This is a genomic window from Halanaerobium saccharolyticum, assembly GCF_004362045.1.
Taxonomy (GTDB): Bacteria; Bacillota; Halanaerobiia; order Halanaerobiales; family Halanaerobiaceae; genus Halanaerobium; species Halanaerobium saccharolyticum_C.
In genome coordinates this window covers 57672-115342 of sequence record NZ_SNWX01000007.1, presented here as the reverse complement: position 1 = coordinate 115342, position 57671 = coordinate 57672, and the positions used below count along the sequence as shown (strand labels likewise).

The following is a 57671-nucleotide window of genomic DNA, read 5'->3' as shown; positions in this document are numbered from 1 at the left end:
AAAAGCAGGAAAGCGGCTGAAAGGGTCATGAAAAGTATAACTGTATTTATTGAAAAGAAACTGAAACTAAAAGTTAATACAACAAAGAGTGCAGTCGGCAGACCCTGGAGAAGAAAATTCTTGGGGTTTTCATTTTATCAAATGAATGGTGAAGTAAGGGTTAGAGTCCACCCGAAATCAATTAAGAAAATTAAGGCAAAGATAAAAGAACTCACATCAAGAAGCAAGCCCTGGACGATGAAATATCGTTTTAAGAAATTAAAACAGACAATCACAGGCTGGGTCAGCTATTATAAAATAGCTGATATGAAAAGCAAGATGAGAGAGCTTGACCAGTGGGCAAGACGAAGAATAAGGATGTGCTACTGGAAACGATGGAAGAGAATCAAAACTCGCTTTAGAATGCTCAGGAAACTGGGTGTTAAAGAAGCTAAAGCCTGGGAATATGCTAACACAAGAAAAGGCTACTGGAGAATATCCAATAGCCCAATACTTGCGAGAACCTTTACCAACCAGCTATTAAAGAAGCTGGGATACTTTAGTTTTACGGAAAGATATGCACAAGTAATTAATTCTTAATGAACCGCCCAGTACCGATCGGTAAGCTGTGGTGGTGTGAGAGGACGGGGAATAAACTAATTATTTCCCTCCTACTCGATTGAAGAAAATACAATTTATTCTTAAACTGCTTTTATGTTCTTAAAAAGGATTAGAAGCAATAACCTTAAAAATATTACTAAAAGCACTAATTTACTCTAAAAATATAAAATTAGCTGGACAAATTTATAATAATATTATATAATTCGACTATGAGTCATATTGACTCTGGGTCGAATTTGATTTTTCATTAAAAAATGAATTAATAATTTACTAATAGGAGGAGATTTCTTGTGGGCGCCTTAGACGGAGTAAAAGTAATAGACTTAAGTCATGTTTTAGCAGCCCCATTTGCTACAATGATTTTAGCAGATTTGGGGGCTGAAGTTATTAAAATAGAGCCACCTTATGGTGATGATTCCAGACAGTTTGGACCTTTTGTGGAAGATGATCTGGGGGATCAGAGGAGTGGTTATTTTATCAGTATTAACCGCAATAAAAAAAGTGTGGTTTTAAACTTAAAAGAAGAAAAAGGAAAAGAAATTTTAAGAGATTTAATCAGTGATGCAGATGTGGTAGTTGAAAATTATCGTCCTACCACCATGAAAAAACTTGGTTTTTCTTACAAAGAATTAAAGAAAATTAAAGAGGATATTATATATTGTTCAATCTGTGGTTTCGGTCATGACGCTCTAGAAGAATATGCAAGCAAACCGGCCTATGATATGGTTGCTCAGGCATATAGCGGTTTGATGAGCATTACTGGACCTGAAGGTGGAGAACCCTGTCGAGTAGGAAGCTCCATTGGTGATATTATGTCTGGACATCAGGCGGTTATTGGTATTTTAAGTGCTCTTCGTTACAGAGACAGAACCGGCAAAGGTCAGCATGTTGATATGTCAATGGTTGATGGATTAGTTTCTGTTTTAGAAAATGCTATAGCCAGATATACAATGGCAGGAGAAATCCCCGGTCCATTAGGTGGAGCTCATCCCACAATTGTACCTTTCCAGTCCTTTAAAACAAAGGATAACTATATAGTAACCCCAATTGGAAATGATAATCTCTGGCAGAAATTTTGTCAGGCAATTGAGATGCCAGAACTGGCAGATGATGAGCGTTTTAGAACAAATCCTTTAAGAGCAGAAAATAAAGGTGAGTTAATTTCGATTCTTGCTAAAAGATTGAAAGAAAAGACTACTGCAGAATGGACTGAAATTTTTGAAGAATATGATCTACCTTATTCTCCTGTTAATACAGTAGATAAAGTAGTTGAAGATAAAAACTTAAAATATAGAGATATGATAGTAGATTTAGAACAGCCGGGTGTTGGTAAGGTTAAAGTGGCTGGTTCTCCTTTCCATTTATCAGAAACTCCAGGCGAAATAAAAACTCATGCACCTGCAATGGGAGAACATACTGATTCAGTACTTAAAGAAAGCCTTGGATTTAGTGAGCAGGAGATTAAAGAAATGCGGGAAAAGGGAATAATATCTTAATTAGTTTCAAGTTTAATTTAAATAATAAATTACTTTTATAAGATAAAGGAGTGAAACAATGGAGATTCTTGGTATGGGATTTGTGGCATTCTTTATGCTGCTGGGGTCCTTTTTAGGAAGATTGCTCGGTCAGTTTATTGGAACTGGGGGAGATGTTGGTGGTGTTGGTCTTGCCATGCTGTTTATGGTGCTTACTGTTAATTATTTAGAAAATAGAGGTTTTAATTTTAAGACCAGAACTGAAAATGGAATTAAATTTTTAAGTGCTCTGTATATTCCAATTATTGTTGCTATGGCAGCCAGATTAAATGTTGTTGGTGCAATAAGAGGTGGTGCAGTTGCTATTCTGGCTGGTGGGGTAGCAACTATTGGAGCAATGTTTTTAGTACCGTTATTATCGAAATTAAATAAATAAAAATTAGATTGGAAGTGATTTTAACTTGTTTGCAAATGCCTTAAATTCATTTGCCGGAGCAGATCATTTAATTATTTCGATCGCTCTGGTTGCATTAATTATGTTTGTTACAAAAAAGATATCAATTATGATGGGAGAAGAAAGAATAGCTTCTGCCCTGGCAATTATAACTGGTTTAGTTTTAGCCTATATTGGAGGAAAAATTACCGGAGGCAGCAGTGGTTTAGCTGATATTTCTATCTTTGGGGGAGCCGGAATTGCTCTTCTGGGTGGAAGTATGCTGAGAGATTACACTATTATCTCAACTGCCTATGGTGTGAAGTTGAAAAATCTTAAAAAGGCAGGGCCGGTAGGTATTATTTCCCTTTTAGTTGGAGTTACGTTTTCTTTTGTAGTCGGTAGTATAATTGCTGTAATTTTAGGTTATACAGATCCGGCAGTAGTAACTACAATTGGAGCTGGAGCAGTGACTTTTATTGTTGGTCCGGTAACAGGTACAGCTCTGGGGGTTAGTTCAGAAATAATTGCTATTTCTGTAGCAGCTGGTCTGGTGAAATCAATTTTGACCATGATTATTACGCCTTTTATTGCCGGATTAGTCGGACTGGATAATCCAACTTCAGCTATGGTCTATGGTGGTTTAATAGGGACTACCAGTGGAGTTGCCGGAGGACTGGCAGCTACTGATCCGGAATTAGTTCCTTATGGTGCGATGACAGCAACTTTTTATACTGGACTGGGAACTCTGGTGGCACCTTCAATTGGATTTATAATTGTTAGAGCTCTCTTAACTTAATTTATATAAATTTTAGCAGATTATAATTTTACTCCCCTCCCCCGGGGAGTTTTTTATTTTTCTTAAAAAATAATTTAAGAAATTGTTTTAGTAAGTATATTATCAAGAATAACCTAGTCTCAAGTATTTAAAATTAAAATTTGAGCCTGAGGAAGAGATAACCTTAACTGAAGACATATTTTAACTAAAATCAATAGAATTATCACTTGAATTATTTTTCAGAATATTTTATAATTATAAATGGAAACGTTACCGTAAACGTTAACGAATCTTAAATATTGAAATTTTGGCTTAAAATTTCAGTTAATTTTTGTTTAATGCAGGTTGTTTGATAATTTTATTATAAATCAGGTGATAACTAATGAAAGTAACAATCAAAGATATAGCAAAAGAAGCAGATGTATCAGTTACCACGGTTTCCCGGGTTTTAAATAATAAACCTGATGTTGGGGATGATACCAGAGCTAAAATATTAAAAATTATTGATGAGCTGAATTATAACCCTAATAGTGTAGCCCGGGGGCTGGTAATGCAGAAAACACATACCATTGGTCTGATCATTCCGGATATTAGCAACCCATTTTTTCCTCAGGTAGCTAGAGCCATTGAGGATAAAGCACAGAAACTTGGTTATTCTGTTATTTTTTTCAATACTGATAATCATTTAGAAAGAGAAAGAAAAGCAGTTGATTTATTTAAAAGTAAACAGGTAGATGGTTTAATTGTTTCTCTTTCTCTGGGGAATGAAGAAATACTTAAAGAATTAAGAGCTACAAATTTTCCGGTGGTTCAGATTGATAGATCTGTCCTCAGTGATTTATATCCTCTGGTTAGTATTGATAATAAAGATTCTGCCTACCAGATGACAGAATACATGCTAAAAAAAGGATATAGAAAAATTGCCCATATTAGTGGTGATTTAAATACTACTACAGCTCGGGAGAGAATGGCAGGATATAAAAAAGCGCTTCAGGATTATGAACTTAAGATAAATGATGATTATATTATTGAAGGAGATTATACTCAGCATTCTGGGTTTGAAGCAATGCAGAAACTACTGAAGCTAAAAAATCGTCCTTCTGCTGTTTTTGCAGCCAATGATTTAAGTGCTGCCGGGGTATATAAAGCCTTATTTGCTGCTAATTTAAATATCCCGGATGATATTGCAGTTGCTGGACATGATGATATTGACATTGCCTCACTTTTAAGACCAGAATTAACTACTATGCGGCAGCCTAAATACAGTATGGGAGAAAGAGCAGTAACAGTTCTGTTAAGAATGATAAACAATCAGGAAGCAGAAATTAAAGATCATACATTAAAAACTAACTTAATTATTCGAGAATCAGTTTAAATATAGTAAAAGAAGAAAGCAGGTGAATTAATTGTCTAAAATACTTGTAATTGGAAGCATGAATATGGATCTGGTTGTAGAAACTGAACGGTATCCTCAGGAAGGTGAAACAATAATTGGAGGTAAGTTTGAGCAGATCCCTGGTGGCAAAGGAGCCAATCAAGCTCTGGCAGCAGCAAAACTGGGAGATGAGGTTGAGTTTATTGGAGCCTGTGGAGATGATAGTTTTGCTCCCAGATTAAAAGCAAGCCTGGAAAATGGTGGAGCTAAGATTGACAATATTTTTGAAATTGAAGGTGTGAGCACAGGTGTTGCTGTAATTACAGTTGATCCAGAAGGTAATAATCGGATTATAGTTTCTCCTGGTGCTAATTATGAATTAGATTTAGGAAAGATTGAAAAAATAAAAGATAAAATTATTGAAGCGAAAATCATACTGCTGCAGTTAGAAATACCAGTTAAAACTATTGAAAAAATTGTAGAAATTGCTGCAGCAAATAATACAAAAATAATTTTAGATCCAGCTCCAGCTCAAAAATTATCAGATCATATTCTCTCTAAAATAGATTATTTATTACCAAATGAAGGAGAATTGGATTTATTGTTAGCAGATACTGAAGCTAAAAATCGATCAGAAAAAATTAAGGAACTTTTAAATAAAGGTGTAAAAAACATTATAGTGACTGAGGGAGAAAGAGGAGTAAATTTTTATAATGGTCAGGAAACGATTCATTTAGATTCTTTAGAAGTTAAAGCAGTTGATACTACAGCTGCCGGAGATGTTTTTGCAGGTGCTTTTGCAGCCAGCTTAATTGAAGAGAAAAATCATAAGCAAGCTCTGGATTTTGCTGTTAAGGCTGCAGCTTATTCAGTCACAAAAAGGGGTGCGCAGAGTTCTATCCCTGACAAAAAAGAGTTGAACGAATTCCTTGCAGAAAGGAGTAACTAAGATGAAAAAAGGTGGAATAATTAATAGCGAATTGTCCAGAGTAATTGCTGAAATGGGACATAAGGACAGTCTGGTAATTGCAGACTGTGGTCTGCCAATTCCAGAAGGAGTTGAGAGAGTTGATTTGTCATTAACAAAGGGTTATCCTGAATTTTTAAAAATACTTAGAGCTACTTTAGATGATTTAGTTGTTGAAAAAGCAATCCTGGCAGCAGAAATAAAGGAAAAAAGTCCAGAATTGGAAGAGAAAATTTTTGCTCTACTGCCAGAAGTAGAAATTGAATATCTTCCTCACGAAGAGTTTAAAAAAGCAACAAATAACTCTAGAGCTGTGGTCCGGAGTGGAGAAATTATTCCTTATGCTAATATAATTTTGATTTCAGGAGTTGATTTTTAAATGGGAAACGAAAAAGTACTGGAAATGAAAAATATCACCAAAACATTTCCTGGAGTTAAAGCTTTAGATAGAGTTAATTTTACTCTCAAAAAAGGAGAAGTCCATGCTCTACTGGGAGAAAATGGAGCTGGGAAATCCACTTTAATGAAAGTTCTGAATGGAATTCATAAACGAGATGAGGGTGAAATTATAGTAAAGGGCGATCCGGTTGAATTTGAAAATACAAAAGAAGCTCAAAATGCCGGACTGGCTATAATTCATCAGGAGTTAGAATTAATTCCCCATCTTAATGTGGCAGAAAACATTTATCTTGGGCGTGAAGATAAAAAAGGAATTTTTATAAATTATAAACAACTCTATCAAAATACAGCCGATGTTCTGGAGATGCTCGGAGTTGATATTGATCCCAGAGCTAAAATAAAGGATTTGAATATTGGTAGTCAGCAGATGGTTGAGATTGCAAAGGCTGTTTCGCAGAATGCTGATATACTGGTAATGGATGAACCAACTTCTTCTTTAACCAATCAGGAAATTGATATTTTATTTGAACTAATAGAAAGACTAAAGGAACAGGAGATATCAATTGTCTATATCTCACATCGCCTGGAAGAAGTTTTCGAAATCTGTGATCGAGTTACAGTTTTGAGAGATGGCCAGTTTGTGGGAGAAGTTAAAACAGCTGAGACTGATGAAGATCAATTAATAAATATGATGGTTGGTAGAACAATTGAAGATCGTTTTCCGGAAATGAAATTTAATCCGGGAGAAGAAATTTTAAGAGTTGAGAATTTGGCAGTACCCGATAAAATTATAGATGCTTCGTTTTTACTGCATAAAGGAGAGGTTCTTGGAATTGCTGGTTTAATGGGGTCCGGCAGAACTGAACTGGCAAAAGCTGTTTTCGGAGTTTATAAAGAAAAAACAGGAGATATATATTTTAAAGGCAAGAAATTAGAAATTAATTCTCCTGCTGATGCTCTGAAAAATGGCATTTCTTATTTAAGTGAAGATCGTAAAGATGAGGGTTTAGTGCTTGGACTTCCGGTTGCTGATAATATAAGCATCTCTGTTTTAACCACAATGTTAAAAGCCCACACTTTTATAAATGCTGCTGCTGAAAAAGAACTTGCTCAAAAATATATTGAGGATTTAAGTATTAAAACACCTTCAGAAATGCAGCTGGTTAAAAATTTAAGTGGTGGAAATCAACAGAAAGTTGTAATTTCTAAGCTGCTTTCTACAAAGCCGGAGGTTGTTATTTTAGATGAACCAACACGCGGAATTGATGTGGGAGCTAAGAGGGAAATCTACAATTTGATGCAGGAATTAGTTGATAATGGAGTGGGAGTAATCTTGATTTCTTCAGAGCTGCCTGAGGTTTTAAATTTAAGTAATCGTATTTTGGTGATGCACGAACAAGAAATAATGGGAGAGCTGGATGCCGCTGACGCTAACCAGGAAGAGATAATGCAGCTGGCAACCGGAAGGAGGAATCAGTAAAGTGAATAATCTTAGTAGTAATCTAAATAAAAATAATATCTTAGAAGTTTTAAATAAATTTAAAACAGGTATTGGACTTTTAGTTTTAATTATTATTTTATCTTTTTTAAGTCCTTATTTTTTAACAATACCAAACCTGCTAAATATAGTGAGACAGGTTTCAATTATTGCTATTATATCTTTTGGGATGACAATGGTGATTTTAACAGGTGGGATTGATCTTTCAGTTGGTTCAATGCTGGCTTTTTCAGGAGCGATAACTGCTGGAATGATTATTAATTCTGGTTTGAATGTATTTTTAGCTATTTTTATTGGTCTGGCAGCCGGTACAGCGCTGGGTTTATTTAATGGTATTGCAGTTGCAAAAGCCAAACTGCCGGCATTTATTGTAACTTTAGCAATGATGACCATAGCCAGAGGTTTTACTCTAATTTACACAAATGGTCGTCCAATTTCTGGGTTTGATGAAACATTTAGATTTTTTGGAGCCGGTTATTTAGGTAGAATTCCAGTTCCGGTTGTTATTATGTTTTTACTTTTATTTGTAATTTATATCCTGCTTAAAAAGACACCACTGGGCCGCTATATTTATGCAATAGGTGGTAATGAAAAAGCAACTAAGTTATCCGGTATTAATACAGATAAAATAAAAATTGCAGTTTATGCACTTAATGGTTTTTTAGCAGCTGTAAGTGGAATAATTTTAACTTCCAGATTAAATTCTGCTCAACCGATGGCAGGAGAAGGTTATGAGTTAGACGCGATTGCAGCTGTTGTTCTTGGTGGAACCAGCCTTTCTGGTGGTAGTGGAGGGGTAGTTGGAACTATTATTGGTGCTTTAATCATCGCAGTTTTAAATAATGGATTAAATCTCTTAAATGTATCTTCATTTTATCAATTAGTTGCCAAAGGTGCTGTTATTCTGCTTGCTGTCTTCTTAGATCGTAAGAGCCAGCAGCAGTGATAATATAAATTAAGAAAAATATTTTAAATAGGAGGTGAGCTTGTTAGCAGCTTCTTTTTGACAAAATTCATTTAAAGAATAAAAATTCAAGGAGGAATAAAAAAATGAGAAAATTAACTATTGTTTTAGCTTTATCATTAATTCTGTTGGTTGGACTTTCAGCTGGTGCTGCCGCTCAGGATATTAAGATTGGTCTGGCTGTATCTACTTTAAATAATCCTTTCTTTGTTGACTTAAAAGATGGTGCTGAATCTATGGCAGAAGAAATGGGTGTAGAAATTTTAACTGTAGATGCTCAAAATGATGCTGCAGCGCAGTTAAGCAGTGTTGAAGATTTATTAATTAAACAAATTGATGTTTTAATTGTAAATCCTGTTGATGGAAATGCTGTTGTTTCGGCAATTACTGCTGCTAATGATGCAGGTGTACCTGTAATTACAGTTGACCGTGCAGCTGAAGGTGGAGATGTTGTAAGTCATATTGCCTCGGATAATGTTGAGGGTGGGAAAATGGCAGGTGAGTTCATTGCTAAGCAGTTAAATAAAGAAGGTAATGTTGTCGAACTTCAGGGAATTCCTGGAACCTCTGCTGCTAGAGATAGAGGTAAAGGATTTAATATTGTGATGGATAAATATCCTAACCTGAAAGTAATTGCCAGACAGCCTGCAGGATTTGATCGTGCAGAAGGTATGACAGTTATGGAAAATATTCTTCAGGGTAATCCAGATATTGATGCTGTATTTGCACACAATGATAATATGGCTTTAGGTGCAATGGAAGCTATCTCAGCAGCTGGACGTTCAGATGAGATTATGATTGTAGGTTTTGATGCTATTGATGATGCAGTAGAAGCTGTAAAAGAAGGTAAAATGGCGGCTACTGTTGCCCAAAGACCTACTTTGATGGGTGAAATGGCAGTAGAAACAGCAGTTAAGGTAGCAAATGGAAATGAAGTTAAAGAGTATATTCCAGTACCTTTAGAATTAATTACTGATTAAAAAATTAATAGTTAAAAAAATTAAATTAATTGAATTAACTTAGCTATTAAGTAATGAATATCTGGAAATAAATAGTTCGTAGTTTAATAAAAAGGCCCTGCTTCAAGTTCTATGAAGCAGGGCTTTTTTTGAATTTTATCTTATATATTGATGTGCTAATTTTGCTATTATAACTTCTGCAAATAAAAGCGATGTGATTATTTAATTCCATGCAAATTTTTAAATGATTTGACTATATTGCGCATTAAAACCTGATTGGTAACTGTTCCCACTCCACCTGGAACAGGGGTTATACTTTTAACTTTATCTGCGGCAGAATCAAAGTCGACATCTCCCAGTAATTTTCCCTCGACAAAATTAGTGCCAACATCAATAACAATCGAATCCTCATTTAGCATTTCGCCTTTGATCATTTCTGCTCTTCCTACTGCTGCTACCACTATATCAGCATGTTTTAACTCCCACTCTAAATCTCTGGTTCGGGAATGACACATGGTTACAGTAGCGTGCCTCTGCTGTAATAAAATAGAAACAGGTTTACCAACAATATTACTTCTGCCAACTACAACAGCTCGCTGACCTTTTAGTGGAATCTCATAATAATCCAGAATTTCCATACATGCTTCAGCTGTAGCAGGATTTAAGGTCTCCAGACCAACAAAAAGTTTTCCCAGAGAAGCGGAGGTGATTCCTTCAATATCTTTTTGAGGATTAATCATTTCCAGACTTTCCATTAAGTCAGGTGGAAGTGGCTGCTGAACCATAATTGAAGTAATTCTAGCATCTTCATTGGCATCTTTTAAGCAAGATTTAAATTTATCCGGTTCTTCAATAAACTGCTGATATTCAAATTCTATACCAATTTTTTTGCAGTTTTTTTCTATTCTCTGAGCATATGATTTACTAGCTGCATCTTCTCCATACTGCAGTACAATTAAGTGAGGTGCTTTTCCGGTTTTACTTTTTAGTCTTTTGACTTCAGCAGTTAAATTACTTTTTATTTTCTCTGCTATTTCTTTACCACCAAGTTTTTTCATATCTCCACTTCCTTTGTTTATAATTATAGCAAAAATTAAATAAAGTACGGCTCTGAAATATTAATATAATGATTAATTATTAGCTAATTCGATTATTTCTTTTTTTAGGCGAGAACTTTCATCTTTTAATTTTAAATATTCATTTTTGATATTTGATTTATATTCTTCATTATCCAGGCTTTTAAGATTAATTTTAACATTGGCAATTGCACTACCAACTGCCGCATCGCCTATGTAAGCTGCTACTTCAAAATCACTGGCCAGCATTCTATTTCCAATTTCACTAATTTCTAAGCTGAGGCGCATCAGTCTAACTGCTTTTTTTGTCATATCCATCGAAAATTCTACAGCATCCTGACAGACTGATTTAACTTTTTCCTGATCTCTAGCTTTATAACTGTCTAAAATATCCGAAAGAATTTTACTGTCCTGATCAATCATCAGCAGCATTTCTCTTTTTAATTCTTCACTTTCTAGCAGTATTTCTCTGGCTTCAGCTTCAACATCCTGATATTTTTCCTTACCAACTGTCAGATTAGCAATAAAGCTAATAACTGAAGCATTTAAAGCTCCACTTAAAGCAGCAGCACTGCCACCACCCGGAATAGAATTATTTGAGCTCAGCTCATTTAGGAATTCTTCTATAGTTTTGTTTCCATACATACTAAAACCCCTCTCTTAGTAAAAATAGATTTAATAAAAATTCTAACTATTTAGTCTAACTTGTCTTAATTATATAAAATCAACTGTAGATAGACAAGTGCTAAATTGAGTTGACAGAATATAAGTTTATAGGTACCAGGTACAAATCGCTCGATTTGTACCTGGTACCTATCGTTGCTGTCTGTGAGTTAAATCACAGAGAAACTTGAGTATTCCTGTTAAAATACTCACATATAATAGTACTAAATTTCACATAGGAAGGATGGTTTAAATGTACAGAGAAAATATTGAAGCTGTTGGAAATGCTGCTGTTAAGAAAGTTAATTATATGGAAGCAAATAAGCTGAAATATATTGTCTTTTCAGCTTTTGCTGGTGGTTTTGTTGGATTGGGAATTATGCTGATTTTTTCCATAGGAGCACCACTTAATGCTGTCGGCTCACCATTTACAAAGCTTGTCATGGGTGCATCTTTTGCAGTGGCTTTAATCCTGGTTTTATTTGCTGGCTCTGAGCTTTTTACAGGAAACAATTTAATTATGACTGTTGGCTGGCTTGATAAAAAGATTACTGCTGCTTCGATGCTTAAACTCTGGTTTTATTGTTATCTTGGGAACTTAATTGGCTCCATTTTTACTGCCTGGATGATTTTTAAGTCAGGCCTAATTTCTGCTGCACCGACATCTGAGTTTATATTAAGTGCATCAGCTGTTAAAATGGCTGCTCCAGCTGGAGAATTATTTTTCCGCGGAGTTTTATGCAACATTTTAGTCTGTCTGGCTGTCTGGACTGCAATCAAGGCTAAAAATGAAATGGCAAAACTGACATTAATTTTCTGGTGTTTATTTGCTTTTATAGGTAGTGGTTTTGAACACAGTATTGCCAATATGTCTCTTTTAGCAATGGGTTTAATGATACCTCACTCTGCTGCGATAACTCTAGGGGGATATATCCATAATCTGGCCTTTGTTACAGCGGGCAATATTGTTGGTGGAGCAATTTTAATTGGCGCCCTTTACTGGTATGCTTCCAGCGGTAATCTAAGCCTGAAAACGAAGAATAAGAATGCAGCTTAAAGTCTCTATATTAAAACTATAATTGTAATTTGTATTTATAGAAATGGAGGAAAAAGAATGGGTTTTAATTTTAGTAAAAATGAATTTAATCAACTTTTAGAAAGCCTGGATCAGGAATATCAAATTTATGCTCCAGTACGAAAAAAGAAAAAGGATAGTTTTTCAGCAAATGATTTAATTACATATGATCTGGTTAAAAGTCTGGAAGAAATTGAATTGACAGCTAAGAGTAAGTATTCAGCTAAAGAAATTGTCTTTCCAATCAGAGAAACTCTTTTTCATTTTGTAGAGGGAGAACAATTTATGGCTTCAGATACAGATGATAAATATATCATCTTTTTGCGTCCCTGTGACCGTAACGCTTTTAAGCGTCTGGATAAAATATTTTTAGAAAATGGACCGGAAGAGGACATTTATTATAAAAGGCTGCGCGAAAAGGTTAAATTTTTTGTTATTGAATGTACTACAGGTTTTGATTCCTGTTTCTGTGTTTCGATGGACAGCAATACGGTAGAGTCCAGAGATTACTCAGCTTTTTTACGTTTTGAAGAGGATGGAGTCAGCTGTGAAGTTAATGATCAGGATTTAGCAGCAGAATTTGAAGCTCAGGCGAAAGAAATTGATTTTGAACCAGAGTTTATTAGGAAAAATAAGATTGAAGTTAATTTGCCTGACCGTGATAAACTGACAAATGAAGTTTTTGAACATCAACTCTGGACAGAATATAGTCAGCGCTGTATCGCCTGTGGCCGCTGTAATACTTCCTGTCCAACCTGCAGCTGTTTTACAGTAAAGGATGTTTTATATGATGAAAACAAAAAAAGTGGGGAGCGTTTCCGACGCTGGGCCGGCTGTCATATTGATGGTTTTACAGAAATGGCAGGAGGACATAACTTTAGAGAAGAGTATGGAGACCGGATGCGCTATAAAACCATGCATAAAATTTATGATTTTGGTGAGAGATTTGATTTTGATATGTGTGTTGGCTGCGGCCGCTGTGATGATGTTTGTCCGGAATATATTTCATTTTCAAAATGTATTAATAAATTATCAACAATCATTGAGGAGGGAGTATAATGGCTTTAACTGCTGAGAAAAGTTTAAAAAATCCATATTTGTCTCAAAAAGCAGAGATTTTAGAAATATTTCAGGAAACAGAAATTGAATATACATTTAGGCTTGAGTCAGATTTTGAGCTTAACTTTGGTCAATTTTTAGAAGTCTCAATTCCTGGTTATGGTGAAGCACCAATTTCAGTTAGCAATTTTACTGATCAATGGTTGGAGCTGACAATTAGAGAAGTTGGCAAGCTGACTGATAAAATTCATAATTTAGAAACAGGGGATTTTCTTTATCTGCGCGGTCCCTATGGTAATGGCTTTGATTTTGAAAATTATCGAGATAAAAATTTGATTATTGCAGCCGGTGGGACCGGACTTGCTCCTGTCCGCAGTCTGATTGAATATGCAAATAATAATCTAGATCAGCTGAGCGATTTTGAAGTTCTGGCCGGTTTTAAAGATGCCGGGAGCCTTTTGTTTGAAAGAGATATAAATCGCTGGCGTCAGAATTTTGATGTTTTATTAACTGTAGACAAGACCTGTGATATCTGGGGAGAATGTGTTGGTTTAATTACAGAGCATATTGCAGAATTACACCTTGCAGATATTGAAAACACCGAGGTTATAGTAGTCGGGCCACCACCAATGATGAAATATTCTATTATTGAATTTCAGAAACTGGGTGTTCCTGATGATCAAATCTGGGTTTCATATGAGAGGAAGATGCACTGCGGCCTCGGTAAATGTGGACACTGTAAAATTGAAGATAATTATGTTTGTATTGACGGTCCGGTTTATAATTATGCAGAAGTTAAGGAAATCAGGGACTAAATTAACTAACAGAAGGAGGTTATTATGTCTTTTAATACTAAAAAAATAAAGAAAAATGCTTTTAGAATTACCAAAGATAGAGAAGTTACTGCTCTAAGAATTCGAGTTCCCGGCGGCCATATTGATGCTCATTATTTATCCTTAATCAAAGAAATTGCAGATGAACATGGTGATGGAACCTTACATATTACCACCCGCCAGGGTTTTGAGGTACCAGGGATTTCTTTTGCAGACTTTGAGGAAGTTAATGAGAAAATTGCTCCTATTTTAGAGGGGATGGAAAAAGAAATCGGAGTCGAAATTGTTGATCCCGGAGATGGTTATCCAGCTGCAGGAACTCGTAATGTATCTGCCTGCATAGGTAATCGGGTCTGCCGCTATTCTAATTATGACACTACGGAACTGGCTCAGGAGATAGAAAAAAATATTTTTCCCAATGATTATCATGTTAAAATAGCTCTTTCGGGCTGTCCAAATGATTGTATCAAAGGTCACCTTCAGGATTTCGGGATTCTGGGGATGATTGAGCCTATTTATCATCAGGAGCGCTGTATTGGCTGTGAGGCCTGTGTTGATAATTGCAAAAAACGAGTGACTTCAGCTCTTAGTTTTGAACAGGAGCGGGTCGTAAGAGATGAGCAGCGCTGTATTGGCTGTGGTGAATGTATACTGCAGTGTCCTACAAATGCCTGGGAAAGAGGAGGTCAATTTTTTAAAGTTGTAATTATGGGAAGAACCGGGAAAAAGAATCCCCGTCTGGCAAAACCATTTTTAAAGTGGGCCAGCAGAGATGTGGTAATATCAATTGTTAATAATGTATATGATTATATAGAAAGACATATTGATACCAGTCTGGCTAAAGAACATATTGGCTATATTGTTGATCGTACAGGTTATCCTCAGTTTAAAGAAGAAATTTTAAAAGGAGTAGAACTCAATTCTGAATGCGAAATAGCAGATAAAATTAACTGGAATGGTTATCAGACTGGAGAAAAAATTTGAACAGGCGAAACAGGCGAAACAGGTACCGGGTACTTGGAAAAAAATTCCAAGTACCCGGTACCTAAACTTTTTTGCAGTCGAAGAAACTTTGTAATATAATTAAACTTGAGTCAGAGTAAAATCTAAAAACCAGACATAAAAATTCTGAAAAATAAGGAGGCTTTTGATGCAGCTTTTAGTGTCCGGAATTAATCATAAAACAGCTCCAATTTCAATTAGAGATCGACTTTCTCAGAAAACGACTGAGATCAAAAAAGAACTAAAACAGGATTTAAGCAAAAATATTTTCAAAGAATTTTTTATATTAAGTACCTGTAATCGGTTTGAAATCTATCTTTATTCTGAGAAGGAAGCTAAAGCTAGAAATTATTTAAAACAACATATTTATAAGCTGCTGGAAAACACTCTTAAAGGCCATTTTAAATATGAAATTAATGACTTAAATGACTATCTCTATCAGTACCATGACCTGCAGGCTGTTGAGCATCTATACCGGGTGGCAGCAGGGCTTGATTCTCTGGTCAAAGGAGAAGATCAGATCCTGGCACAGCTAAAAAAACAGTTTAGAGAATATAAAGAAGAAAATCTAACTGCCTCTTATTTAAATCAGCTCTGCCTGGAAGCGATTAAAGTTGGAAAGATGGTAAGGACTAAAACTAAAATTAACGAGCGGGCGGTTTCCATAAGTTATGCAGCAGTAGAGCTGGCCCGGGATATTTTTGGCAGTCTCAATGGGGAAAAAGTAATGATTCTTGGTGCCGGTGAGACAGCAGAGCTAACTCTCAAAAATTTATTAAATTATGGTGTGGAAGGAATTCTGGTAGCAAATCGCACCTACAGCAGTGGACAGAAGCTGGCAGCAGAGTACGGAGGTGAGGTTATTCACTGGGAGGAATTTAAGGATCGAGTGGAAGAAGTTGATATCATAATTGCTTCTACAGCAGCTCCTCATACAGTACTCCATAAAGATGATCTTTTAGAGACAGTAGAGAAAAAACATGGTCCAATGTTTTTAATTGATATTGCCCTACCGCGAGATATTGATCAAAATGTAGAAGAACTTCCTGGAGTTCATTTATATAATATAGATGATTTAAAACGAGTAATTGATAAAAATTTAAACTTGAGAGAAAATGAAGTTACTAAAGCAGAAGCAATAATTGAAGACGAAAAATATAATTTTCAGCGCTGGCTGCGTGAGCGCCGCTGTGTTCCTCTAATTAAAGAAATGCGGACTGATGCCCGCAGTATTAAAGAAAAAGAAGTTAAAAGAGCCCTGCATCTCCTGCAGAATTCAGAACTTGAAGCAGAAGAAATTATTGAACAGCTGGGTCACCGACTTTTAAATAAGTTATTACATCAGCCCACAGTTGGCCTCAAAGAACTGGCGATAGAAAATGGAAATACCAGAGATGATCAGCTGGAAGCTGTCAAGACCATTTTTGCAGTAGGTGAAGAAGAATAAACAGAATTCTGGGGTGGGAGAGCAGTGAAATTTTATCCAATTAATTTAAACTTAAAAGATAAAAATGTTTTAATTGTAGGAGCGGGTAAAGTGGCACTGCGTAAATTTAAGCGGCTGCTGCCGACCGGAGCCCGGATAAAAATAGTCGCTCCGGAGTTTAATCAGGGATTTTCTTCCTATTCAAATCAGGAATCAGAAGAATATATTTTATTAGAACGCAAATTTATAGAAGAAGATCTAATCGGACAATTTTTAGTTTTTGCTGCTACTGACAATTCCAGTTTAAATGAAAGAATTGCTCTCCTGGCCAGAGGAAAAAATATTCTGATTAATATCATCGATAATGCTGAGCTTTCTGATTTCACTGTTCCAGCAGTGGTTAATAGAGGCGAATTACTTTTAACTGTTTCCAGCGGCTCTAATCTGCCTGCTCTTTCAAAAAATATTAGAAAAAAACTGGAATCTGATTTTGGTCTGGAATACAGACTTCTTCTCGATATTATGTCAGAAAAAAGGCAGGAGATCATAGAAAATATTGAAGATGATAAACTCAGAAAAACAATTTTTAGTGAAATTGCTTCTGATGTCTTTATGTCAAAAATCAAAGATATCATAGCTGATCATAATCCCGAAATTTTGGCTAACAGCAATTACCAATTTGATAGTACAGAATATTTGGCAGTAAAAAAAGATATAAAAGCGGCTGTTTCGCAGCTGATTGAAAAAATGAAAAGTCAAAAGTGAAAAGTGTAAGGGGAGATTTGATGCTAACCAGGCTGTATTTATTAAGACATGGAGAAACTGACTGGAATCAGAAATCAATTTTTCAGGGACAGACTGATGTTGATTTAAATAAAAAAGGGAGAGATCAGGCCAGAAAAACAGCAGAACTTTTTCAGGAAATAGAAATAGATCAAATTTACAGTAGTGATCTAAAAAGAGCCAAAAATACTGCCCGGCTGATTGTTCATGATAAAAATTTAGAAATTAGAGAAAATAAACAGCTTCGAGAAGTTAGTTTTGGAGACTGGGAAGGATTAAGTTTTGCAGAAATAAAAAAACAATATCCAGATCAGGTCGTTTCCTGGCAGCAGGATCCCATTCATAATTCGCCCCCTGCCGGGGAAAAGCTGTTAAATTTTAAATTGCGAATAGAAGATTTTTTTAAAAAAATTATCAGCAGACATCAGGGTGATAAAATTTTAGTAGTTACTCATGGAGGAGTGATTAAAGTTTATCTGACAGCTATTCTGTCAATTAAGCCTAAAAATTTCTGGCAGTTTCAGATAGATAACTGTTCACTAACAGAATTAAAATTTTATGATCAGGAGATAATTTTGAGTAAATTAAATTTTACAAATACAATTAAATGATATATAGTTAAAATATAGTTTGTTAAACATTTATTTTTAAAATAAAATATTTTATATAAAAAGGTGCTTTAGCCACGGCTGAAGAGAATAGGGAATCAGGTTAAAATCCTGAGCGGGCCCGCCACTGTAACTGATCTTTAGATTTTGTTATACCACCTGTAATTAGATTACAGGGAAGGTTAAAATCTAAATATTAAATCAGAAGTCAGGAGACCTGCCTTTTATATAATCTACAAGTGACCTCGGGAACAGGTATCAGGTAGATAATCATTTAATTTAGCTGCTTGTTAAGGTTATCAGATTTTTAATTTAGTAACTTTAATTATGATTATATACTTTAATCTCAACCTGAGGGTTGGGATTTTTTTTATCTACTTTTTAAGGAGTTTAGAAATATGAAAAATAAAACAGGAACTTTAATGATTCAGGGAACTGCTTCTGATGCTGGTAAAAGCCTTTTTGTTACAGCCTTGTGCAGAATTTTTGCCAGAAAAGGCCTTAAAACTGTGCCTTTTAAAGCCTGGAATATGTCCCTTAATTCCTACATCACAAAAAAAGGCAGAGAAATTGGTATTGCTCAGGCTCTGCAGGCCAGAGCTGCCTTTAGAGAAGTGACTGTAGATATGCAGCCGATTTTAGTTAAAGCAATGGGAGATGGCCAGTGTCAGATTATCATTAACGGTCAGGTAGATCAAAGAGTTAATTATCAAAAAAAGAAAAATGATTATCTTAGAATTTATGAGCGGGCAATTAAAGATTCACTTAAAAGACTGAGACAGGAAAATGATCTTATAATTATTGAGGGAGCAGGAAGTCCTGCCGAAATTAATAGAACTACTCCGGATTTTGCCAATATGTTTACAGCCGAAATTTATAATTCTCCGGTTCTTTTAATCAGCAGTATTGAAAAAGGCGGCTGTCTTGCTTCTTTAGTCGGGACCCTAAAACTTTTATCTCCAGCTCATAAGAAGCTGATAAAAGGATTGATAATCAATAAATTTAGGGGAGATTTTGATTTATTAAAACCAGCAGTTGATTTTTTAGAAAACTATACTAAAAAAGAAGTTCTAGGGGTTTTACCCTATCTTAAAGATCTTAATTTGCCGGAAGAAGATTCGGCTTCTTTAAAATTGGATAATAATATATATAACAAGAATAATGATAATGATTGCATAAAAATTGCAGTAATTAAATTACCTCACATTTCAAATTTCAGTGATTTTAACAGCCTGAAGATGGAAGCAAATCTCAAACTGGAGTATGTTGCCAGCAACAAAAATTTGCTTAATTTTGATTTAATAATTATACCGGGAACTAAAACAACTACTAAAGATCTTAAATTTTTAAAACAGAGCGGTCTGGCAGCAGAGATCAAAAAAGCAGATCAGGCAGGAATTGTGATAATCGGTATCTGTGGGGGTTTTCAGATGCTCGGCCAAAAATTAATCGACAGACATGGTACCGAGGGAAATATCAAAGAAATTGAAGGTCTGGGTTTACTTGATATAAAGACAGAATTTTTAAAGGAAAAAACCACCCATCAGGTAAAAGTAAAATTGAATTCAAATCAGCAGCTCAAAAACGGGCTGCCGGATTTTAATTCTCAGGAGATTATGAGAGGCTATGAAATTCATATGGGACAGACAGAATATTTAAATCAGACTCAAGAATTATTTAGAATAATTGAGAGATCTGATAGAAAAGTAAATTTTAAAGATGGAGCAGTCAATCAGGCAGGTAATTGTTTTGGAACTTATCTGCATGGTTTATTTGATAATGATAATTTTCGCAGTGCGGTTTTAAAAAATTTAAGAAATAAACATTCTATAAAATCAGGCCAAAATAAGTATAATTATCAAAAAGAAATTGAAAAAAATATTGACCGTCTGGCAGATATGGTTGCAGAAAATATTGACACTGATAAATTATTAAATTTAAGTAGAAGGTGATTAAATGGCAGATGCAGTTATGATTCAGGGTACAGCCTCAGATGCCGGGAAAAGTATTCTGGCAGCAGCTCTCTGCAGGGTTCTGGCTCAGGATGGATACAGGGCAGCCCCCTTTAAATCTCAAAATATGTCTTTAAATTCTTATATCACAAAAGAAGGTAAAGAAATTGCAGTTGCACAGGTCGTGCAGGCAGAGGCGGCAAAAGTAGAGGTTGAGGTTAATATGAGCCCAATTTTAATGAAGCCGATTGCTGATGATATGTCCCAAATTATTTTAAAGGGAGAAGTATTTAAAAATATGAAGGCAGCTGCTTATTTTGCCGAAAAAGAGAGACTGCTTAAAATTATAAAAGAGGCTGTTTCTGAATTAAAAGCGAATTATGATCTTTTAGTTTTAGAGGGTGGCGGCAATCCGGCTGAAGTAAATCTAAGAGATAAGGATCTGGTTAATATGAAAGCAGCTGAAATAGCTGCGGCACCTGTGATCCTGGTTGCAGATATTGATAAAGGGGGAGTTTTTGCCTCAATTGTTGGTACCTTAGATTTACTGACTGAAAATGAAAGAAAGCGAGTTAAAGGAATTATAGTCAATAAATTTAGAGGTGAGCCTGAGGCTTTTAAGTCCGGAGTCGAGTTAATAGAAAAACAGACCGGAAAAAAAGTTCTGGGAGTTATGCCCTATTTAGATAAGCTTAATTTACCTTCAGAAGATAGTCTGCAGCAGCAAATTTACAGTAATCAGGATTATAAGATTGACATCGCTGTGATTGCCTATCTGGGGATGTCGAACTTTACAGATTTTGATTATTTTAAGACCGAAAAAGATGTACAAATAAGATATGTAAAAAAAGAAGCTGAACTTAAAGAGCCTGATTTAATTATTTTGCCCGGTTCTAAAACAACTATTAACGACCTGCAGTTTCTATATGACTCAAAACTGGCTGCAGAAATTATCAAGCAGGCCGAGAAGGGCACAGAAATTATCGGGATTTGTGGTGGTTATCAGATGCTGGGCCAGAAAATTTCTGATCCGGATAATCTGGAAGGAAGCGGGCAGGAAATTGAGGGGCTTTCGCTGTTACAGATCAGAACTGTTCTGGAAGCTAAAAAAGTAACCAGACAGGTCAGGGCAGAGAGTTTAAATAAGCTTAAATTTTTCAAAAGCGGCAGGGAGCAAGTTTTAACTGGTTTTGAAATTCATCAGGGAAAAACTATTAGAGTCAGTGGGCAGCAGCCAGTATTTAAGTTAAACAGACAGAAATCTGGTGAGGTAGAGAAGATTGTCTTTGATGGAACAGTAAATGAAAGTGGAAATGTCTGGGGTACATATCTACATGATATTTTCAAAAATGACGGTTTTAGAAAGTCATTAATTAATCATCTTCTTACTAAAAAGGGTTTAAGCCCAGATTCAGAACCAGCAAAAACTGCGGCTGAGATCAGAGAAGATAATTATAACTATCTGGCAGCAGAGTTTAGAAAACATATTGATCTTGAAGAATTATATAAAATAATTTTTGATAATTAGGTGGTGTAATAGATGAGTGGAATGGTCCATGTTTACACTGGCAGCGGTAAGGGAAAAACAACTGCCGCTTTCGGCCTGGCAGTCAGGGCAGTGGGAGCAGAAAAAAATGTTTATATCGCGCAATTTGTCAAAGGAATGAAATATAGTGAATTAAACAGCTTAAGTAAGATTGAAAAAATTGAAATAAAGCAGTATGGCTTAAATTATTTTATCAACGGCAAAGCTGAAGAGGCAGATATTGAGGCAGCCCGGAAGGGGCTTGCGGAAGTTGCAGAAATTTTAAAGTCAGGTGAATATGAGCTGGTCATTCTGGATGAAGCAAATATTGCTGTTTATTATCAACTTTTTTCGGCAGCTGAGTTAATCGAGGTTATTGAAAAGCGGAATCCGGAGGTAGAAGTAGTAATCACCGGCCGTTATGCAGATGATAAAGTAATAGAATATGCCGATCTGGTAACAGAAATGAAAGAAATTAAGCATTATTATAAAAAGGGAGTTAAGGCCAGAGTCGGAATTGAAAAGTAAATTTTTAAGCATCTTTTAAAATTAGAACTCAGCATTAACACTAATTAATTTTTGGTTTTTTTAAATTTTGAACAAGCCGAGAAGGAGGAAATAATGAAAGATAATAATCCAGCAGAAATTGAAGCCAAAAGTATGAGATTGATTGATCAGGAAATAGGTAAGTTAGACTGCAGTGATTCAGAATTGAAAACAATTAAACGGGTGATCCACGCTTCGGCTGAGCCCAAATTGGCCTCAAAGGTTAAGTTTTCTCAGAATGCGATAGAAATTATGAGTGATTTGATTCGAGAGGGAGCTGATATCATCACTGATGTTACAATGCTTAAAGCGGGAATCAATGAGCGGAAACTGGCTGAATACGGAGGAGAATTAAAATGCTTTATTGGAAATCAGGATGTTAGAGAAAAGGCAGCAGAAACTTCTCTCACAAGATCAATTATGGCCATGCGGAAAGCTATCGACTTACCGGGTAAGAAAATTTTTGCGATAGGTAATGCCCCCACAGCTTTATTTGAATTAATAAATTTAAGTAAAAAGGGTAAAAAAATTGATTTTATTGTGGGAACTCCAGTCGGTTTTGTGGGAGCAGCTGAATCTAAAGACGAATTGATGCAGACTGAGATACCACATATTTCTTTAAAAGGCCGCAAAGGTGGTAGTGCTATTGCTGCTTCTATTGTTAACTCTGTTCTATATAATTTAGAGGCTTAGCTGTGGCTTTTGAACGCTATATTACAAAAGGTGGTAAAAAATACAGGCTGGGTTATACTACTGGAACTACGGCTGCCGGGGCTGCAAAGGCAGCAGCAGAAATGTTATGCAGGCAGAAAACTGTAAAAAAAGTTCTGATTGAGACTCCGGCAGAAATAGAGGTTGAAATGGAAGTTGAGGATTGTTTTTACAGTCAGGAGCTGGCCCGGGCGGCAGTTGTCAAAGATGCCGGGGATGATCCAGATCAGACAGATGGTATAAAAATTACAGTTGAATTAAAAAGAATAAAAATAGATAAAGCTCTGGTTGAAAGTAAAGTTATAATCAAAGCTGGTGAGGGAATTGGCCGGGTGACTAAACCGGGACTGCAGCTGGATATTGGTCAGGCTGCAGTTAATCCCGTCCCCCGGGAAATGATAAAAAAAGCAGTAAGAGATATTTTTCCGAAAAATAATGTTCTTGAAGTTCTTATTTCTGCCCCGGCAGGAGTGGAAATTGCCAGAAAAACTTTTAACCCTAAACTGGGAATTAAAGGTGGAATCTCTATTCTGGGAACAAGCGGTATTGTAGAGCCGATGTCCGAGTCAGCCTATAAAGAGTCACTGGCTGTAGAATTGAGACAGGCTGCCGCTCTGGGATATAAAAAAATTATTCTGGTCTTCGGTAATTATGGAAAAAAAGAGGCTCTGGCAGCCGGTTTTAAAGAGGAACAGATTATCAGGATGAGTAACTTTGTTGGCTTTATGCTGGCAGAAGTTGACCAGCTCGAAATAGATGAGATTATAATGGTCGGTCATATTGGTAAAATTGTCAAGGTTGCCGGAGGTATTTTTAATACCCACAGTAAGGTAGCAGATGGTCGTCGAGAAATTATTGCTGCCCATGCCGCTTTAGCGGGAGCAGAGCAGAAAGTGATCGAAGCTATCTTTTCAATTAATACTGCCGAAGAGGCGGTAGACTATCTGCTTGCTCATAAGCTGGAGAAGGTTCTGCAAAATATTTGTGAGGCAGTAGTCAGCAAAGTAGAAGCGAAGTTAGAAAAGAAGATTAAGTGTAAGTCAGTAATTTTCACCTTAAATCAGGGGATTGTTGCTCTCTCTAGAGAAGCAGAGGAGGATTTTGATTTTGAATAAAGTTTATGTACTGGGAATCGGGCCGGGAAGCAGAGATTATTTGTTGAATAAAACAGAAAAAATTATAGAAAAAATGGATGTACTAATCGGAGGCAGCAGAGCTTTAGAGACTTTTGCTGAACAGAAGGCTAAAAAAATTAAAATAACCTTACCTCTGTCTGAAATTAAAAACTATATTCTGGATAATTATCAGCAGCAGAAAATTGCTGTTTTAGTTTCCGGGGATCCCGGTTTATATAGTTTACTTAATTATTTAAAACGAGAAATTGAGGCTGATATTTTAGAAGTTATTCCCGGGATCAGCTCCTTACAGCTGGCAGCTTCTAGAATTCAAATTAGCTGGAATGACATGCGCATCACCAGTCTTCATGGTAAAGATAATAAGGAAGAACTGGTGGATCTTTTAAAAAAAGAAAGTAAAGTAGGATTTTTTACCGATAACAAATTTCCTCCTGCAAAAATTGCGGATTATTTATTAAAAAATAATATTGAAGATAAAACAGTCTGTGTTTTCGAAGATCTTTCTTATCCAGAGGAAAAAATTACTGTGGGCAGTGCAGAACAAATTAAAAAACTTTCATTTTCAAAACTGACAGTGATGATTATTCTGGGCAGAGGAGAAATTGATTTTAAGCAGAGAGGTGACCTTGATGAGAGAATGGGAAGCTGATACCCCTGGAATTCCGGATGCTTATTTTATCAGAGATGAAGTGCCGATGACCAAGGAAGAAGTAAGATCTGTGATCATTTCAAAGTTAAGGCTTAAAAAAAATCAGACTGCATATGATATTGGAGCCGGGAGCGGCAGTGTTTCAGTTGAGATGGGATTGTTTTTAGAAGAAGGAACAGTTTATGCTCTGGAAAGAAAAAAGAAGGCTCTTAACTTAATCAAAAGGAATGTTAAAAAGTTTAAATTAAAAAATATTGAAGTAATAGAGACGGAAGCTCCAGAGGGGATTTCTGATTTACCGGAAGCTGACAGAGTTTTTATTGGCGGTAGTGGTGGCCACCTGCCTGCAATTCTTGTGGCTGTTGATCAAAAATTAAAAGACGCTGGTAGAATTGTTTTAACTGCTGTTACAATTAATACCCTGACAACGGCTGTGCAGGAGCTCGAAAAATTGAACTATCAGCTGGATATTGTAAATATTGCTGTGACCAGGACTAAAAATATTAGTAACTATCAGATGTTTAGAGCTTTAAATCCAGTTTATATTATTAGTGCAGTAAAAACAGCTAAAACTTAATATAAATATACCAACTGAATGGAGGATGCAATTTGGCCAAAAAATTATATGGAATTGGAGTTGGAGTTGGTGAACCGGGTTTAGTTACCTTAAAAGCAGTAGAAATTTTAAAAGAAGTTGATTATGTCTGTACCCCACTCTCAACTAAAAGTGACTCCAGTAAGGCATTGGAGATTATTTCAAATTTGATCGATCTAAAAGATAGAGTTATTAAACTAAGATTTAAGATGTCTAAAAACAAGCAGGAATTAGAGCAATCACGCTCTGCTGCTGCTCAAAAAATATATCAATTATTAGAAGAAGGTAAAACAGTAGCTTTTGTAACCATTGGTGATCCCTTTTTGTACAGTACTTATGCTTATATGCTGAAAAAAATACAAGAATGGGATAATTCAATTAACATTGAAACAGTGCCGGGAATTAATTCTATTGCCACTGCTGCTTCCAGCTATAATTTACCTTTAGCAGAGGGGAAAGAAAATACAGCTATCTTATCTGAGTTAAAAAATGAAGAGCATATAGAAAAGGTCTTTAATTTATTTGAAACAGTGGTTATTTTAAAGTTGAGCCGTAATTTTAAGATAGCCTACCCTGTTCTGGAGAAATTGGGATTAAAGGAAAATGTACTTATTGCAAGCAAATGTGGTTTTGAAGATGAATTTTATACCGAAAACATAGAAGTATTTAAAAATAAGAAAATTGAATACCTGACACTAATGATTGTAAAAAGAAAGGGGATTTAAATGAAAGTATATATAATTGGGGCCGGTGCGGGTGATCCGGAACTATTAACTATTAAAGGTAAAAAAGCAATTGAAGCATCGGAGATTATAATTTTTGCGGGATCCCTGGTCAATAGAGAAGTTTTAAAATATAATAAATCTGCTAAAGTTTACAATAGTGCTAATTTAAATCTGGATCAGGTAATAAAAATAATTAAGCAGGCTGCAGCAGAAGATAAAAATGTAGCCAGAATTCATACCGGAGATCCATCAATTTATGGTGCAATAAAAGAACAGATTGATTTACTGGAGGAAAATGAGATATCATATGAGATAATTCCAGGAGTCAGTTCATTTCTGGCAGCTGCAGCAGCTTTAGCTGCAGAATATACTCTACCGGATGTTTCCCAGACTGTAATTTTAAGCAGACAGGCCGGGAGAACTTCAGTCCCGGAAAAAGAAAAGCTGCAGAGTTTGGCCCAGCATCAGGCTTCAATGGCTATCTTTTTAAGTGTGCAGATGATCGATGAAGTTGTAGATAATCTGGCGGCAGAATATCCGCTGGCAACACCTGCTGCAGTAGTATCTAAGGCCTCCTGGCCGGAGGAAAAAGTGATCAGGTCTACTCTGGGCGAAATAGCGGCTGAAGTTAAGAAAGCCGGTATCAAAAAAACAGCTCTAATCTTAGTCGGAGATTTTCTGGATAGTGATTATCAAAAATCAAAATTATATGACCAAAAATTTTCGCATCAGTTTAGAAAATCTCAGAAAGAGAAAAAAGCAATTTTAGTGGTCAGTTTTGGAACCAGTTATCCTGAAACCAGAAAGAAAACAATTGCTGCCTGTGAAGCGGAGATTGCAAATAATTATCCGGATTATGATCTAAAAAGAGCCTTTACTTCCGGGATGATTATTGAAAAATTAAAGCGAAGAGATAATATTTTTGTAGATAATCCAGCAGAGGCATTAGAAAAATTATACCGGGAGGATTATCAGCAGGTTATTGTCCAGCCCTTACATATTATTAATGGCAGTGAATATCATGATTTGATTAAAGCTGTTAAAAAATATAAAAATAAATTTAGAGTTTTAAAAGCGGGTCAGGCTTTACTAACAAAAACTGAAGATTATTTTGAGCTGGCAGATACAATAGCTGCCGAAATTAAGATTAAAGATAAAAAGAAAGAGGCAGTAGTTTTAATGGGACATGGGAGTCAGCATGCAGCTAATTCTGTCTATTCTGCCTTTGATTATATTTTAAAAGATAAAGGCCTTGCTAATTATTATGTAGGTACAGTAGAAGGATATCCAGAATTAGATCAGGTTATAAAAAAACTAAAGGAAAAAGATTATCAGAAAATAAAGCTGGCACCTCTGATGCTGGTGGCCGGAGATCATGCTCAAAATGATATGGCCGGTGAGGAAGAGCTAAGCTGGAAAAAAAGGCTGGAAGCAGAGGGTTATCAGGTTGAGATTCAGCTGCAGGGACTGGGAGAATATAAGGGTGTTCAGCAGTGTTATATTAATAAAATTACTGGATTGATTAATGAATCTTAAACGGATTAATAAATACCCTTAATTTAAGGAAGGTGATAACATGCATATCTCAGAGGGTGTTTTATCTGCACCTGTTTTAATTGGTGGAGCTGCCCTGACAGCCGCTGGAGTAACAGTGGGATTAAAAAAGATGAAGGATCAAGATATACCCAGAACAGCTCTAATATCAGCAGCTTTATTTGTAGCTTCCTTAATTCATTTGCCGTTGGGGCCGACAAGTGTTCATTTAATCTTAAATGGTACAGCCGGCATAATACTCGGCTGGCAGATTTTCCCGGCAATTTTAATTTCTTTATTTTTACAGAGTATTTTATTTCAATTTGGAGGAATTACCACTCTGGGAATTAATACATTTAATATAGCTTTTCCTGGAATTGCAGCCTATTATCTATTCTCTTTTGCTAAGATAAATAGTAATTTTCGGCTCGGTATTTTTTCCTTTATCAGTGGTGGTTTTTCAGTTTTCTTAACTTCTATTCTGGTGGCCTTTTCTCTGGTTTTTACAGAACAATCTTTTCTAGAAATTGCAAAACTATCAGTTGCCTCACATTTACCAGTTATAATTATTGAAGGAATAATAACTGTATTTGTAGTTTTTTCAATCAAAAAAATAAATATAAATATTTTAGGGGGAGTCAAACAGAATGTTTAATAAATTAAGTTTATCAATTTTTTTGTTTTTAGCTGTTTTGTTATTTTCAACTTCTGCAGTCCTGGCTCACGGAGTTCATTTAGATGCTTATGTAGAAGGGGACAAAATCATCGCTGAAGCTTCTTTTTCAGGTGGAGCGGCCATAAAGAATTCAGAAATTAATATTTATGATGAGCACGGTCATCTTTTAAACACCTCTCAGACTGATGAAAATGGAATAGCAGAGTTTAAAATACCTGTACTGGAAGATCTGAGATTAGTTTTAAATGATAATCTGGGCCATCAGGCTCAATATATTATAGAAAGATCTAAACTTCCAGCTGAATTTCAAAGTTCGGATCCTGAATCAAAAAGGGGAGCTGCAAATGTTGTCAGCGAAGAACAATTAAGAAAAATAGTCAGGGAAGAGCTGAATAAAAAACTGGCTCCTATTAATCATAATTTAGTTAAGTTAGCTAATAGTGGTCCGGGAATGACAGAAATCATTGGTGGGATAGGATATATATTTGGTTTAATGGGCCTCTATTTTTATTTTAAAAAGAGAGAAAATTAATGAGGCTGGAGGAAAAATTAGCGGCTGGTTCCAGCTGGATTCACAGACTTGATCCTCGAGCCAAACTAGTGGTTGGATTATTTTTTTCTTTTTTAATTGCTTTATCAAACGAATTAAAGACTTTGAGCCTGTTTTTTGCTTTAGCAGTGATCTTAATAATTTCGATTAAAATTGATTATAAATATATTTTAAAAAGACTTGTGCTGCTTAATTTATTTATTTGTTTAATCTGGTTTTTTATCCCGTTTACTTTTCCGGGCAGAGAAATTTTGACTGTCTGGCAGTTTTCGGTTTCCAGAGAAGGAGTTCTTTATGCTTTAAAAATTACTTTACGATCAAATAGTATTATCTTATTGATGATTTCGTTATTATCTACTTCCTCAGTTCTGGATTTGATCCACGCAATGAGCAGGCTCCGGATTCCACCAAAATTAATTTATTTATTATTCTTTGTCTATAGATATTTATATGTCATAAAAAATGAATTTAATACTATCCATCAGGCTATGCTGCTGAGAGCATTTAAGGCAAAAACTAATCTGCACACCTATAAATCATATGCTTATTTGATTGCAGTGTTATTGATAAAAAGCTACGAAAGATCGCAAAAAGTTTATCAGGCGATGATCTGCAGGGGTTTTAAAGGCAGTTTTATAATGATAGATCATTTTGAATTAAAACAAAATGATTATCTATTTTTAATAGTTTCATCTCTGATTTTCGTATTTTTATTAGTTATGGAAAAGGGATTGATTTAATCATGATAAAATTAGAAAATATTCATTTTAAATATGAAAATGGAAATAAAGTTTTAGCTGGTTTTGATTTTGAAATTAAAGCCCGGGAAAGAATTGCCCTAAAAGGTTCAAATGGAGCCGGGAAAACTACTATTTTTAAGCTGATAATGGGTTTAATTAAAGCCCAAAAAGGTAAACTGTATATTTTGGGAAAGGAAAGGAAAAAAGAAAATGATTTTTTAGAAGTAAGAGAAAAAGTTGGCTATTTATTTCAGGATTCAGATAATCAATTGTTTTGTCCAACAGTGGAAGAAGATATTGCTTTTGGTCCGATTAATCTTGGTAAGAGCCGCAGTCAGGCAAAGCAAATTGTTAAAGAAAAATTGAAGCTGGTTGAAATGGAAGGTTTCGAAAAAAAGGCAAGTTATAATCTTTCTCAGGGGCAGAAAAAAATAATTGCTTTTGCCTCAGTGCTGGCAATGGAACCAGAACTGCTTTTATTGGATGAGCCTTTTGCCAGTCTGGATAGAGAATCGGCAGCAAGAATGGTTTATATCTTAAAGAAAATCTCTCAGCCTTTTGTTTTAGTTTCTCATAATGATAAACTTTCGCAAAAAGTAATAGATAAATCATATTCAATCTGAAAGGAGCTGTTATAATTGTCAGCAGCAAAAAAATTATATGTAATCGGGATTGGTCCTGGTTCTATAGAAATGATGAGCAGGAAAGCATTTTCTATCTTAAAAAAAGTCGAAGTTATAGTGGGTTATAAAAGTTATATAAAACTTGCGGCAGAAATTATTTCAGAAGAACAGGAAATTTATCAGAGCGGAATGGGGGCCGAAAAAAAACGAGTAGTAAAAGCAATTGAATCTGCCTTGAATGGTAAAACTACGGCGATTATCAGCAGTGGGGATGCCGGGGTTTACGGGATGGCAGGTCCGGTTTTAGAATTAGTTGATAAAAGAAATTTGGATTTAGAGGTAGAAATTATTCCTGGAATTACAGCAGCCAATGCAGCTGCAGCTGTGCTCGGAGCACCGCTGATGCATGATTATGCAGTAATCAGCCTCAGTGATATTTTAACTCCCTGGGAAGTAATAGTAAAAAGGTTAAAAGCAGCTGCAGAATCAGATCTAATTACAGTACTCTATAATCCCCGCAGCAGCAGAAGAAAAAAACAGTTAAAAATTGCCCGCGAGATTTATTTAAGTCATAGAGATAAGTCTACTCCGGTCGGGATTGTACGCAATATTGACAGAGAGGGTGAGAATATTATAATTAGTGATCTACAAAACTTACCTCTTAAAAAGGTTGATATGCTGAGTACAGTAGTAATTGGTAATTCTCAGACTTATGCTGCTGGTGGCAAATTAATAACTCCAAGAGGATATAATTTATGATTTTAGTTACTGCAGGAACTTCTGATAGTTATCAGCTGATTGAGAGTTTAATAAATGAGGGAGAAAATTTAATTGCTTCTGTTACCACAGATTATGGGAAAGAGTTAATTAAAGAAAAATTTGGGATTAGAGTTATAAAAAAAAGAATGGATAAGAACGATCTTTATAATTTAATTAGGAAAGAAAAAATTTCATTGGTGGTAGATGCAACTCATCCTTTTGCAGAAGAAATAACTGAAAATGCAGTTAAGGCTGCCGCAGAAGCTGGAATAAAATATATCCGCTATCAAAGAAAAAAGATGGATTTGAGTCAGTATCAGCAGCCTGCTGCCAGAATAATAAAAGCAGCGGACTATAAACAGGCTGCTCAGAGAGCAAATGATTTTGAAAGAATATTTTTAACAACCGGCTCCAAAAATATAGAAATTTTTATCAATGAAATTACCAATTTTGAAGCCAGATTATTTATGAGGGTCATGACTTTCCCGGCCTTTATTCAAAACATCATAGATCTCGGTCTGCCGCCGGCAAATATTATTGCACTGAAAGGGCCATTTACTAAAGAATTTAATCGAGCCTTATTTAAAGAATATGCGGCAGATGTAATAGTCACTAAAGCCAGTGGAGCCAGCGGCGGCTTAAAGAGTAAAATTGAGGCTGCGGTTGAACTGGGAATAGCAGTTATTGTAATTCAGAGACCTCAGATAGAATATCCTTTAGTTTTTAATGAAGTTGTTAATTTGATAGAATATATTAAAGCCAGTTATAAAGCAGAGGTGTAATTATGCTCAAAGAAAAAAATACGGCAGTGATAGTGCTGACTCCGGCCGCGAAAGAGATTGCTCTAAAGTTAAAAGCAGAATACAGGCATCTGGATTTATATCTCCCGGCTAAACTGGATAAGGAAAATGAAAACAGTTTTAGCTTTACTTCATTGAGCAGTTTAGCGGCTAAAATCTTTAAAGAATATGATGCTTTAATCTTTATTATGGCTCTGGGAATAGTTGTCCGTATTATTGCACCTTTACTGGAAAGTAAAAAGAGTGATCCGGCAGTGCTGACAGTCGATGATACAGCTCAGAATGTAATCAGTACTCTCTCCGGTCATTTAGGAGGAGCCAATCAATTGACAGCAGAGATAGCAGAGTTTTTAAAGGCCAGACCGGTAATTACTACTGCAACTGACTGTAATAATCAGCTGGCAGTAGATCTCCTGGCGCAGAGATTGGACTGTAAAATAAAACCCTTTTGCAGATTAAAAAAAGCGAATGGAGCTCTTCTGTTTGGAAGAGACCTACATATTTTTAGTGATTATAAAATTAAGATTGAAGCAGATGATAGGATTAAAATATATTCTCTGGAGCAGCTGCCAGAGATCAGAAACAGTCAGGCTTTTGAGGTTATAATTTCTAATCAAAAGTTTAACCTGCAGGAAAATCAATTGCAGTTAATTCCCAGAAACATTGTGCTTGGTATTGGCTGCCGCAAAAATACCGCTGCTGCAGATATCAGGAGCGCGCTGGACAGCCTGTTAGCAGAGTTAAATTTACTGCGGGCAAGTATTAAAAAAATAGCAACCATTGATTTGAAGAAAGAGGAAGCGGGGATCCGGGAGCTGGCAGCAGAAAACAGCTGGCCCCTGGAAATTGTGCCGGTAGAAGAAATTAAAGAAATAGAAGCTGATTTAGAGATTAAAAAATCTGATTTTGTAAAAAAAATAACCGGAGCAGCAGCTGCAGCATCTCCGGCTGCAATTCTGGCCTCAGCTGCCGGGAAGTTAATAGTAGATAAGAAAAAATATGAGGGAATAACTCTTTCAGTTTTTGAGGAGGAAGTTACTGATGAATAATAAAATAGTCATTGCTGGCAGCCGCAGTGGGGTTGGCAAAACAACTCTTGCGTTAGGCTTAATGGCAGCACTTAAAAAGCGGGGACTAAGGGTTCAGCCTTTTAAAGTGGGACCTGATTATATAGACCCCGGTTTTCACACTTTAATCTGTGGTAGGAATTCTTATAATCTGGACAGCTATTTTCTGGGTGCTGCTGGAGTTAGAAGGACTTTTTTGAAAAATAGTCAGCAGGCTGATATTTCTATAATCGAAGGAGTAATGGGGCTTTTCGATGGTAAGGGGAAAGATTCGGTCAGCAGTACAGCCGAGATTGCTAAAACTATAAAAGCACCTGTTATTTTAGTTATTGATGCCCGTAAAGTTGCTCAGAGTGCAGCTGCCCTGGTCTATGGCTACAAAAATTATGATCAGGATTTAAATCTTAAAGGTGTCATAATAAATAATGTCAGCAGTGCTCATCACTTTAAACTTTTAAAAGAAGCAGTTACAGCTAAAATGAGTGATCTAAAAATTCTGGGTTACCTTCCCAAAAATCAGGATCTAGAGCTGCCGGAAAGACATTTAGGTCTGGTACCAGTTTCTGAAAGCCGGGAACTTGAAATTTACACTCAAAAATTGATCGGACTGCTGGAAGAATATATTGATCTTGATGGGGTAATAGAAATTTCTGAATCAGATAAGGTAGTAGAGGTTGATTCTACTGCTGATTTCAAGCCTGAATTTAAAAATGAAATTAAAAAAGAGAAAATAAAGATTGCAGTTGCTCTTGATCAGGCTTTTAACTTTTATTATCAGGAGAATCTTGAGCTTTTAAAGGCGGCAGGAACAGAAATTGTTGAAGTTAGTCCCTTAATGGACAGCCAACTGCCAGAAGTGGATGCAGTTTATATTGGAGGGGGCTTTCCCGAGAGTTTTCTGCAAGAACTGGCTTCAAATAAGGAGTTTAAAAGTGATTTAAAAGAAAAAATAAATGAGGGTCTTCCTATTTATGCAGAATGTGGAGGCTTAATGTATCTCAGCAGTCGGGTAAAAGATTTTGAGGGGAAGGAATATCAGATGCTGGATTTAATTCCAGCTGAAATTGAAATGACTTCAAAACTGCAGGAAATGGGATATCGAGAAATTGAAGCAGTCAGTGACAATCTATTATTAAATAGGGGAGATAAAGCCAGAGGCCACGTTTTTCATTATTCAAAAATCAGTAAAATTGAGGGGAATGTAAAGAAAAATTATAGTTATCGAAAAACTGAAGAGGGATACAGTAGTCTGGAGAATATTCTGGCATCTTATGTTCACCTTCACTTTGCCTCCAATCCGGAATTAGTGAAGAATTTTTTGCTAAAAGCTTTAGCCTATAAAAAGAGTGGTGCTTAATTTGGAAATTTTAGTGATTTTATTTATTGCTTTAATGATTGATTTAATTATTTCCGACCCGGACTGGATTCCGCATCCGGTTGTGATGATAGGATCTCTGATCAGCTGGCTGGAAAAATATTTACTAAAAAATGAGGATAGTCCCCTGAGAGCAAAATTTAAGGGTGCAATTTTAGTAATTATTGTCCTGGGATTAAGTTATTATCTTACATCTCTGCTTGTTGACCTGTCAGCACAGTTAAATCAATATTTTGCTTACGTGCTGGATCTAATTCTGCTGAGTTTAACGCTAGCCCTGAAAGGTCTGATTGATGCCGGTAAAAAAGTTTACTCTGCATTAAAAAATAATGATTTAGAGCTGGCACGAAAAAAAGTGAATCTAATTGTCGGCAGAGACTGCAGTCAGAGCAGTAAGCCGGAAGTGATTAGGGCAGTGTTGGAAACTCTGGCTGAAAATACCTCAGATGGAATCCTGGCACCTGCTTTTTATTATCTCATAGGGGGACTGCCCCTGGCAGTAACTTATAAGGCAGTAAACACTATGGATTCGATGCTGGGCTACAAAAATAACAGGTACATTAATTTTGGTTTTGCGGCAGCCAGAACTGATGATCTTTTCAATTATCTTCCGGCCAGGATTACAGCACTTTTAATGACTGCAGCTTCCTTTCTACTTCGATATAATTTTAAAGGAGCCCTAAAGACAGTACTAAATGATGCCTCCAAACATCCCAGTCCCAATGCTGGTTATCCCGAAGCAGCAGCAGCGGGAGCTCTTTCTCTCCGCTTTGGGGGAGTCAATTATTATCACGGTCAAAAGAGTTTTAGAGCCTATATTGGTCAGCAAAATAAAAGGTTTGAGCTGGATGATATTTTAAAGTTAAAAATGTTGATTTATTTTACAGTAGCTTTATTTTTTATATCTGCTGCGGCTATCTTTGCTTTAATTTAGAAATCCTACTAAATTGGAAACCATAAAAACTACTATCCGGGAGATGTCTTAACTGTAATTTTTTCAAACTATTAATTTGTGTTAAGAAAGGAGAAATGATTTTGCAGCAGGTTACTGTTAGAGTTCCGGGCAGCTGTGGAGAGCTGCTGCAGGGCAGTATAGATGATCAAGATTTTTTGATTTCCTGTCCGATAAATTTATATAGTCAGGTCAGTGTTCATTTTACAGAAGCTGAAAAAAGAGTGATTATCAATAAAAACAATTTCAGTGCAGAAAGTACTTTTAAGACAAAATTTGCCGTTAAAAAATTATTGGATTACTATAATTTCAAACAAAAGAGTATTAAAATCAATTTGACTTCTCAATTAATAACTGGAATTGGAATGGCTTCCTCTACAGCAGATATAAGTGCTGCCCTTGCTGCAGTAATGCTGCTTTTGAAAAATAAGGTTGAGTTTAAACTTTTACAAAAGATCTGTCTTGGGCTGGAGCCAACCGATGGTGTTTTTCTGGACGGAATAAGATTTTTTGATCATTTAGAAGGTCAACAGAATTATTTTATTGCCGGGGCACCTGAGCTGGATATTCTGCTGCTGAAAGAAAAAGGAACTGTGGATTCTTTAGAATTCAATCAGTCAGAAAAACTGGCAAATCTAAATAAAAGCAAAGAAGAAAATACAAAAAAGTCTTTTCAACTAATAAAAAAGGGACTGATAGATAATAATTATCAGCTGCTGGGAAGAGGTACTACGCTAAGTTCTCTGGCACATCAGAAAATTCTTTTTAAAGAAAACCTGAATAAATTATTGAAGATAGTTAAGGGACGGAGACATGTTTATGGTGTCAATATTGCCCACAGTGGAACCATAATTGGGATTTTAGTCGCAAAAGATTTTGCAGCAGAAAAACTGCTCAAAGAAATCAAAATGGAAACAAAACTTGAATATTTACAGAGAGTCAAAATTATTTCAGGTGGAATAGAGAGGAGGGATCAGTTTGGAACACCAACATGGAGGAAAATTAATTGCAGCAGCACGGGAAAACAATCTAAATCCGGATCAGATTATTGATTTTAGTGCCAATATAAATTTTATGGGGCCACCGGCTTCAATTCTGGAAGCAGTCAGAGCTAATGTGAATAAGATAGAAAATTATCCCGAAATCAATTCAAAAACTTTAAAAAAGCTGATAGCAGAAAAACATGGACTTGCTCCAGAACAGGTAACTGTTGCCAATGGAGCAGCGGAGATGATCTATCAGCTGAATAAAGTTTTGAGGCCGAAGCAGGTTATGGTAATTGATCCAACTTTTTCGGAATATCAGCTGGCAGCAGAGTCAGCAGGTGCGGAGATTAAACATTTTAAATTAAAAAGTTCAGCTAATTTTATGCCTGATTTAGAAAATCTAAAAGCAGAATTAAATAGGGACCTTGATTTACTGTTTATCTGTAATCCTAATAATCCAACTGCTCACTTACTAAAAGCAGATGAATTGGAAACGGTAATTCAGAAAGCGGCTGAAAATGAGATAATTGTGGCAGTCGATGAAGCTTTTATAGACTTTTTAACTGAACCAGGTCAATATTCAACAATAAAGCTGCTGGATAGTTATGATAATTTAGTAATTCTCAAATCGATGACCAAACTTTTTGCTATCCCTGGTTTAAGGTTGGGCTATGCTGTAACAAATAAAGATTTAAGTTTAGAGTTGGAAGCAAAAAGGGATCCCTGGTCTGTCAATTATTTTTCGCAGCTGGCAGGAGAAATAATTTTTTCCGATAATGAGGAGATAGTCGACTATGTTAAATTGAGCCGCAAAAAAATTGCTGTTGAGAGAAAGTTTTTATATCAAAAGTTAAAAGAATTTGAAAATCTAAAAGTTTACAGGCCAACAAGCAACTATATTTTTATTGATATTTCAGCAACAGATTACAGTTCTGCTGAATTAAAGCAGGAACTTGTCAGCTCAGCTATTTTAATTCGAAATTGTGACAGTTATCAGGGACTGCAGGATGACTATATTAGAGTAGCTGTTAAAGCAAGAGAAAAAAACGAGATTTTAATTGAAAAGCTGAAGAGTATCTTGGGCTGAAATATAGAGACTAAAGTGAGGTGGAAAATATGGGAATTATTTTAATTCAGGGTGGTGCCAGAAGCGGTAAAAGCAGCTATGCTGAGCTGATTGCTAAAAAGATTGGGGGGCTGGATGTAATTTATCTGGCCAGTGGAGTTGTTACCGATCCGGAAATGGAATTGAGGATTAAAAAACACCGACAGCAGCGTCCGGATCAGTGGCAGACAGTAGAAGAAGCTTACAATATCAGTTCTTATTTAAAAGATGCAGCTAAAAACAAAACAATTTTATTTGACTGTTTAACTACCTATCTGGGTAATCTGATTTTTAAGAAGCAGGACTATGACTTTGTCAAAATGGAAGCAGAGATCCTGGAAGAAATAGAAATGATTTTAAAAATTGCCCGCAGAAAAGATCTAAATCTAATTATTGTTCAGAATGAAACTGGAAAAGGAGTAGTGCCGGCTTCAAAAATGGGTAGAGATTTCAGGGATATTTCGGGGAGAGCAGCCCGGCTGGCAGCAGAATATGCCGAAAAAGTTTATCTGGTCCAGTCCGGTCTGCCGCTGGAGATTAAAGAAAGAGGGCTAAAAAATATTCAGGAATATATTTCAGAATCTGGGGAGGTCAGAGTACTTTGAGAAAAGTTATCAATAATTTCTTAACAGCTTTAACCTTTATGAGCCGGATTCCTGTTAAAATAAAGGAGACGTCAGAATTAAAGCTCAACTATTTTCCTCTGGTGGGACTGCTGCTGGCCGTGATTATTATTCTGGCTGAATATTTTTTGTCATTTATTTTTGGCTTAGAAATTAGAGCTTTCTTACTTTTAATAATTTATATTTATCTGACAGGAGCACTACATCTTGACGGCCTGGGAGACTTTGCAGATGGTTTTTTTGCCGGTAGAGATCAGGAGAAGACTATAAAAATTATGCATGATTCTAACTCGGGGATTTTTGCACTGGTAACTTTAATTTTGATTTTAGCTCTGAAATTTTTACTCTTTAAGGAACTTTTACTTAGAGATAGTTTTCAGGCAGTAATAATTATGGCCGTACTGGTCCGCTATCTGCTGGGATTTGTAATAATTTTTGTTGAACCAGCTGAGAGCAGTCTGCTGGCCGGTGGCTTAAGTAAAAGGTCGGAAACTATTGATTTGTTTTCCAGTACCTTAACCACAGTTTTTATTTTTTTTATTTACTTTTATTTTACAGAGTCGATTTTTCTATATCGATTATTATTAGCCTTAGTTTTAATTTTATTTTTAATTATTTATCTTGTCCGCTGGAGCCGCAAAAAATTGGGCGGAATTACAGGGGATATTTACGGAACAATTATTGAATTAGGAGAAATAATTTTTCTTTTAACTCTGGCTGCATTTTAATTGCTTAAGGGAAGCTTTAATTTGTATTTTAAAGGTGATAAATTTTAGTTAATACATATTATAACATGGGGGATGATTAAAATGAAAAAAATAACTTCAGCAACAAGTAAATACTTAAAGACATCACTTCTGGTAAAAATAGCAATGCTGGTATCTTTATCTGTAGTCGGATCATATATCAAATTTCCGGGACCGGTAGGGAGTATTGCTCTTGATTCTCTGCCCGGTTATTTAGGAGTTATAATCATTGGCGGGCCTGCGGGTGCTCTGGTTCTGGCTTTAGGTCACCTGCTTTCTGCTCTCAATTCGGGCTTTGTGCTGGGGGCAATTCATTTTTTAATTGCTCTGATAATGGGAATCTGTGGCCTGATATTTTCTAATTTAATTAAGAAGAATATTTATTTAGCTGTAGCAGTTACCACTTTTGTTAATGGAGTAGTTTCGGCAGCTGTTTTAATTCCCTTTTTTGGGATGCCATTTTTTTATGGAACGGTTCCAGTTTTGACAACCGCCTCCTTTGTTAACATCTTACTGGCAGTTATTATTGCTAAATATTTAAAAGATAAGGTGGCAAGTTAAGAAATGAAAAGAATAAATAGCCCCCGAGATATATCTCTGCTGCAGATTAATAAAGAAGAAGTACTGGTTATTGCTTGTGATTCTGCAGGTGGACTGGGTCAAAAAACTCAGGATCAGATTAAGGTTTCCAATAGAATCCTGGGCAAATATACGGTTAAGGTTCCCTTAATGGAGGTTATATCGGTGGGAGCTGAGGTAATCACAGTGGTTGATAATCTGGCGGTAGAATATGAGCCAACTGGTAGAGAAATTATAGCAGGAATCAAAGAAAATCTGGCTTTGATTGATAAATGTGAGTGCTTAAATGGGAGTACAGAAGAAAATATTAAGACGGTCCAGACTGCTTTAGGAATAACAGTGATTGGGAAAACAAATCTAAAAACATTAAATAGATATACTTCTTCTCCGAAAAACAATATAATTGCAGCAGTTGGTTTACCTCTTGTTGGAGAAAAATTACTTCAAAATAAATCTCAAGCAGTAAATTTTGATAAGTTTCTGCAGCTTAAACAATTAAATTATGTTGATCAGTTTTTACCTGTCGGTTCTAAAGGGATTTTGTATGAGGCCAGAATTCTGGCAGCAGAAAATAATTTCGATTTGAGATTAATAGAGAGTGAGCCTGATTTAGAGAAGTCAGCCGGGCCGGCAGCAGTTGTTTTGTTGAGCTTAAAGGAAGAAGATTTTTCTAGACTAAAAAAAGATATAGAATTGCCTTTAAATAAAATCGGCAGACTTATTTAGATAAAAAAATATTTTTGTATGGAAACTATAAATTTCTCAGTCCTAATTTTGCATTTAAGCACCTTTCTGTTATAAAATTAAGAAAATAGAAGTAAATTAAGGAACAGGGATGATTAAATTGAAGAAAAACTATATTATAGGAACTCGCAACAGCAATCTGGCCTTAAAACAGTGTCAGATAGTAAAGGAAAAACTGCAGAATAAATTTCCGGAAGTAGAATTTGAGATCAAAGAAATTTCGACAACCGGTGATCGCGAAAGAGATAAAAAGTTTTCTGAGATAAATGGGGAAGGTATTTTTGTGAGAGAAATAGAGATAGCTCTGCTGGCTGGAGAAATTGATCTGGCGGTCCACAGTTTTAAGGATTTACCGACTAAGCTGCCTGAAGACTTAGAAGTGGCAGCTGTTATTGATCGGGCCAACCGACTGGATGTTCTTGCCGGAGCAGAAAAGAAGCTGGCGGAACTACCCGGAGGAGCAAGACTGGGAACAGGCAGTTTGCGCCGCAAATCACAGCTTCTGGCATACCGTTCTGATCTGGAGATTGTTCCGATTAGGGGAAATATAGAAACAAGATTAAAAAAGATTGAAACTCAAAATCTGGCTGGTGTGATTTTAGCTGCAGCTGGACTGGAACGGTTGGGACTTCAAGCTCAGATTACAGAATATTTATCAACTGAGATCTGTCTTCCCGCTGCCAGACAGGGAGCAGTAGCAGTAGAAATCAGAAAAGAGAGTACCGGGCTTAAAAGGATTCTAAAAGAGACTGAAGCACAAACTACAGCTCTGGAAGTCTGGGCAGAACATGCATTTTTAAAAGAAATGAAAGCTGGCTGTCATGCACCTCTGGCAGCAGAGGCAGTAATTGAAGATCAGAAATTAACTTTAACAGCTGCCGCCGGAGAACTTGACGGCAGCAGAATAATCAGAAGAAAAGTTAGTACAAAAGATTTAAACTTAAATTCTGTTCAAAAGCTGGGGCGAAAGCTGGCCCGGGAAATTAAGGCAGCTGGGGGAGCAGAAATCCTGGCCAATCTGCAGGATAATTAATTTTAAGCTGAAAGAAGAATATTGAGGATTCTCAATAAAAGAATTATAGTGACAGATAAGAGGAGCATAAAAAAAGGAGCATAAAAAATGGAAGCAAAGGTGTATTTAACCGGAGCCGGTCCTGGTGATCCGGCTCTTTTAACATTAAAAGCTAAAAAAGCAATTGAAAAAGCAGATGTTGTTTTATATGATCGCCTGGCAAATAAGCGCTTTTTGGAATATGCTGATAGTGAAGCAGAAAAAATTTATGTTGGCAAAAAAGCAAAAGATCACCACTATACTCAGGGTGAAATAGAAGCCCTGATGGTCGAAAAAGTTAAAGCTGGAAAAACTGTCTGCCGTCTGAAAGGAGGCGATCCTTTTGTTTACGGCCGCGGAGGTGAAGAAGCCTTAAAATTAAAAGAGGCGGGAATTGATTTTGAAATCATTCCCGGAATCAGTTCTTCCCTGGCAGTACCACTTTATGCTGGAATTCCGCTGACTCAGAGACATCTGGCTTCTTCTTTTGCTGTGATTACCGGACATGAGGCGGCTGATAAAGAAGAGAGTACAATTGAAATCGAAAAAATTGCAGCAGCTGTGGATACCCTGGTAGTATTAATGGGAGTCGGTAAACTGCCCCAGACTGTAGAAAGAGTTTTAGAGGCAGGTAAATCTCCCGAGACACCTGCTGCTCTGATTCGCTGGGGCAGCCGCTCCCAGCAGCAGACTATAACCGGGACTCTGGATAATATTGTAGAGAAAGTTGAGGCTGCTGATTTTAAGCCGCCAGCAGTAATTGTAATTGGTGAGGTTGTTAATTTAAGAAAAAAGCTGGGCTGGTTTGAAAATAAAAAACTGCTGGGAAGAAATATTCTGGTCACCCGCCCCCGGGAACAGGCAGCTTCTTTTGTAGATCTGATAGAGGCTGAAGCCGGTAATGCAGTTTTAGCCCCCACCATAAAAATAAAGGAAGCTCAAAACGGTGAAGCCCTGCAAAAGGCAGTTAATAATTTAGCAGAATATACCCATTTAATATTTACTTCAGTAAATGGAGTTAAATATTTTATGCAGTCTCTGGAAAGTCAGCAGCTTGATTTAAGAGCGCTGGCCGGAATTAAAGTTATGACTATTGGTTCTAAAACGGCAGCGGAGTTAAAGCAAAATGGTATCAGAGCAGATTTTATACCGGATGATTATTCAACAGCAGGAATTTTAGAATATCTAGAGAAGCTTGAAAGTGAGAACAAAATTAATCTCAACCAGGCTTCATTTTTACTGCCGCGGGCTGATATTGCACCACAGCTGCTGGAAGAAGAACTTAAAAAGCTGGGGGCGAAAGTTAATAATGTTGAGGCCTACAGAACAGAGCCAGTAAAATTGGAAGCTGAAATTTTTGAGCTGCTTTTAAATAATGAACTTGATTTATTAACTTTTACCAGTTCCTCGACTGTTGAAAATTTTGTCGGGGGAATAGAAAAATTAATTGAAAATAAAAATCAAATTTTAGAGCTTGAAACAGCAGAAAAGATTAGTGATCAGCAAATCTGGCGACAGTTAAAAGGAATTCCGGCCGCCTGTATTGGCCCGGTGACAGCTGATAAAGCCAGAGATTATGGGCTTAATGTTAAAATTGCGGCTGCAGAATATACGATCGAAGGCTTATTTGCTGCTATTTTTAAATATTATTCCTGATGAAAAGCAAATAAATAGTATTATCTTAGAGGAGGTAGATTTAAATGAATTTAATAAATAGACCACGGCGGCTGCGCAGTTCTCAAAGCATTAGAGATTTAGTTAGAGAGACAAATTTATCTGCTGCAGATTTTGTTAAGCCCTTATTTGTAGTTCAGGGAGAGAATGTTCGAGAAGAAATTCCTTCCATGCCTGATAATTATCATTTATCCCTGGATCAGCTGCTAAAAGAAGTTGAGAGGCTGATAGATCTGGGAATCAGAGCAGTTATACTTTTTGGACTGCCTGAATACAAAGATGCAGAAGGTTCCAGCGCCTGGCAGCAGGATGGAATAGTCCAGGAGGCTGTACGCAGTCTAAAGAATAAATTTCCGGAACTGCTGGTAATCACTGATCTCTGCTTATGCCAGTATACAGATCACGGCCACTGCGGTATCTTAGAATCAGGTAAGGTTAAAAATGATGCGACTTTAAGCAGACTGGCCAGGACTGCAGTTTCCCATGCAGAAGCAGGAGCAGATATGATTGCCCCTTCGGATATGATGGATGGTAGGGTAGCCAAAATCAGACAGGCTCTAGATCAAAATGGATTTACTGAAGTAGGAATCATGGCTTATTCTGCCAAATATCATTCTGCTTTTTATGGTCCTTTTCGTGATGCAGCGCATTCAGCTCCAGGTGAAGGTGACCGCAGCAGCTATCAGATGGATGCTGCTAATTCCGATGAAGCCTTGAGAGAAATGAAACTGGATATTGAAGAAGGTGCCGATATTATTATGGTTAAACCTGCCTTATCCTATCTGGATATTGTTCAGAAAGCCAGTGTTAACTTTAAGCTGCCAATTGCAGCCTATAATGTAAGTGGAGAATATGCCATGGTTAAAGCGGCAGCAGAAAAGGGCTGGGTTGATGAGAAAAGTGTTGCTTTAGAAATTTTAACCTCAATTAAGAGGGCGGGAGCAGATATTATCATTACATACTGGGCTGACAGTGCTGCTCGCTGGTTAAATGATTAACTTAAAATTGCAAAATAATAATTAGTAGAGGTGTTGCTATGGAAGTCTTAACTCAGCTCAAAGAAAAAATTGTAAGTGCCTGTTTATACTATTATATAGATTTTGTTTATCAGACCAGCAAAATAGAAAAAAAGGGGAATCTCGAATATCTGGAATCAGAATATCCGGAGAAATTTGTTGTCTTTATCTGGCATGGTGACAGCTACTGTTATTATCCTTTTTTAAAGGGGAAGCAGCTAAATATTGTTACAACCAAAAATAAACGGGGAGGGGTAGTCAGCAGAATTAGTAAGCACTTTGGCTATGACGTAATCAGACTGCCCGATCTGGCCGGTGGTGGCAATTATATTTTTCAGCTTAAAAGTCAGATCAATAAAAAGAACAATGCCAATCTGGTACTTTCAGTTGATGGACCTACAGGTCCCGAGCATGAAATTAAAGATTTTGCGCTGATTATGGCCCTTTTTTCAAAAAGAAAAATTGTACCTTTAACTATTAAGGCAAAACACAGTTTGACATTGAAAAACAGATGGGATAATTTTAAAATTCCACTGCCTTTTAATGAAATAAATATTAGAGTAAATGATTCTTTTGAGGTAAAAAAAGAGGACAGGAAAGAAGAATTTAAAACTTTAAAAACGGAAATAAAAAAAGTGATGCAGAGATAGTAAAAACTTAAGTAAAGACTAATCAGAAATTGGGTTAAAAATTAGGGAGCTTAACTTTTATATTTTCAAGAATGTTATCAGTTAGGGAGTGTTTTTTATGAGTGATCAGAGAAAAAAATCAGTAAAAGCTTTTAAGAGAGCTCAAAAGGTAATTCCGGGTGGAGTTAACAGTCCGGCCCGGGCTTTTTCGGCTGTGGAAATGGATCCAATTTTTATCGAAAAAGGAGAGGGTGCCTATCTTTATGATATCGACGGTAATCAGTACCTGGATTATGTTAATTCCTGGGGGCCAATGATCCTGGGTTATAATCCACCTCAGGTAATAAAAAAGTTAAAAAAGCAGCTTAAAAAGGGAACCAGTTTTGGGGCACCGACTGAAATTGAAACTGAGATTGCGGAACTGATAGTAGATTTTTATCAGGCAGTTGATAAAGTACGGATGGTCAACTCGGGAACTGAAGCTACCATGAGTGCGATCAGGCTGGCCCGGGGTTATACAGGTAGAGATAAGATTATCAAACTAGAAGGCTGTTATCACGGTCATGGGGATAGTCTGCTGGTTGATGCAGGTTCTGGTGTTGCAACTCTAGGTATCAAAGGCAGTCCGGGTGTGACTGAAAATACGGCAAAGGAAACAATTGTAGTTCCCTATAACGATCAGCAGGCTGTAGAAAAGGTTTTTAAAGAATATGGATTTGAAATTGCAGGGATTATTTTAGAGCCGATAACCGGAAATATGGGAGTTATTGCTCCTGAGCCAGGTTATTTAGAATTTTTAAGAGAAATTACCCGTAAAAATGGCGCTCTTTTAATTTTTGATGAGGTGATGACCGGTTTTCGGCTGGCCCGGGGTGGGGCGCAGGAACTTTATGAGATTGAGCCTGATTTAAGTACTTTTGGTAAAATAATTGGGGGAGGAATGCCGGTTGGTGCCTATGCTGGTCGAGAAGAAATTATGGATTATGTTGCTCCTGCTGGCCCTGTCTATCAGGCAGGAACTCTATCGGGTAACCCAATGGCCATGCAGGCCGGACTGGCCACTTTAAAAGAGTTAAAAAACAAAAAAGTTTATTCAAAGCTGGAAAAAAAAGCAGAAAAACTGGAAAAGGGATTTAAAAAGAATATTGAAGAGCTGGAATTTCCCGCCTATTTTAATCGAGTTGGATCAATGTTTACTTTATTCTTTACTGAGCAAGAGGTTAAAAACTATCAGGATGTCAAAAATTGTGATTTAGATCTTTTTGCTGCTTACTTTAAGGAAATGATTGAACAGGGGATCTACCTGCCGCCTTCTCAATTTGAGGCAAACTTTATTTCAGCTGCTTTAAGTGAGGCAGATCTTGAAAAAACAATTACAGCCAATTATCAGGCTTTAAAAAAATTAAAGGCGGAATTATAATGAAGAGCAAAAAAGTATTAGTTGTTGTTAGTCACGGCAGTAAAAGGAAAGAAAGCAATCAGGAGTTGAAAGAGTTTATTAAAAAGATAAATCAGATTAATTCTGAAAGCAGTACAGGTGAAGCATTTGGATCTTTAGCAGTAGTTAGTGATGAAGTGGAAAAATCTGATTTAAGCGGCAGCTATGCTGAGATTAAAGGAGCCTGTCTGGAATTTGCTTCTCCCCAGCTGGAAACAGTGGTTGAAGATTTAATGGAGGAAGGATATAACCAGATTAATATTTTACCTCTTTTTATTTTTGCAGGCTATCATGTAAGAGAGGATATACCAGAGCGGATGGAGAAGCTTAAAAATAACTTTGAAGAACTTGATTATAAGATTTTAGATCATCCAGCTGCTGCTGATGACTTCGCATATTATATTTTCAAGCAGGCTATAAGTTAAGTTAGTAAGTTAAATCCGGGTACCTGGAAATAATTCCCAGGTACCCGGTACTAATAGACCTTAATAATTAAATTCTCCCCAGGCAGGATCAATAATGCGGTTATCTTCATTCAACTGATCCATTTTCTTTCTCACCTCAGCGGGTAAATCCCAGTCAAAAAGATCGAAATTGCTTTCTAAATGTTCTCTGGAACTTGCTTTAGGAATTGCCACAATATCCTTATCAATTAGCCATTTAAGAGTAAGTTTAGAAGCTGATTTATTATATTTGTCAGCTAACTCTTTAATTACATCATTTTTAAAAACCTCTCCCCTGGCCAGTGGACTGTAAGCAGTAAGTACGATCCCATTTTCCTGACAGAAATCAAGTAAGTCCTTCTGATAAAGTGTAGGATGAAATTCCACCTGATTTACAGCCACTAGATCCGGATCAATTTCTATTGCATCCTTAAGATGGTTGATAGTAAAATTACTGACTCCGATATTTTTAGCCAGACCTTCTTCCTTAACTTCTCTTAAAGCTTTAAGACTTTCTTCTAAAGGGATATCTTTATTTGGCCAGTGGATCAAAAGTAGGTTAAGATAATCAATATCCAATTCATCTAAAAATCTTTTAGCATCTGCCTTGATATTGTCATAATGTAAGTTTTCTGGTTTTATTTTAGATGTTATAAATAAATCATCTCTATCAATTCCACTTTCTTTAATTCCCTTACCTACAGCCTGATGATTATCATAACCATCTGCTGTATCAATATGATCATAGCCGATTTCAACAGCCATTTTAACAGAATCAACACATTTCTGACCTCTAAGCTGCCAGGTTCCTAATCCTAAGAGCGGCATCTGATCACCGGAATTTAATTTAACATATTTCATTTTATCAGCCTCCTATTTCTTGCTTTTTTTACGCTTTGAATTAATTATAATCAAATTAATAATTATTATCAACTTTTAATAAGAAAAAAGGATATTTAGTAATTTTGTTGAAATTTAATAGTAGAAGGTAAGTGAACAATTAGTAGAAGATAAAATTGAAGTATTGATTCTTAAACAAATATATTAGTAAAGGGATGTGGCAGTTTTGAAGGTCAAATTTTTACACAATATAGAAAATAAAATATACTTTATACCATCAATCTACGCAATCGCTGCTACTCTAGTTTCCTTAATTGTTATTTTTATTGAATATCAATACAGCGGTATTCTGGTTAAGGTACTGCCATCATATTTCTTTACTTCCTATGATTTATCAAAAACAATTTTATCTACCATAGCAGGGTCATTATTTGCCATGATTACTGTATCTTTTTCGATGATTATGGTTGTGCTGACAATGTATTCCTCCCAATTTTCACCTCGAACAATGCAGGATTTTCTAAAAAACAAGGTAACCTTAAAAGTTTTAGGAGTTTTTATTGCTGGTTTTATTTACTCAATGTTAACTTTACTTTTTATTGATGACAGTTTACAGGGTAGTGGAGAAGCAACTATTTTCTCTGCCATGATTGGTGTTGTTGTAGCAATTATCTGTCTGGGATTTTTTGTTTATTTTATCCATCATGCAGCAAATTCAGTTCAGGTAAACCTTTTGATTGAGAGTCTTAAAGAAGATGTTATCGCGATAGTAGATAAAATTGAAGCCAGAAATGACAGCAATGATCAGATTCGCAATGACCCGCCTGATAATCTCAAGGAAATGCTTGATCGGGAATTTTGTGAGCTTCATCCTGTAGAAAGTGGTTATATTCAGGTTATTTATGATATAAAATTAACCAAAATGGCAGATGAATATGATATAATTATTAGGGCTGAAAAAATGATAGGGGATTATGTAACTGAAAATACAGTTGTTTTTAAATTCTGGCAGCTAAATGAAGAGGATGAAAGATTTGAAGAAGAAAAGTTAGAAGAAATAAAAGATAAGATACGTGATAATCTGGTAATTAGTAATGAAAGAAGCAAGAATGATGATATAGAGTTTGGACTATTGAAGCTAACTGAGGTTGCATTAAGGGCGATTTCTCCGGGAATTAATGATCCCAATACAGCTATTTTTTGTATTAACCAGCTGGGATGGGTTCTATCCAGGATTGCAGTCGCTAACTTAGAAAATACTTATTATTATAATGAAAAAGATGAACTCTGCTTTATCTTAGAAGACATTTCCTTTTGGGATCTTCTTTACAAAACTTTTTATCAGCTCAGCCATTATGGTAAACAGGATGTTTCGGTTGCCGGTTCAATAATTGATGCTCTGGTAATTGTTGCCGAAGGTAGTCCGCAAAATATTAAAGAACAGGTCTGGGAATTTAGCCATTATATTCTGAACAGTTTTGATAAAGATGTATTGGTACAGGAGGATAAAAAGTTTTTAAATCACAAAATTTACCGCCTGGCAAAGGAAACAGGACATAAAGAGGAAAAAGAAAAATATTTTCAGGTTGAAAACTTTCAGATAAATTAGTAACTAATGAACTTTAAATTTATTTAAAAAATGTTATCATTATACTTAACTACTAAAAGATAACTACTAAAATAAAGAGGTGAATTAAAGTGAAATTAAAAGGAAAAAATATTGCAATGTTAATTGGCCCGGGTTATGAAGATTTAGAATTTTGGGTAGTATATATGAGAATGAAAGAAGAAGGTGCTAGTGTTGATGTAATTGGTATGGAAAAAAACAAGGAATACAGCAGTAAACACGGCTGTCTGACTAAAAAGGCAGATTTTACAGCTGCAGAGGTTTTAGATGAAGATTATGATGGAGTTTTAGTTCCAGGTGGCTGGACTCCTGATAAGATAAGAAGAGATGAGAATATTGTTGAATTAGTTCGGAAAAATTATGAAGCAGGCAAAATTATTGGTTTAATCTGTCACGCCGGTCTGGTTGGAATTTCTGCTGGAATAGTCAGTGGAAAAGCTACCGGTTCTGAAGGAATTAAAGATGATATTATTAATGCTGGGGGCAGTTGGGTTGATCAGCCAGCCTTTAGAGACGAAAATATTGTCTGGGGCAGAGTTGTTAAAGACATTCCGGATTACTGTCGAGAACTGGTTTCAGCACTGGCTGAATAGTTGAGTTTGGATTAGTTTAAATGTAATTTTGTATTATTAAAAAATTACTTCAAAACATATAAGAGGTGATCAAATGCCAGAAAAAGAGTTTTATAGAAAAAAAGCGAAAGAGGTCCTGGATGAACTTGGGTCTTCCAAAAAAGGATTAAGTCAGTCTGAGGCTCAAAAGCGGCTTGAAGAAAATGGGAAAAATGTTCTTGAAGCAGTTGAAAAAAGGTCTTTATTTATTATATTTCTGCAGCAGTTTAAAGATGTACTGGTGATCTTACTTTTGGTAGCAGCAGTAATGTCATTGTTAATAGGAAGTTATCGTGATGCATCAGTAATGTTGATGATAGCAGTACTTAACTCTGTAATTGGTTTTATGCAGGAATATAAGGCTGAAAAAATTATGGATTCTTTGAATAAATTAGTAAAATCTCCTTCCAAAGTAATTAGAGATGACCAGATCGCTGAAATCCCACAGGAAGAATTAGTTGTTGGAGATATTGTCAGTCTGGAAGAAGGGGATAAGATACCGGCTGATTTAAGAATTATCGAATCATTCAATTTAAGAACAAATGATGTTTCTTTGACTGGGGAATCAATGCCTCAGGAGAAGGAGTCCAATCATATTGAAGAAGAGAGGACTCTGGCGGATCGTGATAATATGGTCTATCTGGGAACAACAGTTGCCTCTGGTTCAGCTAAGGGTGTTGTTGTCAGAACCGGCATGGAAACTGAAATGGGTAAAATTGCTTCTATGACTCAGGAAGAAGACAAATCTCGTTCCCCTCTACAAAATGAACTTAATTCAGTAGCTAATAGGATTGGGGTTTTTGCGGTAGCAGTTGGATTCATATTGTTTGGAGTAAGCATTTACAGAGGTTATGGTCTTAATTTTGCTTTGATTTATGCACTTGGAGTAGCAGCAGCGGTTGTGCCTCAGGCTTTACCAATGCAGGTTACAGTTGCTCTTTCTCAGGGTGTTAAAAGATTGGCAGGAGAAAATGCAGTCGTCAAAAAATTATCCTCTGCGGAAACTCTAGGATCAACCAATGTTGTCTGTACAGATAAAACTGGTACTTTAACCAAAAATGAAATGACAGTTAAAAAGGTATATTTTGATGGTAGGGAGTATGGAATTACCGGGCTTGGTTATAAACCAGAGGGAAAAATTTTAAGTGAAGATGGAAAACCTCTGACTGAGGAAGAGATTGCGGAAATGGAAATTATTTTTGATGCAGCCACTATGGCTTCTAATGCAGAGATTCATGAGCCAGATGAGGAACATCAAGGCTGGTATGCAATTGGTGATCCCACAGAAGCTGCACTCATTACCCTTTCCACAAAACTTGGTACTCGTTCTCCTGATGAAGATGAAGAAAATAGGGAACTACATGAATTCAGCTTTGATTCTGATCGCAAAAGGATGAGTTCAATCAGAGAATTTGAGGATGGAAACTATCTTAAGATGAAAGGGGCATTGGGGAGTATACTATCCATTTCTAAGCATATCGTAAAAGATGGAGAAGTAGTAGAAATAACTGAAGCAGATAAAGAAAGATTGAATAAATTGAATGAAAAGTATTCTAAAGATGCAATGCGTGTTTTAGCTATTGCCTACCGCAAATTAGAAGATGATGAGACGGACTATGTTTTAGAAGAAATAGAAAAGGATGTTATTTTCCTTGGACTGGTAGCCATGATTGACCCTCCTAAAGAAGGAGTTAAAGAAGCTATTCAGGAATCACATGAGGCTCATATTGATACTTATATGATGACTGGAGATCATGCAATTACAGCTCAGGCAATTGGAAAAGAGATTAGCCTTTCACTTGATGATGAAGATGTACCTGTTTTTACCAGTGAAGATTTAGAAGAAATGAGTGAAACTGAACTGCGGCAGACTATGGAAGAAAACAGGTCCCTTATTTTCTCGCGCGTCTCACCAGAAAACAAGCTAAGAATCGTTAAGAATTTAAAAGAACAGCAGAAAATTGTGGCTGTAACCGGTGATGGAGTAAATGATGCTCCTGCTCTTAAGAGTGCTCATATTGGAGTAGCAATGGGGCAGATGGGAACAGATGTCTCTAAAGAAGCCTCAGAGCTAATATTGCTTGATGACAGCTTTCCAACCCTGGTTTATGCCATTAAAGAAGGAAGAACAATTTATAATAATTTAAAGAAAACAATACTTGCAACATTAACTGCCAATGGGGCTGAATTAACGCTGGTACTGCTTGGATTAATTGCTGCAGCACTTTTTGATCTGCCAATTCCTATTCTGGCTATTCAGATTCTGTCAATTGACTTACTGGCTGAAATTTTACCATTGACAGCTTACACTTTTGATCCAGCTTCAGATCAGATAATGAAATCACCACCGCGAAGTCAAAATGACCACATTGTTAATAGAAAAACATTTAGTAATTTTGCTTTTATGTCACTAGTAATTGGTGGTTTAGCTTATTTTAACTTTTATTCCTTTATTAATGGTCGAGTTTCTGCAGTTAGTGAAGGTGGTCGATTATATGCACAGGCCACAACTATTAGTTATTTGACAGTTGCCTGTCTGCAGTGGATAAATATTATGTCTTTAAGATATGAATATCAGAGTATCTTTTCGAAAAATTTTTTCAATAACTCAAAGATGTTATATTCTATTTTAATTTCAATTGCTCTGGTTTTAGGAGTAGTATATATTCCATTTATTAATGATTTTCTGGGGTTCGCAGGGGTAGGAATTAATCCCTGGATTAGAATTTTGATTTCCAGTGTATTATTTTTAATCTTAAATGAGGTTATTAAGTTTTTCAGACGTCGGAAAGCAAATGTATAATTTTTAAAAATATATTCAATTTAGCAGTAAATTTATTATAGAAAATATAAATTAATTACTGGAGGGAAGCAGAATGTTCGAAATTGAATTAAACAGAGATGGAGAAGAAAATCTATATACTCAGATCTATGAAGCAATTAGAGCGGAGATCCTGGCAGATAAATACACTCCGGATACTAAAATGCCCTCAATTAGAAATCTTGCTTCCCGCCTGAATGTGAATGCCGAAACAGTTGTTAAGGCTTATGATCTTTTAGCTGCAGAGAATCTTATTTATAAAAAGGAAGGCAGTGGGAGCTACATTGCTCCTGCTGCAGCATTAAAAAGTAATGGAGATGACCAGCGGTTAAGAATCTTGACCTCTAAAGCTTTTTCAGCCCCCCAAAAAATTATTGATTTTAGTGGTCCGGAAAATGGGGGAGAATTTTTGGAGGAATTTGCCTGGGATTTAATTTTTGATCGCTTTTATTCAGAATTTAAAGGGCAGAGTTTCAGGAAAATGGGAGTGCAGGAAAGCAGTTATTTTAAACTTCTGCAGGATCAATATCAGGAAATAGAAAAAACTAAATTATATTACAGTTCAGAAGAACAGCTGCATGAGATTTTAAATTCAATGATCGGTGAAAACAAAGAATTATTATTTACCAGAGCTACTGATATTTCTTTTTTTAGCTCGTTTTATGCAGAAAAATTTAAAATTTCTGGGGAACTCGAAAAAGCCCCGCCTCCAGCTGAAAAAAGTAATCTTAATTTGAGTTCTGCTGATTATGATAGTCTGATGGAATTTCTAGAAAATAATACCATTGATTATTTAATTATTAGTGATGAATCTGTAGGAGATAGTCTCTTGGACTGGAGTCTTTCAAAACTTAAATCGCTGCTTGAACTGGCACAGATGCTTAAATTTAAAGTTATAATCTATGAGTATTTTGGGCTCTATCAAAAAAATAAGAAGATTCAGGAACTATTAGAGTCAAGATATAAAAGAGAGATTATTTTAGTCCAGGACCTTAGTTCCAGAGTTTTTCCTGGTTTAGAAATAGGACTTGTCTATTTAGAAACCGAGTCTAAAAATAAGAAAAACGAGTTAAACTCAAATTTAAATAAATATATTCTCAAGCAGATAATTAAAACAAAGAAATTTTCAGCTGGAGATAATTTAATTAATAATTTATTGAGTTATTATCTTGACCATGGTTATTTAGAAAAAAGAATTAAATTTTTAAAGCAGCGTCTTAAAAACAGGAAATTACTCTTAAAAGAAGCAATTAAAGATCATTTTAGAGGAGTTGAGTCTGTAGAGACCGATTCTCTCTTTTATCTCAAACTGCAATTAAATCAAGAAATCAGCCAGCATGATTTTAAAGTTTTTGCCGAAAAAAACTCTATCCTGCTTCCTGATTATAAGAACTTTTTGAGTGCTGAAGTGAGTAATCAACTAATAATTTCAGCAGCTGCTTTAAGTCAGTTTTCGATTAAACAGGGAGTTATGGCCCTGGCAAAAATTTACTGGCAGTTTGTCAGTTAAAAAATTACTTTATATTTTTTCAATTTTTGATAGAATATAATTATAGACAATTAATTAATAATATCAAAATTTTATTTTCTTGAGCAAGAAGTTAAAAGTAGAGAGTAGGTTATTTAATTAAATAGGAGGTAATATATATGACTGAAATTAAGCTGGATACTTTAAAAGACCTTATTCAAGATCAGGAAAGCCCCTGTGTTTCAATTTATTTATCAACTAAGGCTGTGCATAATGGAGAATTCAAGAAATTAGAAATTGAGTTTAAAAATCGGCTGCAGGAAGTTGAAGAAAAACTCAAAGAAAAGTGGGATTACAAGCAGCGAGAGGTTGATGAATTTTTAAAACCAGCATTTTCTCTGGCAGCTGACAGCAGCTTCTGGCAGCAGCAAAAAGAGGGGCTGGCAGTCTTTATTGCACCTGATAGATTTGAATATTTCAAACTTGCAGTTGATACCTATGATAAGTCATATGTAAGTTATAATTTCAATCTAAAACAGTTAATTGCAGAATTACATGATAATCAAAAATACTATCTTCTAGCTATGAGTCCAAAGCATAATCAACTGTACCAGGCTACCAGAGATAATATTGAAGAAGTTGAAGTAGAGAACTTACCTCTCAATATTAAAGAGTTTTTAAATCTTGATGATGAAGCAGCTGAAAAACATCAATCTGTTAATACAGCAGGTGGATCAGCAGTATTTCACGGACAGGGTGGAGCACCGGATGATGATAATGAAGATTTAATGCATTATTTAAAAGAAATTGATAGGATTATTAATTTAGAACTAAAAGATGAAGACAGTTATCTTGTTATAGCTGCTGATGACAGTGTATTTGCTCTTTATAAAAATATTAATAATTATGATAAATTAGTGGAAGAAAATCTAAGTGGTAATGCAAAACAGATGAATAAAAAGGTTTTACGAGAAAAAGGATGGGAAATTGTAGGTCCACATCTTTATGATTATTTAAGAGAAGTTAAGGATAAATATTTAGAGCTTAAATCAGGAGATAAATGTTCAGCTGAGTTAGAAGATATTGTTGAAGCTGCCCATTACAGTAAAATTGATACCCTTCTGCTTAATAAAAAAGCTGAGAAGGACGGAGTTTTTGTTGAAGCTGAAAATGAAATTAAAGTGATGGGTAATAATGATGATTATGATCTTTATAATTTTGCTGCCATGCAGACAATTAAAAATGGGGGAACAGTTTATTCTCTGGAAAAAGAAGAGATGCCAGATGGAGAAGATATAGCAGCGATTTATAGATATTAATTATAATCTTTCTTTAAGTTCGCTGCCTGCCAAAAAGGCTGTAGAAAAAGCAGCCTGCAGATTATAGCCGCCGGTATCTCCATCAATATCTAGAACTTCGCCGGCAGCAAAAAAGTTACTAATAATTCTTGATTCCATATTCTGGGGATTGATCTCGCTGAGGTCAATCCCTCCTTTTGTTACCATGGACTGATTAAAGTTCGCTAAACTTTTAATTTTAAATTCTAAATTTGAAAAAATTTCAATAATTTCTTTTCTTTCCTGTCTAGTCAGATGAGCTGCATTCTGGCTGCCGTCAATCTCTGCAATTTCAAGTATCTTTTCAATTAATCTCTGGGCAATTGGGAATTTAATTAAAAGATTGAGTAAATTCAATTTCCCTTCTCTTTCAATTTTTTTGAGCAGGTTGTTTTCTAACTCTTCCTTAGAATAGTTTAATAACATTACTTTTATAATATCTCCTTTTTGCATATAACGGGAATAATTAATAATTCCCGGTCCGGAGAGTCCTTGATGTGTTAACAACAGATCACCACTCCAGCTTTTTATTAAATTTTCCTTTCTCCAGAGTGAAACCTCTTTATTCTTAAGCGAAATTCCACTCAGCATTTTGAACTGATAATTTTTAATAATTACTGGGGCTAAAGCAGGTTGTGGTTCGATAATATTATGACCTAAACTACTGGCAATTTGAAAGCCATCACCTGTTGAACCTGTTCGAGGAAAGGATTTTCCTCCGGCTGCAAGCAAAAAATATTTACTTTTATAAATTTTATCTGCAGTTTTAATTTTAAATCGTCCGGTTTTATATTTAACATTTTCTACTGGAGTATTATATATTATTTTAATTCCTCTAGCTTTTGCTTCTTTTAATAATACATTTAAAATATCAGAGGCTTTATTTGACTCAGGAAAAATCTTTCCACCTCTAGCTTTTCTAAATTTAATCCCTCTATCTTTAAAAAATTTCATTAACTGATGATTGTCAAAAGTATAAAGAGGTCCCATTAGAAAATTATAATTTTCTCCATAGTGATCAAAGAACTGAGAAATATCACCTGCATGGGTTAAATTACACTGACCTGAACCGCTGATTAAAAGTTTTTTGCCGGCACTGGAGTTCTTTTCTAAGATTATAATTTTTTTATTCTCATTATTTTCTGCAGCCTGAACAGCAGAAAAAAGTCCTGCTGGACCAGCACCTGCAATAATTAAATCAGCATTCATTATTATTCCCTCCATTTATATTAATTGGTTTTTCTTCCATAAATTAAAAAAATCTCCCGGTAAGGAGATCTTAAAAAGTCCTATAATTGTTGATATGTAAAGATGGTGCCGAAGGTGGGACTCGAACCCACACATCCGTGAGGATAATGGATTTTGAATCCATCGCGTCTGCCAATTCCACCACTTCGGCATCAACATTATCTATTTTAACATAGAAAAATAGCAAAAGCAAGTGCTGTCACTTTGAAATAACAAGAAATTAAAACAAAATTTGTTAATCAAATAACTTGAATTATAGTCTTAGCTTTAGTACAATATAATTACTAAAAGAAAATATATTGAATTAAGGGCAAAACTGCTGTAAAGCAGTGACGCAAAGCTATGGGTCTTACTGAGACTGCCAGGCTGCAGAGATTAACGCCCGACCTCTAATGGTCGGTTTTTTCTTTTTATTAACATACTTTTAGCAGCTAGAAATACAAAAATTTACTTTGGAGGGTCATAAATGGATGTTATATTTAAACTAAAAAATAAGCTGGAAGAAATTGACCCATCACGGATGAGTTTTAAAATCATGGTGAAATACTTTGCTCTGGGAGTCATCTGGATTTTAACATTTGAATATTTAATTAATTACTTTTTTTCTGAAAACAATTTTTTTGTCCTCTCTCATTTGATCAATGAATTTCTTTTTGTAGTTTTTTCTTCAATTTTAATTTATGTTTTTATAAAAAGAGGATTAAAAAGTCACTATGTAATTAGTAAAAGTATCATCGATAAAATTGAAAAAATTAAAACTGAAGAAGATAAAATTAAAAAATTTAATTTAATTGAGGATATGATAGATGTTGGAATCTGGGAATATGATCTGAAGAAAAAAGAATTATATTTATCTTATTGGGCCCAGAATAAACTAAATATCCATCAAAAATATACTCGGCAGGGACCAATTGAATCAATAAAAGAATATATACATCCTGAAGATAGAAAACAGGCTCAGGAAAAATGGGATCTTTTTCTTGCTGGGGAAAATAAAAATTATAAGAATGTTTTTAGAGTAAAAAATAATTCAAAGTATATTTATATCAAACATAGTGGTAGATTTTTAGAAAATGACGAGGAGAGAGCAGTTAAAGTAATTGGAACTACAACAGAAATAACAAGAGAAAAACGGTTAGAAAATAAATTATATCAGTTAGCTTATTACGATGATTTTACCAATTTACCCAATGAAAAATATTTTTCTGAAAAATTGGAGAGTCAGATTAAAATCTCTCAGAATTCTAAAACGGAGCGGGAATTTTCTGTTTTTTATCTCGAAGTAATAGACATGGACAATATATCTAATGTAATTGGTTCACTACATGGAAATCAGACTGCACAAAAAATTGCGGATATTCTAAAATATGATTCAGAACCTGATTTAATAAGTCATTATTATGGTGACAAATTTTTGCTTTTATTTAAAAATATATCTAACAAGGAAGAAATTAAAGCTAAGGCAGAAGAAATTTTGAATTCAATAAAAAAGCTCTGGAAAGAAAATGAAATTAATTATTTTTTGAATTTTAAAATTGGTATTACAATTTATCCTAAAGATGGAGATGAAGCTAAAACCCTAATTACCAGAGCTCATCACGCGATGCATACAATTGAAGACAGCAGTAAACTTTATCAGATCTATGATCGGACTATTTACTTTGAAAAACTAAATAATAGTCAGTTAAAAAATGATTTGAGAAAAGCTGTAGAAAACGGAGAACTAAATCTTGTTTATCAGCCTAAAATTAATCTACAAAACGAAAAAATAGTAGCTCTGGAAGCTTTACTTCGCTGG

The 57671-nt window shown here is 35.6% G+C and carries 57 protein-coding genes, 1 tRNA gene, 1 pseudogene and 2 riboswitches (2 of these 61 cut by a window edge); of the genes and pseudogenes, 54 read left to right on the top strand and 5 right to left on the bottom strand.

The genetic code is table 11. The features are described from left to right. The 10 genes from ltrA to rbsB form a co-directional block, all read left to right on the top strand. Positions 1 to 579 carry part of the coding region annotated (gene ltrA / locus DFR79_RS06615; protein ID WP_133514713.1) for a group II intron reverse transcriptase/maturase on the top strand (this coding region is incomplete at its 5' end). 405 nt of the annotated region lie to the left of the window's left edge, so 579 of the 984 annotated nt are shown. A 311-nt stretch (positions 580 to 890) separates the two neighbouring features. Continuing rightward, on the top strand, positions 891 to 2096 hold the full coding sequence (locus tag DFR79_RS06610; protein ID WP_133514712.1) for a CaiB/BaiF CoA transferase family protein: 1206 nt from the start codon (positions 891 to 893) through the stop codon (positions 2094 to 2096). Between the two features lie 58 nt (positions 2097 to 2154). Then, positions 2155 to 2511: a malonate transporter subunit MadL gene (locus DFR79_RS06605; protein ID WP_133514711.1), complete on the top strand. Its 357-nt coding sequence runs from the start codon at positions 2155 to 2157 to the stop codon at positions 2509 to 2511. Positions 2512 to 2536: 25 nt separating this feature from the next. Then, the gene (gene madM, locus DFR79_RS06600) at positions 2537 to 3307 is read left to right on the top strand and encodes a malonate transporter subunit MadM (protein WP_133514710.1); all 771 of its coding nucleotides are present in this window, start codon (positions 2537 to 2539) and stop codon (positions 3305 to 3307) included. A gap of 361 nt (positions 3308 to 3668) precedes the next feature. Continuing rightward, complete coding sequence (locus DFR79_RS06595) at positions 3669 to 4661, top strand: LacI family DNA-binding transcriptional regulator (RefSeq protein ID WP_133514709.1); 993 nt, start codon at positions 3669 to 3671, stop codon at positions 4659 to 4661. Positions 4662 to 4692: 31 nt separating this feature from the next. Next, positions 4693 to 5610 (top strand): ribokinase, encoded by a 918-nt coding sequence (gene rbsK, locus DFR79_RS06590; RefSeq protein ID WP_133514708.1) that lies wholly within the window; start codon positions 4693 to 4695, stop codon positions 5608 to 5610. A 1-nt stretch (position 5611) separates the two neighbouring features. Then, positions 5612 to 6007: a D-ribose pyranase gene (gene rbsD, locus DFR79_RS06585; protein WP_133514707.1), complete on the top strand. Its 396-nt coding sequence runs from the start codon at positions 5612 to 5614 to the stop codon at positions 6005 to 6007. Beyond that, complete coding sequence (locus DFR79_RS06580; protein WP_133514706.1) at positions 6008 to 7507, top strand: sugar ABC transporter ATP-binding protein; 1500 nt, start codon at positions 6008 to 6010, stop codon at positions 7505 to 7507. A 1-nt stretch (position 7508) separates the two neighbouring features. Then, positions 7509 to 8471: an ABC transporter permease subunit gene (locus tag DFR79_RS06575; RefSeq protein ID WP_133514705.1), complete on the top strand. Its 963-nt coding sequence runs from the start codon at positions 7509 to 7511 to the stop codon at positions 8469 to 8471. 104 nt (positions 8472 to 8575) lie between these two features. Next, a complete protein-coding gene (gene rbsB, locus DFR79_RS06570; protein WP_133514704.1) occupies positions 8576 to 9469 on the top strand; it encodes a ribose ABC transporter substrate-binding protein RbsB in 894 nt (297 codons plus the stop codon). Positions 9470 to 9666: 197 nt separating this feature from the next. Here rbsB and DFR79_RS06565 read toward each other — a convergent pair whose 3' ends face one another. Together DFR79_RS06565 and DFR79_RS06560 are read right to left on the bottom strand one after the other, a co-directional pair. After that, on the bottom strand, positions 9667 to 10506 hold the full coding sequence (locus DFR79_RS06565; RefSeq protein WP_133514703.1) for a bifunctional 5,10-methylenetetrahydrofolate dehydrogenase/5,10-methenyltetrahydrofolate cyclohydrolase: 840 nt from the start codon (positions 10504 to 10506) through the stop codon (positions 9667 to 9669). Positions 10507 to 10578: 72 nt separating this feature from the next. Further along, entirely contained in the window at positions 10579 to 11169 is a 591-nt protein-coding gene (locus DFR79_RS06560; RefSeq protein WP_133514702.1) for a cyclodeaminase/cyclohydrolase family protein, read from the bottom strand. Between the two features lie 271 nt (positions 11170 to 11440). Between DFR79_RS06560 and DFR79_RS06555 the strand changes: the two genes are divergently transcribed. The 38 genes and pseudogenes from DFR79_RS06555 to DFR79_RS06375 all read left to right on the top strand — a co-directional run bounded on the left by DFR79_RS06555 (position 11441) and on the right by DFR79_RS06375 (position 45903). Further along, entirely contained in the window at positions 11441 to 12244 is an 804-nt protein-coding gene (locus tag DFR79_RS06555; protein WP_133514701.1) for a formate/nitrite transporter family protein, read from the top strand. Between the two features lie 57 nt (positions 12245 to 12301). Continuing rightward, a complete protein-coding gene (asrA, locus tag DFR79_RS06550) occupies positions 12302 to 13321 on the top strand; it encodes an anaerobic sulfite reductase subunit AsrA (RefSeq protein WP_133514700.1) in 1020 nt (339 codons plus the stop codon). Then, complete coding sequence (gene asrB, locus DFR79_RS06545) at positions 13321 to 14136, top strand: anaerobic sulfite reductase subunit AsrB (RefSeq protein ID WP_133514699.1); 816 nt, start codon at positions 13321 to 13323, stop codon at positions 14134 to 14136. The genes asrA and asrB overlap by 1 nt, the downstream gene beginning before the upstream one ends. A gap of 24 nt (positions 14137 to 14160) precedes the next feature. Next, a complete protein-coding gene (gene asrC / locus DFR79_RS06540; RefSeq protein WP_133514698.1) occupies positions 14161 to 15138 on the top strand; it encodes a sulfite reductase subunit C in 978 nt (325 codons plus the stop codon). Positions 15139 to 15304: 166 nt separating this feature from the next. Then, complete coding sequence (gene hemA / locus DFR79_RS06535) at positions 15305 to 16603, top strand: glutamyl-tRNA reductase (RefSeq protein WP_133514697.1); 1299 nt, start codon at positions 15305 to 15307, stop codon at positions 16601 to 16603. Between the two features lie 24 nt (positions 16604 to 16627). After that, positions 16628 to 17347 carry a precorrin-2 dehydrogenase/sirohydrochlorin ferrochelatase family protein gene (locus DFR79_RS06530; RefSeq protein WP_133514696.1) on the top strand — a complete coding sequence of 240 codons (720 nt, stop codon included), beginning with the start codon at positions 16628 to 16630 and terminating at the stop codon, positions 17345 to 17347. Between the two features lie 20 nt (positions 17348 to 17367). Beyond that, entirely contained in the window at positions 17368 to 17976 is a 609-nt protein-coding gene (cobC, locus tag DFR79_RS06525) for an alpha-ribazole phosphatase (RefSeq protein ID WP_133514716.1), read from the top strand. Positions 17977 to 18019: 43 nt separating this feature from the next. Beyond that, positions 18020 to 18212, top strand: a riboswitch (cobalamin riboswitch). Between the two features lie 159 nt (positions 18213 to 18371). Then, positions 18372 to 19925 carry a cobyric acid synthase gene (locus DFR79_RS06520; protein ID WP_133514695.1) on the top strand — a complete coding sequence of 518 codons (1554 nt, stop codon included), beginning with the start codon at positions 18372 to 18374 and terminating at the stop codon, positions 19923 to 19925. Positions 19926 to 19929: 4 nt separating this feature from the next. Then, complete coding sequence (locus DFR79_RS06515; RefSeq protein ID WP_133514694.1) at positions 19930 to 21453, top strand: cobyric acid synthase; 1524 nt, start codon at positions 19930 to 19932, stop codon at positions 21451 to 21453. Between the two features lie 12 nt (positions 21454 to 21465). Next, complete coding sequence (gene cobO, locus DFR79_RS06510) at positions 21466 to 21978, top strand: cob(I)yrinic acid a,c-diamide adenosyltransferase (RefSeq protein ID WP_133514693.1); 513 nt, start codon at positions 21466 to 21468, stop codon at positions 21976 to 21978. A 93-nt stretch (positions 21979 to 22071) separates the two neighbouring features. Then, positions 22072 to 22689 (top strand): precorrin-8X methylmutase, encoded by a 618-nt coding sequence (locus tag DFR79_RS06505; RefSeq protein WP_133514692.1) that lies wholly within the window; start codon positions 22072 to 22074, stop codon positions 22687 to 22689. A 2-nt stretch (positions 22690 to 22691) separates the two neighbouring features. Next, complete coding sequence (gene cbiD / locus DFR79_RS06500) at positions 22692 to 23822, top strand: cobalt-precorrin-5B (C(1))-methyltransferase CbiD (RefSeq protein ID WP_133514691.1); 1131 nt, start codon at positions 22692 to 22694, stop codon at positions 23820 to 23822. Further along, the gene (cbiE, locus tag DFR79_RS06495; RefSeq protein WP_133514690.1) at positions 23815 to 24492 is read left to right on the top strand and encodes a precorrin-6y C5,15-methyltransferase (decarboxylating) subunit CbiE; all 678 of its coding nucleotides are present in this window, start codon (positions 23815 to 23817) and stop codon (positions 24490 to 24492) included. The genes cbiD and cbiE overlap by 8 nt, the downstream gene beginning before the upstream one ends. Continuing rightward, positions 24473 to 25069, top strand: coding sequence for a precorrin-6Y C5,15-methyltransferase (decarboxylating) subunit CbiT (gene cbiT / locus DFR79_RS06490; protein WP_133514689.1), 597 nt, complete (start codon positions 24473 to 24475; stop codon positions 25067 to 25069). Before cbiE ends, cbiT begins: the two co-directional genes overlap by 20 nt. 32 nt (positions 25070 to 25101) lie before the next feature. Continuing rightward, positions 25102 to 25812, top strand: coding sequence for a precorrin-2 C(20)-methyltransferase (cobI, locus tag DFR79_RS06485; protein ID WP_133514688.1), 711 nt, complete (start codon positions 25102 to 25104; stop codon positions 25810 to 25812). Next, positions 25813 to 26565: pseudogene (gene cobM / locus DFR79_RS16480) on the top strand (precorrin-4 C(11)-methyltransferase); the annotation flags it as partial. Positions 26566 to 26580: 15 nt separating this feature from the next. After that, a complete protein-coding gene (locus tag DFR79_RS16475) occupies positions 26581 to 27348 on the top strand; it encodes a sirohydrochlorin cobaltochelatase (protein WP_347814028.1) in 768 nt (255 codons plus the stop codon). Between the two features lie 40 nt (positions 27349 to 27388). Further along, entirely contained in the window at positions 27389 to 28000 is a 612-nt protein-coding gene (gene cbiM, locus DFR79_RS06475) for a cobalt transporter CbiM (RefSeq protein WP_133514686.1), read from the top strand. Next, a complete protein-coding gene (locus DFR79_RS06470; RefSeq protein WP_133514685.1) occupies positions 27993 to 28553 on the top strand; it encodes a hypothetical protein in 561 nt (186 codons plus the stop codon). Before cbiM ends, DFR79_RS06470 begins: the two co-directional genes overlap by 8 nt. Next, positions 28553 to 29311 carry a cobalt ECF transporter T component CbiQ gene (cbiQ, locus tag DFR79_RS06465; RefSeq protein WP_133514684.1) on the top strand — a complete coding sequence of 253 codons (759 nt, stop codon included), beginning with the start codon at positions 28553 to 28555 and terminating at the stop codon, positions 29309 to 29311. The genes DFR79_RS06470 and cbiQ overlap by 1 nt, the downstream gene beginning before the upstream one ends. A gap of 2 nt (positions 29312 to 29313) precedes the next feature. Next, a complete protein-coding gene (locus tag DFR79_RS06460; RefSeq protein ID WP_133514683.1) occupies positions 29314 to 29934 on the top strand; it encodes an energy-coupling factor ABC transporter ATP-binding protein in 621 nt (206 codons plus the stop codon). 15 nt (positions 29935 to 29949) lie between these two features. Then, on the top strand, positions 29950 to 30693 hold the full coding sequence (cobJ, locus tag DFR79_RS06455; RefSeq protein ID WP_133514682.1) for a precorrin-3B C(17)-methyltransferase: 744 nt from the start codon (positions 29950 to 29952) through the stop codon (positions 30691 to 30693). Next, the gene (gene cobK, locus DFR79_RS06450) at positions 30690 to 31475 is read left to right on the top strand and encodes a precorrin-6A reductase (protein WP_133514681.1); all 786 of its coding nucleotides are present in this window, start codon (positions 30690 to 30692) and stop codon (positions 31473 to 31475) included. Before cobJ ends, cobK begins: the two co-directional genes overlap by 4 nt. A 2-nt stretch (positions 31476 to 31477) precedes the next feature. Further along, positions 31478 to 32542 carry a cobalt-precorrin 5A hydrolase gene (locus DFR79_RS06445; protein ID WP_133514680.1) on the top strand — a complete coding sequence of 355 codons (1065 nt, stop codon included), beginning with the start codon at positions 31478 to 31480 and terminating at the stop codon, positions 32540 to 32542. Further along, on the top strand, positions 32535 to 33917 hold the full coding sequence (locus DFR79_RS06440; RefSeq protein WP_133514679.1) for a cobyrinate a,c-diamide synthase: 1383 nt from the start codon (positions 32535 to 32537) through the stop codon (positions 33915 to 33917). Before DFR79_RS06445 ends, DFR79_RS06440 begins: the two co-directional genes overlap by 8 nt. After that, positions 33910 to 34869, top strand: a complete 960-nt coding sequence (cbiB, locus tag DFR79_RS06435; protein WP_432207094.1) for an adenosylcobinamide-phosphate synthase CbiB — start codon at positions 33910 to 33912, stop codon at positions 34867 to 34869. The genes DFR79_RS06440 and cbiB overlap by 8 nt, the downstream gene beginning before the upstream one ends. Positions 34870 to 34970: 101 nt before the next feature. Beyond that, positions 34971 to 35939 carry a GHMP kinase gene (locus DFR79_RS06430; protein WP_133514677.1) on the top strand — a complete coding sequence of 323 codons (969 nt, stop codon included), beginning with the start codon at positions 34971 to 34973 and terminating at the stop codon, positions 35937 to 35939. Beyond that, positions 35866 to 36960 (top strand): threonine-phosphate decarboxylase CobD, encoded by a 1095-nt coding sequence (gene cobD / locus DFR79_RS06425; RefSeq protein ID WP_133514676.1) that lies wholly within the window; start codon positions 35866 to 35868, stop codon positions 36958 to 36960. The genes DFR79_RS06430 and cobD overlap by 74 nt, the downstream gene beginning before the upstream one ends. A gap of 29 nt (positions 36961 to 36989) precedes the next feature. Further along, positions 36990 to 37583, top strand: coding sequence for a bifunctional adenosylcobinamide kinase/adenosylcobinamide-phosphate guanylyltransferase (cobU, locus tag DFR79_RS06420; protein ID WP_133514675.1), 594 nt, complete (start codon positions 36990 to 36992; stop codon positions 37581 to 37583). After that, positions 37580 to 38329 (top strand): adenosylcobinamide-GDP ribazoletransferase, encoded by a 750-nt coding sequence (gene cobS / locus DFR79_RS06415; RefSeq protein WP_133514674.1) that lies wholly within the window; start codon positions 37580 to 37582, stop codon positions 38327 to 38329. The genes cobU and cobS overlap by 4 nt, the downstream gene beginning before the upstream one ends. An 81-nt stretch (positions 38330 to 38410) precedes the next feature. Continuing rightward, positions 38411 to 38908: an ECF transporter S component gene (locus tag DFR79_RS06410; protein ID WP_133514673.1), complete on the top strand. Its 498-nt coding sequence runs from the start codon at positions 38411 to 38413 to the stop codon at positions 38906 to 38908. Between the two features lie 3 nt (positions 38909 to 38911). Beyond that, entirely contained in the window at positions 38912 to 39652 is a 741-nt protein-coding gene (locus DFR79_RS06405; RefSeq protein ID WP_133514672.1) for an AIR synthase related protein, read from the top strand. Between the two features lie 118 nt (positions 39653 to 39770). Next, positions 39771 to 40703 (top strand): hydroxymethylbilane synthase, encoded by a 933-nt coding sequence (hemC, locus tag DFR79_RS06400; RefSeq protein ID WP_166637993.1) that lies wholly within the window; start codon positions 39771 to 39773, stop codon positions 40701 to 40703. 87 nt (positions 40704 to 40790) lie between these two features. Next, positions 40791 to 42377: a uroporphyrinogen-III C-methyltransferase gene (gene cobA / locus DFR79_RS06395; protein ID WP_133514670.1), complete on the top strand. Its 1587-nt coding sequence runs from the start codon at positions 40791 to 40793 to the stop codon at positions 42375 to 42377. 44 nt (positions 42378 to 42421) lie between these two features. Beyond that, complete coding sequence (gene hemB, locus DFR79_RS06390) at positions 42422 to 43393, top strand: porphobilinogen synthase (protein WP_133514669.1); 972 nt, start codon at positions 42422 to 42424, stop codon at positions 43391 to 43393. A gap of 38 nt (positions 43394 to 43431) precedes the next feature. Further along, complete coding sequence (locus tag DFR79_RS06385; RefSeq protein WP_133514668.1) at positions 43432 to 44061, top strand: DUF374 domain-containing protein; 630 nt, start codon at positions 43432 to 43434, stop codon at positions 44059 to 44061. 97 nt (positions 44062 to 44158) lie between these two features. Next, positions 44159 to 45460 carry a glutamate-1-semialdehyde 2,1-aminomutase gene (hemL, locus tag DFR79_RS06380; RefSeq protein WP_133514667.1) on the top strand — a complete coding sequence of 434 codons (1302 nt, stop codon included), beginning with the start codon at positions 44159 to 44161 and terminating at the stop codon, positions 45458 to 45460. Then, entirely contained in the window at positions 45460 to 45903 is a 444-nt protein-coding gene (locus DFR79_RS06375) for a sirohydrochlorin chelatase (RefSeq protein ID WP_133514666.1), read from the top strand. The genes hemL and DFR79_RS06375 overlap by 1 nt, the downstream gene beginning before the upstream one ends. A gap of 60 nt (positions 45904 to 45963) precedes the next feature. On the opposite strand, the gene DFR79_RS06370 is transcribed toward DFR79_RS06375, so the two are convergent. Next, positions 45964 to 46782 (bottom strand): aldo/keto reductase, encoded by an 819-nt coding sequence (locus DFR79_RS06370; RefSeq protein WP_133514665.1) that lies wholly within the window; start codon positions 46780 to 46782, stop codon positions 45964 to 45966. A 205-nt stretch (positions 46783 to 46987) separates the two neighbouring features. Here DFR79_RS06370 and DFR79_RS06365 point away from each other — a divergent pair, with 205 nt between their 5' ends. The 5 genes from DFR79_RS06365 to DFR79_RS06345 all read left to right on the top strand — a co-directional run bounded on the left by DFR79_RS06365 (position 46988) and on the right by DFR79_RS06345 (position 54607). After that, positions 46988 to 48370: a DUF2254 domain-containing protein gene (locus DFR79_RS06365; RefSeq protein ID WP_133514664.1), complete on the top strand. Its 1383-nt coding sequence runs from the start codon at positions 46988 to 46990 to the stop codon at positions 48368 to 48370. Between the two features lie 89 nt (positions 48371 to 48459). Beyond that, positions 48460 to 48981 (top strand): type 1 glutamine amidotransferase domain-containing protein, encoded by a 522-nt coding sequence (locus DFR79_RS06360; protein WP_133514663.1) that lies wholly within the window; start codon positions 48460 to 48462, stop codon positions 48979 to 48981. A gap of 73 nt (positions 48982 to 49054) precedes the next feature. Beyond that, a complete protein-coding gene (locus DFR79_RS06355; RefSeq protein WP_133514662.1) occupies positions 49055 to 51802 on the top strand; it encodes a cation-translocating P-type ATPase in 2748 nt (915 codons plus the stop codon). 73 nt (positions 51803 to 51875) lie between these two features. After that, positions 51876 to 53330: a GntR family transcriptional regulator gene (locus DFR79_RS06350; RefSeq protein WP_133514661.1), complete on the top strand. Its 1455-nt coding sequence runs from the start codon at positions 51876 to 51878 to the stop codon at positions 53328 to 53330. Between the two features lie 137 nt (positions 53331 to 53467). Continuing rightward, a complete protein-coding gene (locus tag DFR79_RS06345; RefSeq protein WP_133514660.1) occupies positions 53468 to 54607 on the top strand; it encodes a hypothetical protein in 1140 nt (379 codons plus the stop codon). Here DFR79_RS06345 and DFR79_RS06340 read toward each other — a convergent pair whose 3' ends face one another. After that, positions 54608 to 55834 (bottom strand): NAD(P)/FAD-dependent oxidoreductase, encoded by a 1227-nt coding sequence (locus tag DFR79_RS06340; protein WP_133514659.1) that lies wholly within the window; start codon positions 55832 to 55834, stop codon positions 54608 to 54610. A 103-nt stretch (positions 55835 to 55937) separates the two neighbouring features. Beyond that, a tRNA-Leu gene (locus DFR79_RS06335) sits at positions 55938 to 56024 on the bottom strand. A 148-nt stretch (positions 56025 to 56172) separates the two neighbouring features. Further along, positions 56173 to 56247: riboswitch (cyclic di-GMP riboswitch) on the top strand. A 92-nt stretch (positions 56248 to 56339) separates the two neighbouring features. Between DFR79_RS06335 and DFR79_RS06330 the strand changes: the two genes are divergently transcribed. Next, positions 56340 to 57671, top strand: partial view of a bifunctional diguanylate cyclase/phosphodiesterase gene (locus DFR79_RS06330; protein WP_133514658.1) — the 5' portion only. The gene runs 657 nt beyond the window's last position; the window shows 1332 of its 1989 coding nt (coding positions 1-1332); the start codon lies at positions 56340 to 56342; its stop codon lies beyond the right edge, outside the window.

Coding starts and splice junctions, on each gene's coding strand:
- DFR79_RS06445 (WP_133514680.1), top strand. CDS start 31,478: ATGCTCAAAGAAAAAAATACGGCAGTGATAGTGCTGACTCCGGCCGCG.
- DFR79_RS06505 (WP_133514692.1), top strand. CDS start 22,072: ATGAAAGATAATAATCCAGCAGAAATTGAAGCCAAAAGTATGAGATTG.
- DFR79_RS06515 (WP_133514694.1), top strand. CDS start 19,930: ATGGCAGATGCAGTTATGATTCAGGGTACAGCCTCAGATGCCGGGAAA.
- DFR79_RS06385 (WP_133514668.1), top strand. CDS start 43,432: ATGGAAGTCTTAACTCAGCTCAAAGAAAAAATTGTAAGTGCCTGTTTA.
- asrA (WP_133514700.1), top strand. CDS start 12,302: ATGGGTTTTAATTTTAGTAAAAATGAATTTAATCAACTTTTAGAAAGC.
- DFR79_RS06340 (WP_133514659.1), bottom strand. CDS start 55,834: ATGAATGCTGATTTAATTATTGCAGGTGCTGGTCCAGCAGGACTTTTT.
- cbiQ (WP_133514684.1), top strand. CDS start 28,553: ATGAGGCTGGAGGAAAAATTAGCGGCTGGTTCCAGCTGGATTCACAGA.
- rbsB (WP_133514704.1), top strand. CDS start 8,576: ATGAGAAAATTAACTATTGTTTTAGCTTTATCATTAATTCTGTTGGTT.
- DFR79_RS06595 (WP_133514709.1), top strand. CDS start 3,669: ATGAAAGTAACAATCAAAGATATAGCAAAAGAAGCAGATGTATCAGTT.
- DFR79_RS06560 (WP_133514702.1), bottom strand. CDS start 11,169: ATGTATGGAAACAAAACTATAGAAGAATTCCTAAATGAGCTGAGCTCA.
- DFR79_RS06345 (WP_133514660.1), top strand. CDS start 53,468: ATGACTGAAATTAAGCTGGATACTTTAAAAGACCTTATTCAAGATCAG.
- DFR79_RS06355 (WP_133514662.1), top strand. CDS start 49,055: ATGCCAGAAAAAGAGTTTTATAGAAAAAAAGCGAAAGAGGTCCTGGAT.
- cobO (WP_133514693.1), top strand. CDS start 21,466: ATGAGTGGAATGGTCCATGTTTACACTGGCAGCGGTAAGGGAAAAACA.
- DFR79_RS06605 (WP_133514711.1), top strand. CDS start 2,155: ATGGAGATTCTTGGTATGGGATTTGTGGCATTCTTTATGCTGCTGGGG.
- DFR79_RS06460 (WP_133514683.1), top strand. CDS start 29,314: ATGATAAAATTAGAAAATATTCATTTTAAATATGAAAATGGAAATAAA.
- DFR79_RS06375 (WP_133514666.1), top strand. CDS start 45,460: ATGAAGAGCAAAAAAGTATTAGTTGTTGTTAGTCACGGCAGTAAAAGG.
- hemB (WP_133514669.1), top strand. CDS start 42,422: ATGAATTTAATAAATAGACCACGGCGGCTGCGCAGTTCTCAAAGCATT.
- asrC (WP_133514698.1), top strand. CDS start 14,161: ATGTCTTTTAATACTAAAAAAATAAAGAAAAATGCTTTTAGAATTACC.
- DFR79_RS06580 (WP_133514706.1), top strand. CDS start 6,008: ATGGGAAACGAAAAAGTACTGGAAATGAAAAATATCACCAAAACATTT.
- cobK (WP_133514681.1), top strand. CDS start 30,690: ATGATTTTAGTTACTGCAGGAACTTCTGATAGTTATCAGCTGATTGAG.
- DFR79_RS06440 (WP_133514679.1), top strand. CDS start 32,535: ATGAATAATAAAATAGTCATTGCTGGCAGCCGCAGTGGGGTTGGCAAA.
- DFR79_RS06350 (WP_133514661.1), top strand. CDS start 51,876: ATGTTCGAAATTGAATTAAACAGAGATGGAGAAGAAAATCTATATACT.
- DFR79_RS06410 (WP_133514673.1), top strand. CDS start 38,411: ATGAAAAAAATAACTTCAGCAACAAGTAAATACTTAAAGACATCACTT.
- DFR79_RS06520 (WP_133514695.1), top strand. CDS start 18,372: ATGAAAAATAAAACAGGAACTTTAATGATTCAGGGAACTGCTTCTGAT.
- DFR79_RS06405 (WP_133514672.1), top strand. CDS start 38,912: ATGAAAAGAATAAATAGCCCCCGAGATATATCTCTGCTGCAGATTAAT.
- DFR79_RS06565 (WP_133514703.1), bottom strand. CDS start 10,506: ATGAAAAAACTTGGTGGTAAAGAAATAGCAGAGAAAATAAAAAGTAAT.
- DFR79_RS06555 (WP_133514701.1), top strand. CDS start 11,441: ATGTACAGAGAAAATATTGAAGCTGTTGGAAATGCTGCTGTTAAGAAA.
- cobA (WP_133514670.1), top strand. CDS start 40,791: ATGGAAGCAAAGGTGTATTTAACCGGAGCCGGTCCTGGTGATCCGGCT.
- hemL (WP_133514667.1), top strand. CDS start 44,159: ATGAGTGATCAGAGAAAAAAATCAGTAAAAGCTTTTAAGAGAGCTCAA.
- cobU (WP_133514675.1), top strand. CDS start 36,990: ATGGGAATTATTTTAATTCAGGGTGGTGCCAGAAGCGGTAAAAGCAGC.
- rbsD (WP_133514707.1), top strand. CDS start 5,612: ATGAAAAAAGGTGGAATAATTAATAGCGAATTGTCCAGAGTAATTGCT.
- asrB (WP_133514699.1), top strand. CDS start 13,321: ATGGCTTTAACTGCTGAGAAAAGTTTAAAAAATCCATATTTGTCTCAA.
- DFR79_RS06370 (WP_133514665.1), bottom strand. CDS start 46,782: ATGAAATATGTTAAATTAAATTCCGGTGATCAGATGCCGCTCTTAGGA.
- cbiM (WP_133514686.1), top strand. CDS start 27,389: ATGCATATCTCAGAGGGTGTTTTATCTGCACCTGTTTTAATTGGTGGA.
- cobC (WP_133514716.1), top strand. CDS start 17,368: ATGCTAACCAGGCTGTATTTATTAAGACATGGAGAAACTGACTGGAAT.
- hemA (WP_133514697.1), top strand. CDS start 15,305: ATGCAGCTTTTAGTGTCCGGAATTAATCATAAAACAGCTCCAATTTCA.
- cbiT (WP_133514689.1), top strand. CDS start 24,473: ATGAGAGAATGGGAAGCTGATACCCCTGGAATTCCGGATGCTTATTTT.
- DFR79_RS06470 (WP_133514685.1), top strand. CDS start 27,993: ATGTTTAATAAATTAAGTTTATCAATTTTTTTGTTTTTAGCTGTTTTG.